The sequence below is a fragment of the Bacteroidota bacterium genome (assembly GCA_008933805.1).
Taxonomy (GTDB): domain Bacteria; phylum Bacteroidota; class Bacteroidia; order UBA8524; family UBA8524; genus SB11.
The window spans coordinates 1-57,671 of sequence record WBUH01000019.1 but is presented as its reverse complement, the minus strand read 5'-3'; the positions used below and the strand labels follow the sequence as shown (position 1 = coordinate 57,671).

The window sequence follows — 57,671 nt, the reverse complement described above, 5'->3', positions numbered from 1 at the left end:
GAGTTTTGAACCCGTAAATCTCCCCCGAATTGGCTGGTGTGGGGCGGTTCTTGCCGTAAACTACTACCAGCCCCGCTAAGATTAGTGATACGGGTTTCGGCCATAATATTACCATACACTCTAAAAGTATCTTTTGCTACGGCAAAAGAATCCTGATTGGGAAACTTAATGTAAAAACTCCACTTAAAAGGCTCAAAAAGATAACCGGTTGTTGATACTACTTCGGCTTCTACAAGGTGTTTACCGGGTTTTAGCGGTTTGGTATAAATGGTAGTAAACACATTATTGGCCAATGCCTTTACATTACCGTCAATCATTTGATTATCTACAAAAATGCGCATTGAGCTTGCATCCAGCGAATAATCTTTACTAAAGGCAACACGGATATAAATACCATCGTTACCATTGGCAATTACGCTGTCAGGCGCGGGCGAAATCGGCTTCCACAAATGTTTCTCAGCACCGGTATACTCTTGTGCTGATACTTCACTTGCATACCCGATAACAAAAACTACAAAACAATACAGGCGTAGAACTCTTATCATAGGCTAGTTTAAAAGAGTAAAAGGTAGGGAGCAATCGTTATCCACTTCAAATTGTTTATGGTAAGCCAAACAGCTTTTTCATAAACAATTCCATATCCCATCCTGCCGAAAGCGCCGCTGTATTCTGTACAATGGTAACATCGGCAAAAACTTGGTCGCTGCCGTATTGGGCTACCACTGCCACATTTTCGGGCTGTTTTCCTGCGGTAAAATATCCTCCGCTGTTAATGCTCCCCAACGATGCAGGCAGTACTTTCCAAACCACTTTATCGCCAATATCGTGGCGCACATTTTTTTCGTCAATTCCGTACACGGTAAATTTGGTCACCTCACCTGTTTTAACCGTAGGCATCTCAGGCTCGATAAGTATCCGCGAATAAGGGGTGTTTTTCAGCTCAGCCTTTTTATAGGTAAACCAAAACATATCACTATATATCTTCTCGTCGCCTTTTGCGCCGTGTACTACACCAACCACTTGCCAAGCATACGTTGTACCTTCTTGCAACAACTCGGCTGATACGGGGTATAAAATATTTTTGCCTGCCACATTTTCCTGCCTCCATGCCGGGCGGTTCAATGCTATTTCTTCACGGGTTGTTTGTCCTTGAAAAACAGGATACACCGATATTATGTGCGAAGTGGCTTGTGAAAACCATTGAAAAAACGGAGTAGCAGTATTAATTACCTCCGGTTGAAGACTTATTTCGTTACCGGGACCGATTAACTCGGGGCGGGCTATCGGGTTATCCAAAATATTGCGGCCACTGGCTTCGGTTAACTTTGTATTCCCGTCAAACACCTCAATATAATACTCATATACATCCGTAGGCAGGCGACCTTGCTTGGCTGCTTCATCCAGTTTTGTACGATTATTAGTATTAACCTTATAAGTATCAAACTCTTTATTGTTAAACCTTACCACAGCATTGGGCGCGGTATTAGTTAAGGTTTTTGTTGCATAACCCCACTCCCCTGTTTCATCTCCCCGTATTATTAATGATATTTTAAGAGTGCGCTGCTTATTATCATTATTCACGGTAACACTAAACAACAGCGGTGCTAAATCAGGATTATTCGGATCAAGGTCGGTAAGGTATATCTTCTGTACAGGCACCACCTCAATAGAAGCGGTAACCATACTGCCCATATCCACTACATTAAAATCATCGTACGTAAGTTGTTTCCCGTCAGAAGTTAGAGTAATTGTCCTTGTGCCCGTTGTTGCTGAGGCATCCACATCAATGGTAGCCCGCAACATCTGCCCTTGCATCACTTCAGTATTTTTTACAACAATGCCCGCGCCAAAATTAACTGTGGATGAAGGGCTTAAGAAAATACCCGTGGTTGATATCAACACGGTGTTTTGTGTACCGGTGTTTACCGTATTGGGTGCAACAGAAATAATTTGCTGGCCTGAAGCTGAAAGAGAGAAAAACACAACTGTTAAAAGAAAGTATAGTTTTTTCATAGCTGATAATGTTTAAAACCAACAATAGTTTTATAAACCTAAAGGCACTTATACGAAGTTCGAATATTATTTTTAAAATAACGCATTAAAATTAAGCAGGTTACAAACAATTTGATTCGTAATTTTATTTAAGCCGTGTCGCAGCTATTTATTCAACCTTTTGCCAAATCAGGTTATCTTCGCGCAAATTTTTTTGAAACGTACGAATGGAATTAAACGAACAGGAACTTTTACGCAGGCAAAAGATTGACCAATTGCGTGAGTTGGGGATTGAACCCTTCCCTGCTGAACTTTTTGAGGTAAACGCCTCAACTGTAAACATTTTAGAAAACTACACCCCTGAGAAGGCCGGTGAGTTTAAGGACATATCAATAGCCGGCCGCGTAATGATGGTACGCGATATGGGTAAGGCTGCTTTTGCTGTTTTGCAAGACAGTAAGGGTAAGATACAGATATATGTGAACCGTGATGAGATTTGCCCCGGTGAGGATAAAACCTTGTATAATCCTGTTTTTAAGAAACTGGTGGATATTGGGGATATTATTGGGGTAAAGGGCCATGTGTTTACCACACAAACAGGCGAAATATCAATACACGTTACTGAGTTTAAGTTTTTGAGCAAGGCAATAAAATCATTGCCGATTGTAAAAGAAAAAGACGGTGAGGTGTTTGATGCTTTTAACGACCCTGAGCAACGCTACCGTATGCGCTATGTGGATTTGATTGTAAACCCACACGTGCGCGAAACGTTTATAAAACGTACCAAACTGATGAACACCATGCGCCAATACCTGAACGAAAAAGGGTATTTGGAGGTAGAAACGCCCATTTTGCAGCCTATGTACGGTGGTGCCGCAGCTCGTCCGTTTAAAACCCACCACAACACTTTGGATATGACGCTATACCTGCGCATAGCCAACGAGTTGTACTTGAAACGCCTGATTGTAGGCGGCTATGACGGTGTGTATGAGTTTTCGAAAGACTTCCGTAACGAGGGGATGAGCCGTTTCCACAATCCTGAGTTTACCCAGATTGAGTTGTACGTTGCGTATAAAGACTACTACTGGATGATGGACTTGGTTGAAGAGATGGTAGAGCAAATTGCGCTGAACCTGCACGGCACTACTGAGGTAGTTTGCGGACCAAACGTTATAAACTTTAAACGTCCTTGGAAACGCTACACCATGTACGGTGCTATACAAGAGTTTACCGGTGTTGATGTGAGCAAAATGACCGAAGAGGAAATGGCTGCGGCAGCTCGCAACATGGGTATTCATATCGACAGCACTATGGGCAGGGGTAAAATTATTGATGAGATTTTTGGTGCTAAAGTAGAACCGCTTTTGATACAGCCTACTTTCATCATGGATTACCCTGTAGAAATGTCGCCACTGGCAAAAAAACACCGCACCGAGCCCGGCTTGGTGGAACGTTTTGAAGCAATATGTAACGGCAAAGAGATTTGCAACAGCTTTAGCGAATTGAACGACCCGATTGACCAACGCCAACGCTTTGAAGAGCAATTGGAACTGGGCAAACGCGGTGATGAAGAAGCAATGGTGCTTGACGAGGACTTCCTTCGTGCGCTTGAATACGGTATGCCGCCAACAGCAGGTTTGGGTATTGGTATCGACCGTTTGAGTATGATTATGACCAACTCAAACTCTATTCAAGACGTGTTGTTCTTCCCTCAAATGCGCCCTGAGAAGAAAGAAACGGAAGTAGAATTAACTGCTGATGAAAAGCTGGTGCTTGACATTTTGAAAAAACACAACACCATGTCTTTGGCTGATTTGAAAGAAGCAGCAGCACTTAGCGGCAAAAAGTGGGACACTGCCATTAAAGGCCTTACCAAACACAACGTTGCCAAGGTGGTAAAAACCGACACATCGTTAGATGTTGAATTGGTTTAACTCCCCTTTATCTATACACTGTATTAAAGCCCCCGATAAGTTATCGGGGGCTTTTTTTATGCCTTCAAAAACACTTATCCCTCTTTTTATCAATTAATTAACTTTCTTTTATTCAGTTTTTTTTCTATAATTTTGATAGAGGTTAACTAACCTTTACCAAAACAACTACGCCTATGAACAAACTATTTACCGCTATTTATGTGGTGCTGTTCATTTTGTTCTTTGCGCCCGTAGCCAGTGCGCAGCACGAGCTGTTCTTAAGCAAGCAAACGGGGCAATTTAGCACCTATCAGGGTCAACAAGGCAAAACCACCGACAAGTACGAATCGGGTAATGTAAACATTGTTTCTGAAGGCCCCATACAATGGAGTGTCGTACCTAATCAACTTAACATTGGCCCCAACCAAACCATTAACTGGACCGGAACACTTAAACCCGATATGGCCAACGCCCCTGCGGCAGGCACATCTGTACAGGCTAAAATAACGGGAAACTACGACGTTACATTTAGTCGCCCATCGGGTGGAGGTGGAGACGGTAATGTGATTGACACATACAACTGCGGAGGATGCTCAATACATGCAGGCGACCCAAACGCCACGCACGATATTGTAAATAAAATAGGCTCATACGATGTACCCGTTACTATATACAGTATTAAGGTAACCATGGATAACGACCCTGTTTGCTCCAACGGTTTTGTTACACTTTCGGCCACTCCCTACCCCGGTTCGGGCGATGTAACTTGGCAAACCCCTTTCGGGCAATTTTCGGGTACTAATGTGGTTGCGGCAGTTCCGGCAGGGTTTGCGGGCGGTCCGATAACAGTAACTTATACTGTACAGGGTGTTTCCTATTCTGATACCCGCATTATGCCTCCCAACACAGGCACTTTGCAAACCTTTGCAGCAACACAAATGTGTGTAGGCACAAACACTGCTGTGCCCGCAGTTACCCAAGTAACTTTTAACGGAAACGGTTGCCCTGCAAACAATCTCATTTATGTCCCCTTAAATGTAGGGCCATCGGCGATGTGGGAAGTGGTTGACATTCCTTTGTCGGTCACCTCAGGCGCAATAACAAAAAATGCTTCTATCAAGGCCGTTAACAAAGACAAGGTTACTACCCAATCTTTGCAAATAAACTTTAGTGCCGATCCTATCCAAAACATCATTGATGTTATCTCAGGCCGGCGGTGTAACAGCGGCGGCAGCCTTGTACCCAACGGACAATTTAGCCGCGCCACCTTTCAAGAGTGCTGCAATACGTTTATAAAGGGCCAAACTAAGTACGAGGGCCAAATGAATTGGTCGTACGGTATTAATTGCCGTTTCCCATTCTACGGCATTCCATATGTTGCCACTGCTGATTTTTTATGCGGAGCATCGCTCAACGCATCATTAGCTATTAACGCTACCACCCAATGTGTGGGGGCTCCGCAAATTTGTGCCGATTTTGCTGCCAATGGCAGCATAAGTGGTGGGTTAGGGGTTTCGTTAGCAGCGGGTTTTATTACTGCCGATTTACAAGTGGTTATTGAAGGGTTAGGTTTTAGCGGTAATTATTGCTTTGCTCCCCCGCCCATGCAAGGAAAAATAAAAGGCACATTGGGCAAAATAAAAATAGTGGGCACTGTTACCGGTGGATGGGGTATGGCCTCTTACTCTGTTGACTATGTTTTGTTTCAAGGGATAGATACACCCGAGTTTACCTTCTAATTCATCCGTTATGAAAAAAGTTTTACTACTTATGCTACTCACCGTCCCTTATGCAGCTAATGCTCAAAACAAGTACCCTGATTATACGATAGGTGATTTGGAAATAAAGATACCCGCTTCATTGCCCGGAATAAAACCCGATGCCATCAATAACGGGTTTATTAGTTACACTCTTAAAGGGCAGTTATTTGCCTCAGGACAAAACAATATTATACAGGAAACCTCTGCCGGTTTTAGCGGTAAAAGTGATAAAGCCACACCCTACCAAACCCTTACTGAATTGGTTTCTGTTGTACGGAAATCAGACTGGAAGGCGATGAAAAAACTTTACGTTAAATCATCGGCTAAAGAGCTGGATAACTTAATCCCCGAGGATAAACGAGCTGATTATTTTAATTCGTTGAATGAAAACAAGGAAGTGAAAGTGATTGGTTGTTTTGAGTATAGAAACGGCGTTTTGGTGCTGATTGAAAATCCTGATAAATCAGTAAACACTGCCTTTTTTGTTAAGGATGGTAAAAAGTATATGATGCAGCGTTTGGTGGATTCATCAGCAATGGTTTGGAACCTTGCACTGTATTTCCGTTTCAGGCCGCAACCTGTGAAACCTGCCGAATTGGTAAGTAAACTTGACAGTGTGAGTATTGATGCCGAACAAAAATTGGTTTTTAATACTAAGCCCGGTAATTGGGTATTGCTGTTTAAAGACCAAGCAAGCAGCCCGGTGATTATCCGTGTGCAGGATGGCGATGCCGAAACAGATTTTAACCCCTCGCCCGGTGTTGTTGAGGTGCGGCTTGGCAAACGCAACCTATCGGGTACAAAGCAATACACTATCAGTGCTTCTGAAAGTAATTATCCTGTTTATATGGTTAGCGATGAACTGTTGCAAAACGCCACAAAAGTGAGTTTTAAAGTGTACTAAGTATACCCCTGAAAAATATTCCCACAAAGGATTGCTAAAGCTAAACTAAACAGGCGGCCCCAATGGGCCGCCTGCATTTTTTTTATAGATATCTATAAACGTCTCTATTATTCTTCGTCTTCTGTTTCAGGCACATCTTTTTTACCCTTCTTGCCTTTGTCTCCCTTGTCGCCTTTATCACCCTTATCCCCTTTTTTCTTGTCTTTGCGTTTATCTTTCAGCTTTTTAAACAGGTGCTTCCTAAACTCTACCTCGGCCTTAAAAATCATCGCTACCTTTTTCACAGGCAACACTTTCTTAAACTCAGCCGTGTGTTTTTTAATCAAATCCACCTCTTTTTGCTTAAACTCTATAATATCATTAATCAGTTTTTCGCATTCGGCATCGGTCATAAAGGTTAGGTCAACATCCTCTAAATCAATGTCTGTTTTAAACGTTTTGCGTAGCTCCTCGCTCTCCGTCATAAACTTCTCGTACAAAGGCATAAATTTTTTCTCTTCATCCTCAGTAAGAGCCAGTTTCTTTTTCAAAAACTCCACTTTAAGCTCTTTAATCTTTTCCTTATCGGGTTGTGCAAATGCGCTCACCGCAAAGCAACCCATCAATAATGCTATTATTATCTTTTTCATACTCGTTGTTATTATCAAAGGTTTTCAAATAATGTTTCGTCGGCGTGTTCAAGCAAATACTCTTCAATATCCTCCGCATCCAATTCAGCGGCGCTGTCCTTTATAACCCCTGAGCGGCCTTTACTATCCACCGTTTCTACCGATACTTTATCATCATCAGCTTCAAGCACATACACCAGTATATCTTCATCCAGTGTTTCATCCACACCCACCAGTTCAATATCATTTGCCAAGTACTCTTCGATGGCTTCTTCGCTAATATCTAATGTGTCCTGCATTTCGGCAGTTACAAGCACCGGTTGTTCAGGCGTTGGGGATGAAAAGAACACAAAATACCCTGCCACAATCACAATAATCGCTGCCACCGGGATTGAAAACACGGGGCGTAAAAAAACACTGTAAAAGGGTGCCTTTTTGGGTTGCGACCTACTCTCAATTTTTTCTTTTACGGTAGAAGAAAACGCTTCGAAATAACCCTGAGGGACTTTAAAGTTTTCCTCGGGTTTTGAGTTGCCTGTCAGCTTTCGTATATGTTCGTCATTCGGTTCCATTTGTGTATTTGATAAGTATAACAGCTTATGGTTTAATCACTTTCTAAAAATCTTTCAATTTTTTTTACGGCATGGTGGTACGATGCCTTTAATGCGCCCACACTGGTACCTAACACCTCGCTCATGTCTTCATACTTCATATCGTCATAATACTTCATATTAAACACTATACGTTGTTTTTCGGGCAGTTTCAGCAGAGCCTTTTGCAGCTTGCGCTCAATTTCATTGCCTGTATAATGGCTGCTATTGTCAATTTTTGAGCTTAACTCAGCTTCAACATCTACAAGCGGCAAAAAGAAGCGGGTGCGCTTCTTTTTCAAAATAGCCAAGGCCTCGTTGGTGGCAATACGGTACAACCAAGTGTACAGCTTACTGTCTTCTCTAAAATTTAAGAGGTTTTCCCACACCTTGATAAAGGTGTTTTGAAGGGCATCGTCGGTATCGTCGTGGTCAATTAAAATCTTGCGTATGTGCCAATACACCTTCTTCTCATATTTTTTAATAATGAGGTGTAGGGCAAGGCTGCGCGTGCGTTCGTCTTTAAACTGGCGCACCAGTTGCTCATCTTCGCTTATTTGGGGGTTTGCCTCGCTCAACTACGGTGTAAGGTTATGTACGCAATTTATCCTTTGCGTTGCAAAACCTTTTGTACGGCAGTTACCACATCAGGAGCATCCAATCCGTATTTTGTCATCAATGCTTCGGGAGTACCGCTTTCGCCAAAAGTATCTTTTACGGCAACCATCTCAACAGGTGCAGGGGTGGTGCGTGCCAATAACTGGCATACACTGTCTCCCAAGCCTCCGTTCATTTGGTGTTCTTCGGCGGTTACTACGCATTTGGTTTTTGCAACTGACTGTAAGATGGCAGTTTCATCCAAAGGTTTAATGGTGTGTATATTTATTATTTCGGCACTGATACCTTTCTCGGCCAAAATATGTCCGGCTTCGATACACTTCCATACTAAATGGCCTGTACAAACAATGGTTACATCGGTACCTTCGTTCAGCATTACTGCTTTACCAATCTCAAATTTTTGGTCGGGTGCAGTAAAGTTTGGCACTACAGGGCGGCCAAAACGCAAGTAAACAGGACCGTGGTGATTAGCAATAGCTATGGTAGCGGCTTTGGTTTGGTTAAAATCGCAGGGGTTAATCACCGTCATACCGGGTAGCATTTTCATCAGCCCAAGGTCTTCTAATATCTGGTGGGTAGCTCCGTCTTCACCCAAGGTTAAACCAGCGTGTGAAGCACATATTTTTACGTTCTTATCCGAGTATGCGATAGACTGGCGAATTTGATCGAAAACACGGCCGGTAGAAAAGTTAGCAAACGTTCCTGTAAAGGGTATTTTACCGGTGGTTGCTAAACCTGCGGCCAAGCCCATCATGTTTGCCTCTGCAATACCTACTTGGAAAAAGCGTTGCGGGAACTCTTTTTGGAAGGCATCCATTTTCAACGACCCGGTAAGGTCGGCGCAAAGGGCTACTACATTAGGGTTGGTTTTTCCTAATTCTAACAAACCTGCCCCAAAACCAGAGCGGGTATCTTTCTTGTCCAGTATATCGTAGTGTTTCATTTTTCAGTTACTGACTTATTGGTGAACCGAGGACTGCTGTAAAGCCCTCAGCTAACCCGTAAATTTTTAATTCAAATTAATATTTGTAGCTCCCCCTGATGTGATTTCAAACTCACGTTCAGAAGTAAGCACTGTTAAATTGGCCTTCATCGGCCTGAAAATCAACTTGTATTTACCAGGTTGCAACAATATGGTTTGTTTACGGTTTTTAGGGTCAAAATCGGCTACCCACTCAAAATTGTTGTTCTTATTCATGGTAAAAATACCCCCCGTAAACTCATTACCCAATAGTAAAATTAGTTTACCGGGCTGCGGAATAGTTACCGTAGTAGTAGTGCTTTGGTCTATCGACACGTTGTTCATGTACACGCGCGGTGTAGTAAGCACCTCTAAATCGTATTTGCCCACAATCAGCTTGCGTCGGGTATTAAACTCCTGCACGTTAATGGTTTCGGTTTTCCCGCCTTGCATTACGCGTGCAAATACGCGCTCATAGTTGGTAAGTCCGTCCATTTTCAGCATCAAATCTCCTTGCGGGGCATCCACAGCAATAATGTTGTGTTTGCCGGGCATCACCTCAATACCGTATTTATACACTGGCGGCAAGGTATGCACTACCATATCGTACTTATAACCGGGGTCGAGCACCAAGGTATCGGGCACTCCCCTGTCGTTCATCGTGTGTATGTAGTTATAAATTATTTTGTGGCTGCGCGAGTCGTAAAACGTCATGTTCACATTGGTTTCAGTCGCCCTGCCTTTTATATCCAGCAAGTTTACCTGAGCCGTTGTTGCGTTTAACGCTTGCGAAACTACCGTGCCCAAAATACTCTCAAAATCACCTTCGGTTTTGGCATCAAAATACCTGCCTACACACTCAAAAGCACCCGCAAAATTTTCATTACCGCCCACCCCGATAACAAACGGACGAAGCATTACGCCTTGTTTTTGCAAGGCTTCTGAAACAGCACAGGGGTCGCCGTCGCATTCTTCAATACCGTCGGTAATCAAAATAATAATGTTTCGCCAACCCGGTTGGTTGGGAAAATCATAGGCGGCCTGTGTAAGCGAATAGGCTATCAGTGTGGTACCGCTGGGCTTTATCCCTTGCAGTTTCTTTTTAATGTCTTCGGCATTGTCTTTCCCAAAAGGAACTTCTAAACGGGTGTCTTTGCAATTTTGGGCAGCTTTAGGGCTGGTATGCCCATACACACGCAAACCAACCTCAACAAAATCAAAGGTTTTAAGGCTGTCAACCATCTTACTGAGAAGGTTTTTAGCAACCGTCATACGATTGTCCTTCTCCATCTTTGCCCACATACTACCCGATGCATCCAGCAAAAACAAAATCCTTGTCTTTTTTTGCGAAAACGAGGGCAGCATAAATAGGCTCAGCAAAGCGGCCAACAGGTATTTTTTATATCCGTTCATCCTTTAATTTTCCGTAGTGTTCATTGTATCAATGAAAAAACTGTGCCTTTTATTATATCAGTTTACAGTTTTAAGTTTTTGGTTTACAGTTAATTTTACCTTAAGAGGGGATGCTTTGTAAACGTATTTAACTTACAACCGTAAACCCAAAACTCTTAATAATCACCAAACGTTTCAGGCAATTGTGCCAATGCGGCTGCCAATTGCTCATCGTTAGGAGCTATACCGTGCCATTTGTGGCTACCCATCATAAAATCAACGCCTGCACCCATTTCGGTTTTCATTACTATCATGGTAGGTTTGCCGTTAAAAGCCATCGCTTTTGCTTTTTCAAGTGTAGCTACCACTTCTTCCATCACGTTACCATCCATTTCAAGTATTTGCCAGCCAAAAGCTTCAAACTTCTCTCTAAGGCTTGTAAAGCCCATGATGTCTTTGGTGCTGCCGTCAATTTGCTGGCCGTTAAAATCAACCGCTACTATCAGGTTATCCACCTTGTTGTGGGCGGCATACATCACCGCTTCCCAAATCTGGCCTTCTTGCAACTCACCATCACCGCATAGGGCAAATACAAGGTTGTTCTCGTTTTCCAGCTTTTTGCCTAAAGCAATACCTGCTGCAACAGAAAGCCCCTGACCCAATGAACCGCTGGCAATTCGCACACCGGGCAAGCCCTCGTGGGTAGCAGGGTGGCCTTGCAAACGTGAGTTTATATTACGGAAAGTGCTAAGTTCTTTTACATCAAAATACCCGCTGCGGGCAAGCACTGAGTAGAACACAGGCGAAATATGACCGTTGCTCAGTACAAAAACATCCTGCCCCTTACCCGTCATATCAAACGGCTGGGGGGTATGTTGCATTACATCAAAGTACAAGGCGGTAAGGTAATCGGCGCAACCCAACGACCCGCCGGGGTGTCCCGACTTAGCTGCGTGTACTTGTCTCACTATATCTCGGCGCACTTGTGTGGCCATTTTCTTCAAATGCTCTATATCTCTCATGGCAGGATTTTTGCTGCAAAAATGGGCTTTTTAATTTTTTAATTAAAATTGCAGTAACATTTTAGGATAGAAACCTAACTTATGAACAATACAACTGAACTATATCTCTCGCCTGAAGAGGCTTTTTTTCCCGAAAAAACATTGCTGCGCCTTGCTGAAAAGCTGCGTATAGATGTTGATAAAATTTCTGATTGGAAAATCCGTAAAAAATCGATTGATGCCCGAAAAGCGAACATTATCGTCCGTTTGGTCATCGAATACGTGTTGAAAACCGACGGGGCAGGAAAACTTCCCGCTGTTCCCCTTTTTGAAAATCCTACGAATTATCACGATTGTACAAATGCCCCTCACGAGGTAATTATCATCGGTGCAGGCCCTGCGGGAATGTTTGCGGCGTTGCGCTTGCTTGAGGCAGGCATACGGCCCGTGATATTAGAACGGGGCAAGGATGTTAGAGAACGTCGCCGCGATTTAGCAGCCATCAACAAAGACCGTGTGGTAAACCCCGATAGTAACTATTGCTTTGGCGAAGGCGGAGCCGGTACTTACAGCGACGGTAAGCTATACACGCGCAGCAATAAACGCGGTAACGTTGCCAAAATATTACAGGTATTTGTAGAGCATGGTGCCGCTGAAAACATTGCCTACGAAGCCCACCCGCACATTGGCACCAATAAACTGCCCGATATTGTAGCTGCCATGCGTGAGACCATTATCCGTTTTGGCGGTAAAGTACTTTTTAATAAGCGGGTAACGGATATTATTCATCAAAACAACCAACTGCAACGAGTACAAACTGCGGACGGTGAAGAGTTTGTCGCCCGACATATCATACTGGCCACCGGACACAGTGCCCGCGATATTTTTGAGTTGCTTCATAAAAAGGGAATCGAAATTGAAGCGAAACCCTTTGCCTTGGGTGTGCGCATTGAGCATCCGCAAGAACTGATTGACCGTATCCAATACCACTGTGATGTGCGTAGTGAGTTTTTGCCGCCCAGCAGTTACAGTTTGGTGGAGCAAGTGAACGGCAGAGGAGTGTTTAGTTTTTGTATGTGCCCGGGTGGAATTATTGCACCTGCATCAACCGCACCGGGTGAGGTGGTGGTAAACGGCTGGAGCCCCAGCAAACGCAACGGTAAGTTTGCCAATAGCGGCATGGTGGTGAGCATTGAAGAAAAAGACTGGCAAAAATTTGCCAAACACGGACCCTTGGCCGCCATGTATTTGCAAGCTGAAATTGAACAACGTGCCTTTGTAAAAGGCGGCAGCAACCTTACCGCCCCAGCACAACGGGTAACTGATTTTGTAAATAAAAAAATATCCTCGTCATTACCTGAAACCTCTTACATACCGGGAGTAACCCCTGTTTCATTAGATGATGTATTACCCGCTGAAGTTGCCACCCGTTTGCGGGGAGGTTTGCAAGCCTTCGGCAAAAAAATGCGGGGCTACTACACCAATGATGCGGTGTTAGTAGGGGTAGAATCGCGCACATCCTCCCCTGTTCGCATCCCTCGTGACAAAGAAAGTTTACAGCACCCGCAAATAAGCGGTTTATATCCTTGCGGCGAAGGTGCAGGCTATGCGGGGGGTATTGTTTCCGCCGCTATGGACGGAGAACGTGTCGCCGAGGCTATTATCGGGGTTGTAACGGGAAAGTAGGATTTAAAATGTGCAACGGTTTTTTCCTCTTGCAACTCTTTGTTTTAAATGAAGGGAATACAACTCTACTAGTAACTGATGTGGGTTATGAAATCGGTTTTTCACTCGACTCCACTTTCAAGCTTTGTTTTTCTGATACTATTAGTAATACTGCTGTTGCGTACGAAATAAGTATGTATAATCGCTGGGGAGATTTAGTAATGCAATGTTGCAGTCTCAATGATTGCTGGGATGGAATAGATATCCATAAAAAACAGTTCCCGCCCTATGGCACTTATTTCTTTAACATCACAATTTTCTATACTGATAAGACTCCAGAGAAACATTATAGAAGGGTGTTTATAATCAATCAAGAGCCGAAAACTTAATCGGCGTGCCTACCCATCATCTTAAATATTCCAAGCTTACCGGTTGCATTTTGTTCTTGATAAATGCTAAATGTCAAATGCCGTCATTTACTTTTCATCCGATTATTGGATAAAACTTTACTAACCAAATGAAAAAATCAGATGAAAAACTTTAGTTTTGGGTTCAAATCAACCTTACCTATGAAAAAAATCCTCTTACTGGCTTTTGTTGTGCTTTCTTTTGGTGCCATAAAAGCTCAAACAGTATCAATAGCAAGCGAATTAGACAGTATGCAGAACCCAATTTACGGGGATGTGTTTTTGTTTGATGCTGTTGAAAGTACTCCTTTTTACATAATTGTTGACGACATAAAACCGGTTACCTGCAATAAAATGAAAGTGAAGGCATACTTTAGAGATTATGTAAACGGCTCAAGCGACGATGATTACTGGGTATACCAAGGTGAATTTGAATACCCCATAACCCCCGATTATTACGGTTACTGGATGGAAATGAATGCGTTTAGCATTGGTGAATACAAGGTTGAAGTGTTCGGCTACTTAAACAATACTTACCAAAGATACTTTGGTAGCAGTGAGATTACAGTATACTCTGAAGACGACTACTGGGATTACGGCTGGTGGTAAGCCACTACAAATACTTTTTACAACTAAGTCCGGTTGCTGTTGCAGTCGGACTTTTTTATTTAGCACTCAATACTGCCACTCTGTCAGCACTTGTCAGTATCATTACTATCCACGCTGACTAATTACTGCCGTTTCGCCCCAAATTGTCAGCACAAACGCAATGGCACTGCTATTGTAAAATGTATCCTGACTAAAAAACATTAACGAAATAAAATGGGAAAAATAATCGGAATTGACTTAGGCACAACCAACAGTTGTGTAGCCGTAATGGAAGGTAACGAGCCCGTGGTAATTGCCAACAGCGAAGGCAAACGCACCACTCCGTCCATTGTTGCATTTTTAGATAATGGTGAGCGCAAAATTGGCGACCCTGCCAAACGCCAAGCCATCACAAACCCTCAAAACACTATCTATTCTATCAAGCGTTTTATGGGTCAAACCTTCGATAACCTTAAAGAAGAAACTAAACGTATCCCTTACCAAGTTGCCAAAGGCGATAACAACACTCCGCGTGTTAAAATTGGCGACCGTTTATATACACCACAAGAAATATCGGCCATGGTACTTCAAAAAATGAAGAAAACCGCTGAAGATTTCTTAGGTCACGAAGTAAAAGAAGCCGTTATTACTGTACCCGCTTACTTTAACGATGCACAACGTCAAGCAACCAAAGAAGCCGGCGAAATTGCAGGTCTTGAAGTAAAACGTATCATTAACGAGCCTACTGCCGCTGCCCTTGCCTATGGTTTGGACAAACGCAGCAAAGACATGAAGATTGTGGTATTTGACTGCGGTGGTGGTACTCACGACGTTTCTGTACTTGAATTGGGTGACGGTGTATTTGAAGTAAAATCAACCGACGGTGATACCCACTTGGGTGGTGATGATTTTGATAACAAAATCATTGACTGGTTGGCTGACGAGTTTAAACGCGACGAAAACGCTGACTTGACTAAAGACCCAATGGCAATGCAACGTTTGAAAGAAGCTGCCGAAAAAGCTAAAATAGAGCTTTCAAGCACTACTTCAACCGAAATTAACTTGCCTTATATTATGCCTGTTGACGGTGTGCCTAAGCACTTGGTGCGCACCCTTACCCGCGCAAAATTTGAACAATTAGTAAGCGACCTTGTTGACCGTACCATTGCTCCTTGCCGCAGCGCATTGAAAAATGCAGGTTTAACAGTTAGCGATATCGACGAAGTGATTTTGGTGGGTGGTAGCACTCGTATCCCCGCTGTACAAGACGCTGTTAAAAAATTCTTCGGTAAAGAACCCGGCAAAGGTGTTAACCCTGATGAAGTAGTAGCTATTGGTGCTGCAATTCAAGGCGGTGTATTAACCGGTGAAGTAAAAGATGTGTTGTTGTTGGATGTTACCCCGCTATCGTTGGGTATCGAAACTATGGGCGGTGTATTTACCAAACTGATTGAAGCCAACACTACCATCCCAACTAAAAAAGCTGAAACATTTAGTACTGCCAGCGATAACCAACCCAGCGTAGAAATTCACGTATTGCAGGGCGAGCGTCCGATGGCACGTGATAACCGTACTTTGGGTCGCTTCCACTTGGATAGCATCCCTCCTGCCCCACGCGGTGTTCCACAAATTGAGGTTGCGTTTGATATTGACGCTAACGGTATTATGCACGTAAGCGCAAAAGACAAAGGCACAGGCAAAGAGCAAAAAATCCGTATCGAATCAAGCAGCGGCTTGAGCGAAGAGGAAATTGCAAAAATGAAACGCGAAGCAGAGGCGAATGCTGATGCTGACCGCAAAGCCCGCGAAGAAGTGGACAAATTGAACCAAGCCGACAGCCTTGCTTTCCAAACTGAAAAACAGTTGAAAGAGTACGGTGATAAAATACCTGCCGATAAAAAATCAGTGATTGAAGAAGGCTTGAAAGACCTTAAAATGGCGCACGCTAACAAAGACATCACCGGTATTGATGCTGCCATGCAAAAACTGAACGATGCTTGGGCAGCTGCCAGCCAGGATATGTACAATGCGCAAGGTGGTGCCGAAGGTAACCCCGGAGCAAATGCAAGTGCTAACGCAGGTGCAGGCGACGGTAAAGACAACGTAACCGATGTTGACTACGAAGAAGTGAAATAATATTATGTCAAAAGAACTTATTATTAATGGTTTAAGCATTTGGGTAACTGTTGAACCGCCTCTTGTTTACCAACAAGATCAGAATGCTTATATACAATCAGATAAATACTTATGTTTTTACAATCTTAATGACCCTAAAATGATTTTGGGTGAAATTATTAAAAATGAGCATGGTAAACCCATTTTGTTTGATTCTCCAGACGCAGCCGAAGAGTATGCAAATGTTTATTTGACGGAAAAATATAAATAGGATTTAGAAAAGCATAGCTTTGCCAGCCCCTTCAAGTTTTTGAAGGGGCTTTTTTATTGCCGACGAAGGTCGGCATCGCATTACCCATTCAAGGTTAACACAGAGTGAGATTCTGAAACAAGTTCGTTTGTTGTTTTAAAATTTACAATTAAAATGCTTGTAATCAAATTATTACATAATATTAAAATTTGTGTTTTTTATCTTGGGTACAACATAGGTGCAGCACCTCAGTTGTTTTGATAGAGCGGTTTTAACTCCAAAGATACGACAACGGTGAGTGCCATTTGTTCCTTTGGGTCGGGTTCTACCAAATAGCGAAGGCAGCAATTACTTCTTAAAATGGTTGCCGAACCATTGGGGTTTTCAGAGGTGGTTAAAATGTAGGCAAGCTGCTTGGTAAAGATTTCATTGCGAATATTGTTTGTGAAATCACAATTTGCATTTTTTGCAAATTATTCCCGCCCTTCTTGCAAAATGTACCATTTTGTTTCATAGGCATATCAATAGCTTGCCTGTATGAAACTACGAATACTACTTTATACTGCATTGGTTAGCCTTTTTCTATCAGGCTGTTCAGGTAAACGTTATAGCCACTACAGCTACTTCAAAAGAGATGTCAAAAAAGAAAACCGAAAAACAGAAAAGAGAGTCAGACCCAATAAGCTGACAGACTATGCACCGATTGCTAACACAGATACATTACCCATTCGTCAATCACAAAATCAAGAGGTTAAGGATAGTATTGTTATTTCTTTCACTTCGTATTATCATGGCAGAATAGAAAAAAGAGAAACGGTCAATACCTCCCATTCCTTCCTGCCCAACACTTCAAAAGAAAAACAAGAGGCAAATAACAGGGAAACAATTAAAGAACGTAATAATAGACATCAACAAAAAAGCCCTAACACCTCCGAACAGGAGAAAGAAACCCACTGGCTGGCATATTTCTCTTTTGCTTTAGGGCTGGCAGCACCATTATTGGTGTGGGGTTTCCCTTTTTCGCTGTTTAGTCTCATGGGGTTTGTTTTCGGAATGGTTGCGTTCATCGCTGCAATAGTTGCTCTTGTAAAAATCTCTAAGCACTCAGAAGAATATGACGGAACTGTTTTCGCAATATTGGGAATGGTGTTCTCTATGCTTGGAATGATGCTTTTTATTATTCAACTAGCCAGCATATTGTTATTAATACTTATTCTTTTATGATAAGTTTAATAGACAAGACAAGCCCGACAGACTAAATGAAAGGCAAAAAAAATAGCCGCGCCTCCCGACGCAGCTATTGGCTTTTAGCTATCTATTGCTATTGGAGTTGATTTTATTAATTAATGATTAAGGATAATAATAGGTTCCGTGTAAGTATTACCGTTAGCGGTAATAACAACCGTATAAGTTCCGGCACTTACGCCTCCTATGTATATCGTCCTGTTGTTGTTGCCAACACTCAGCGACCCTAATGAATAAGTACTAATCATTGGATTACCCCAAGTATCCAATATATCCAATACTGCCGTTGAGGTGGCAAAATTCATATCCATATCCACGGTGATAAAATCCACATCCGCAGGGTTGGGTGATATAGTGAACTCTAAAGAGTCAATGTGCGGTGGAGGTTCGGGTAACAGGTTTAATAAGAAGTTAAAGCCGCCATCGGGTTCATATTCTTCATAGCCAATAGGTGCGGAATGCTGCACAAAGCTAAACATCTGCTGTCCTCTGTCCTCGTCCATAACCGTTTCTTCGTGTAATCGGAATTGGAAATGTGCCCAACCCCACTGTCCTGCCTCAAGGGTAATATTATCAAGGAAAAACCCATCGTCTGTTATCACAAAAGTATTTCCATCCATGTTGAATCCTTCCCCATTGGAGCCGCCTTCCTCCCAAGCATTGTAAAGCATCGGGTCAAGTTGCACTACGTAATACCCCAAATCCCAAAAATTAGTAACAGGGTTCTCGATTGTCAGCCTGATTTTACGTTGTACAGGCCATTGGTTACCCATGCGCAATATCCATTCGGGCGTTGTCTTGTTAAAGCCGATAGAATCATACACTTCCGTGTTGCGGGTCACAATGTTGTTATTGTTAATCATATTTTCACCAGTTGGGATTATTTCAGGGTATGTCATACCAAACGGGGTATCGGGACAAGTTACTATCCGGGACAATACACACAAGGGGTGCGAAATATTATTGCTGCCAAAATAAGGGGATTGTGCGTACCATCCAGGGTAGGGTGGAGACCATTGAAATTCATATACCTGCGAAGACCCCGTTGTCAGATTAGAGTCGGTGTATGCACCAATCTCACCGCCCATCGGGTAGCGTTTCATGGTAATTGAGTCATAAAACCCATTGTTTATGGTGTCGTAGTGCCAGCTTAACGGCCACTGTTCGTAAAACCCGCCCAATGTCCAATAGGTTTTTACCTCAAAACGACCACTGGTTTGTGTACCCTTGTTCCGTACCCTTGCGTTTAAGTAGTTCCATCCACTGTTCATAAACTCGGGAGACCTATGGGTAGAACAGCCCTGAGAAGGCCAGCAGTTCCATAGGTCTGGACTGCCCCAATAATCGCGGGCAGTGTCGATGTTAGGTTCTGCACCTGTGTCTGCCGCTCCGTCTTTTGACCATAAATCAATTTGGGTAATTACATTAATCGTCGCTGAATCACTGGTTTCGTTGAGACAAATGGTAGGTGCTACGCGATACAAGTTTTTATGGTCACAAGCTGTAACATTTCGAACTACTAATGTATCATTATGCCCACTGGGGATAGTGTCCCACGAAAGACCGTTGTTAGTGCTTTGATACCATGTATAATAGGGTTTAAATGCAGTACTGGTAACTGTAAAAATCGCACTGTCTCCCTCCAATACGGTTTGGGTTTGCGGGTGGTTGGTAATACTTGGATTTTTTTCAATTAAAACATACGCGGTATCGGAAACAAGGGCACCGCAAGGGGTACTGACGGTACAGCGGTATTTTGCACTATCGTATGCTGTGGTTGTCGGCCAATCACGAATAGTGTCGCCTATATAAAACAAGTAATTCCAACCTGTAGCGTTTTTAAACTGGAAGTTCCATGTTGAGGTTACTGTTACTCCCGGGGGTGTTTCTACACCAATGGAAAATTCTCTCCAACCTCCGGGACAGGCTATTGAGTTCTGTGGTTGGCGTTGAATATATGCACGGGGTCTGTAGATGATTTTTTCAGAATTGCTGGTAAATTGACAATAGCTAAGTCTATGTTTTGCTACCCGACGATACCATAGGGTGGTATCTTGAATAGAACCCGAAAGCTCTTGTAGGGTATCACCTGCATTTGTGATGTTCCATGTTACCCCATCACTGCTGTATTGCCACTGGTAGGAAACTGTACCTATGTTTGATGTAGTTACATTGCCCAAAATATGTAATGGTGTTCCTGAACACAATGCTGTGTCAGGCCAAATAGTGTTGGCACTTAGAAAAATTGGGGTGACAGCCAGTGTATCTGTAGCAGTACAAGTATTGTAGAAGTTACTCATATTCAGAACAACTTTACCTGTGTTTGCATACCAGTTTACCGCAAGAGTATTATTGTAGCCAACCATAGATGCGCCATTTATTACACTCCACGAATAGGTATTTTTATCATCGTAGTGAGTTATGGTATAGTTAACAATACTGCTGTCAAGTACGCAGGCGGTGTCCTCATCCTGTATTTTGGAACGGATACCTATAAAAATGTCTTTTTGTACGGTTTGTGTGCCGTTGATTTTGAGGGAAACGGTATATAAGCCTGTATCTCCGTATGTGTGATTAGGCTCACGCAATGATGAGCTGTCGCCATCGCCAAAGTGCCACTTATAAGAGGTTGCACAACATTCGTTGGGACGGAAGCGGACGTTAAAACAAGTGCTGTCTATGCGTACGAAATCCAATGGGATTTCTGAGGGTAGTTTTGCATCTACGTTGTTGGGTAATCCTTCTGAACATTCGCCGCCTAAACCTCCTACCGACAACATAGGACCGTTATCGGTAAACCCGCATTTGTTAGGTTCTGCGCTGGTTACCACTTCATCAGGATTATTTATGACCGTCAATTGACCTACCCCTAAACGGCTTACGTAGATTTTATTGTCAGGTGCGAGTTGCAAGGCCATGTAATAGGGGTTGTAATACGTTAAAATTTCTTTTGACGCAGTTAAGGTGTCAGGGTTTAACAAATCCACCTGCACTAACTTAGATACATTGTCATTTATTCTTTGAAGATGATAATATACGTTGCTGTTTGGACTAAAAGACCCGCTCCAAAGGGCACCTGCACCCATAGTTGTTGCAGGTATTTTACTGTGAATTTTGACCGTAGCATTTGATTTATCAAAATCAAATATATAGGGAGGTACTGCAAGTCTTGTACCGTCAGGAGAGGCTTTTAAGCCACCTCTTGTTTCAACGGTATAGGGTAAGACACTATGAAACGAAAGTCCTAAACTGTCTAAAGAATACACCACCAACTTCGAATAATTTGGGAATTTTGGTGTATAAGTCAGGACAGAAACATCGCCTACAATCACCCAATAATCTTTACCGTTACATTTGGGAATAGCGGTAATAATTTCCCCAACACTATGAGTGCTGTCCCCTTTGAAATATATGTTTACAGAGCCGCTCGGAGCCGGAACAGGAACATTTCTATAGTTGGTATCAATGTTCCCTAACCCTGAGTTTACTGTGGTGTCATAAATTGAATAATGAAAACCTGTTAATTCAGATACGGTAAAGATATAGTATTTGCTTTTATTGCCCGGCATAGGAACTATTACACCGCCTTGTGAAGCATCCCCGAAACCGTGTAAAGGCCCGTTGGAGACTCTTGCATAATTTCGGTTATATACATCTACTTGGGGTTGATAATTAAATAAAGAGTCGAAATTTGGCCTTGCGGCAGCATAAAACAACAAACGGCCATACGGGTTGCTGATTCCATAAGTACCTTCTTGTGTGTTGACGTTTATAGGGTCTCTAAACTTTGGATTTAAATCCCTAATTGCACCAGCAGTAGTAAAATTTAGTCCCGCAAAATTTCCGAAATACCAGTTGGCGTGTATGCTTTGCAAAGGAGTGCCACAATTTTTTTTCTCAATAAACCCCGTGCGACCAAAGGTGATGGTATCGTTATTACTGCCGAATATTACTTTCAGGGTAACCGTATATCGGTTATTTTGGCTAAACGTATAACTATATATGTGGTTGTTGGTAAGGGTGGTGTCTTTTACCACACTGCCAGTACTATCGGCTATTATCCAACGGTACTTAGTGCTGCCTGTGTATTGGTAGGCAGTAAAGGTAACCACTTCTGTCAAACACAATAAGTTGTTGCTGGCCGTAAAAAATGCGCTGCCCATGCAGCAGCTCAGTTCTTTGGTATTTACGTTTAGGGGGCTGCCTAAGTAACTGCGCGGCCCTTCCAGCGTACTGTGCATTACCTCTATTTGGTTGGCGGTAAAATTATTTTGGCAGGTATCTTTGGCGTAACTCATGTAGTTCTCCAAATTTTCGTCAATGCTCAGGTGGTAGGTGGGGCACGAATTGGTGTGGTTGACGGTAGGACAGTTGTTTAGCTGCGGTTGGGGGCGGGTATCGCAGCAATTATCCCCCTGTGAACCACAAGTGGCAGCGGTATTTCCGCCATTGCATCCGCCCTCAAAAGTGTGAAGTAACCCCAAATAATGGCCTACTTCGTGTACCAATGTGAACCCCCTTGAATAAGAGACCAGCGTATTGCAGCCTGTGGTGCAGGTTTGTGCATTGCCAAAATAATTGTAGCGTACCACTACCCCGTCAGTACCGTTTTGGCCGGGGTAGATGGCATTATACCCTGCATACCCTGTAGATGCCCCAGCATCAGTAAGTATGTCTTTTACCACATAAATATTAAGGTATTGGACGGGGTTATAGTAGGCCAGTTGGGCAAGGCGGCCTATTTGCAAGGTTAGCCTATTACTTGTATTGTTGCCTGCTATACGGTTGATACCGTTAAATGAAGTACCGTTGGGTCGTTTTTTGGCCAAACAAAACTGTATTTCGGTACCGCTAAATGCGGTATTCAGGATGTCTATTTGATGTTGTACTTGTGCATCGGTAATGTTGGCTGCATTATCCGTAGTATCAATATGCACCACAACAGGGATAATAAAGCGGGCAAGATTGCAGCCTGCCGAAAGGTTGTTACCGCTACCGCTACCGGGGTTAAACCCTGTATTGATATCGTTTTTGTGTTGGCGGAAGTGCTGAACACGGTTACCAATGGCTTTTTTCATCAGGTAAAAGCCTGTGTCTTGGTTGGTGTAGTGGGTTTGAAGCCATTCGCTGGCGCAACTCTCGGTTTGCGCGCGCAGCAAGCCCGTGGTGAGCAGTAGGCACACTACTCCCACCCACGATAAAAATCTGGTCATAAGCTGTTGTTAGTTAGTTGTGTATGATTTGTTTGTTTAAGTAGGTGTTTCCTAAATTGTCGGTAATTTTAATCAGGTAACATCCTGCACGGTTAAGTCGAACGGTTAATTGCGGGTCTGAGATGGTATTTTGAAAAAATACTACTTGTCCCAAAGCGTTTATAACGGATACCGAATAAACTAAATATTGTTGGGTTTTAATAATAAACTCACCCGACGAAGGATTGGGATAAATGGTAAAAGAAGAATGTTCAATGTCTTTAATCCCTAACCCGGATACCCCGAAATTATCGGAAGTATTGCTACATCCCTTATCATTGGTAGCTGTCAGTTTATACGTGCCGTTTTGGGTGATTTTTATGCTTTGTGTATTGCTGTGAGGCTGACCGTTGTAATACCATTGGTAGGTGGCGGCACTGCTGTCGGTATATAGGGTGTCGTTGGATTTACGGATGTTGGGTTTACCTATGTAACTAAAAGTTACTTTGGCGGTATCGGTTACATAACAGCCTTTGGTATTGTAAGCTGAAACTACATAAATGCCTGTTTTGTAAACGGTGTAGCGGCTGGTGTCTTGTCCTTCCAGCCACATGATACAGCGGTAATTATCGGGTATGGAAATGGTGTAAGAAGATTGGTTGCACAAAACGGTATCGCGTTTGGCTATCAAAGGCGGTTCTATTAAAACTTCTTTGGTTACTGTATCGGCAGTATTTATGATTAGTTGCACTTTGTAAGTTCCTGTATCGGAAAATGTAAAAGATGGATTGGAAAGAGTTGAACTATCAATAAGGGTGTTTTCTTTTATCACCAGCCATTTACTGAAGGTGATGGGAACGGTTGATTTCTCAGTAAACTGCACTGTATTATTAGTGCAGTTGGTTTGATAAGTGAAATCTATTTCAGGGGTATGGAAATAGGAGGTGATGAAATTTGGTAGATTATATTCTGCTCTTTTACCTCCAAGCCCTTGTGAAGCATAGGCAAAATAGGAACTATCTCCCAAGGAGTCTGGTCGATTAATTACACTTAAGGTGGATGAATTTATAATGTCTAAATATATTTTCCCATCAGGAGCAAGTTGCACCCCTCTTAGATTTTCACCTGAACTGGTATAAATTATTTTTCTTTTATTGTTTAAGCTGTCTTGATTTTGAAGTGATAAGTCGTATTGGTATAAATTTTTGTTTCTATCTGTGACATAAAGGAAATTAGAAGTTTTAGAAAACTCTCCAGCGTAAGACAAAAATGTATTTGATATAGTATATTGAAAGTTTAATCGACCAGTTACTTTATCAAACTTAAAAAGTTCATGTTTTAGTGGAAACCCAAATACTGAGACATCAATCCATTTCCCATTAACTGAAAATTTCATAGCACCTTGAGCATTTGTAATAAAATCAGTAGAATGAATTGAGCCAACATTGCTAATTACAGGACATTCCTGAATTCCCATTCGAGTAATCAGATGTGCAAAAAATTTATCTGTTCCAAACTCATGTGAAAGTATCCAAATATCCTTGCCATTTTCGTGATGGGTAGCGGTTAACTTTTCACACACAGGGGTTTGCAGTAAGATGTTTTTTGTGGTTACACTGCCCAAACCGTTATCAAGGTTTAAATTGACAATATTATAACGCAAACCGTTAGCTTGGCCAACGGCATCTGTAGTAAACACATAAAACAAACTGTCATTATCAGGCTGTGGGATAATGACAGAGGATTGTGTGGCGTCCCAACTGCCTAATAAACCATCGCCGTTATCCATTATCTGGTGGTTTTTGTTCCAAATCTTCTCGCCATTGGTATAAAACAGCAAGTTGCCGTTGGTATCGCAAATAGTGGCACAGCCCTCAACTGTATTCATCGCACTGTTGGTAAGTGGTGTTGGAGGGTCTGTATTAAAATTTATCCCCGCATTTTGCCCAAAGTACCATATAGCGGTGCGTTTTATGTCTTGGGAAAACACACTCAATGAATGTAGTATAACGAGTGTTAAAAGTATTGTTCTAATCATCCTTGAAAGTATTTTGATTAAGAAATTTTTGTTCCTCTTAATCTGTGTGCAACTATACAATAGATACATTTTTGTTCTGTTTCTGTTGTATTGTTTTTATGTATTCGATAAAACTCAAAAAGGGTATGCACCCTTTGCTGATTGCGTTAGGAGGTTCGGCGAAGAACCCAACACGGCAATAGCATTGAGCAACATACCCTTTTTTGAGGGTATGTCCTCGGATGCCAGTCCGCCGTGTTATTAAATTTTCGCCGATTTCCTAACAGGGACTATCATCAGGACACGTTATATGTTATCCTTATTGACTAAGTTTTGATGTTTCTATTAACTATCTTGGTTACAAAAGTAGCAAACAACAGCCCGTTTCACAATAGCCAACAACACGTTGTTTTTAGAAACATACTTTCAATAATACTTGTATAAAGAGCGTTGAGTTTTGTGCGATAGCACACAAGCATCATTTAAGCTGTACAAACTTTAATAATGTGTTTTGTAAATGATAGCGTTAATTAACCCTTTTTAATGTCCATAAAATGAAACTCAAGTGTAAAGTGAACTACATGAATAAGATGAGTATCAAAATGGCCAAAACAAAAGGGGGGCGTATGTGGGGAATGAGGAATAACAGGCTTGTGGAAACTTCATCAGAAACCAAAAACGTCGTGTTGAGGATTTGCAACAACGTGTTGTTGGGGTTTTAGAATCGTAATAAAAACAAACACAAGTGTTACCTTGAATATCTGATTTTATAAACTCCTGTTTGAAGTTCCTGAACGGTTTTGATGTTTCCTCTTTGAGGTGCAGACTCTTCATATAAAAGTTGCGGATCCTCATTTATATTGAAGCTAAATAAAAGAAACCTACGCTCATTGGTACTAGTGTTTGTAATGATACAAGCGAAGCCTGGTAACAATGATGTGTTATTTAACCCGTTAACATACATAACTGTATTGTAATACTTAGTTGATGGGGCAGCAAACAATTGCCATATATTACTTTCAGCCATACCACTATCATACTCATCTCTCAATTTACTCATTAATCCATTTGATTTGTAATAACTTAGCAGTGCTTTTTTTTCCCTTGTGGACTTCACAAGCAATCGAGCTGTTTTATTAGCAAATATTCCGTCTAGAAGGTAAAAGTCTTCCTTGGTGAGCAGGTAATTTGCAGATAAATAACCTTTAAGGTCACCTACTTTACAATATGCTACTCCGCTATTTATAGACACTACTTCGACAGAATCGGCATAGAAAATGTTTCCAATAATATTATCAGGGCTAATGGTATCTTCAGATTCTCTAAGGTTTAATACCTCCGCACATGAAAACATTGTAATACCTCTTGAAGGGGCCGATCTTCTTGTGGTTTGTAACACTACAAAAACAAAAAAAACACAACAAACGGCAATGTATATTTTCGTAAGGGGTATTTTTTTCCTGTTTTTCACTAGCTCTCCAGCATCAACTTTTTCGTTATCATAATTTTCCTTAGGAATGCTTTCCGGCTCTTTAGTTAGTACATTATCATTATTAGCGGTTTTAGAAACTTTTGTTTTCTTCTTTGGTACATTTGTTTCTTGTTGAGCAATTAATTCCCAGTTAATGGAGGCATCTACCTCCTGTATCAGTTTACTGAGTTTCCTGCCATCAATCCCTATATGATGAGCATAATTGGTAATTTCTTTGTGGGCTCTTAACTTTAAATCGCCCCTGTTTTTTAGAAGCGTTTCTTTAATCAGCTCCTTTAAGCTTTCGATGGTTTGCATTAGCAATTGTCAATTATCTAAAACTTATCACAGCAGGAACCGTTATTATCCATTTATTGCCCTGTAACTTCAATTCGCCAGGCTTTTCTGTTACTATGCCTTGTTGGCTATTAGGTTCCGTATCGTATTTGCAGGTAGTCCCTAAAAAAAATGCAGCGTTTGATAACGCATAACGTTGAATAGCATTATCGCTTGAGACTTTATAGCTTGCGGTGTTTGAAGAGGTAAGACTTATTTCAAATATTGCTTCGCTGTTGCTTTGATTTAATAGGCTTCCGACTGAAAAACCGTCGCCCTGGTCAGCATAACTGGCGTATTTTACTCTACTTTCAGGCTTTTGAGTTGAGACTGACTTTTGTTCATCAACAATTTGTGGCTGCTTGCTGATGTAATTTTTTTCTCGTTCGTTTTTTAATTCGCTTTCCAAGTGAGTAATGGTAGCGTCCATTTTTTTCTTTTCAGCTTCCAATAATTTGTTCTCTCTCTGTAGTTCAGCTATCGCATCTTTATGCTTCTTTGTAAGCTTCTCAACATTTCTGTTATGTGCTGCTGCCTTTTTTTTATTGGTTAGGAAACTAACCATCAACACCAATAAGGAGATTACAATGCACGCAGCAAGGGAAATATTTTGCCAGGCACTCAAGCTTGATAAAATACCATCTTCTTCATTATCGCTTTCAGCCTTACTTATTTCATCAGTATCTCCATCTCTTATTGCGGATTCTTGTTCCAATGGTTGTTTAGATTTTGTAAGGGTATTAAGCCTATTTATGATGCTGTCAAGTTTAATGTTATAGGGCTCATAACCTATTAATTTTTGGCGTTCTTTCTTTTCTCCATCAGCAATTTTATAATGAATTTTCTTTCTGAAACTTTCTACTGAAGCCATCCAACCTGCTTCACTAGTATCAAGAGATATTTTTTTCCATTCATTTATCAAATCAGGTACTTTAGCCAACTTGTTATCGTCTGCATATTTTTTTAAGGCTGCATAATCATTTACATTACAGTTTATACAAGTACCTTTAACTTTTCCGAATGTTTTTGTGTCTGTGGCCAAAAAATCAACTGTCGCACGGATTATTTGGTATTGAACACTGTCTAAAGTCTGTTTCGATGGAACTTGGCTGAACAGTGTGTTTGCACCTAATAGTATTATAGTTAGTGGTATTAATCTTTTCATGATAGCGTAGCTTATTTCTTTACGATTTCTTTTGATAAGCGGTATAATGAGTCTTTCAATGCAAAAAAGAAAAGAGACTCCGGCAACTGGTTTGTTTCGTCCAGCTTTTTAAGGTCATTTAATACCTTTTTAAAACTGTCGTAAACTAAGCCTTCCCCATTAAAGGCATCCCCATTCCATTTCAAGTCTTCAAATACTTCTTTGGGGGTTTTAACTTTAAAATCGGCTAAAAAATCAACTATTTCTTTATTCGTTAGGGTCTTTTCTAAAAAAGTATTCAGATTGTTTAATACGGATATATTAAGTGAGCTACCTGCCTCAACTGCATCAGCTACGCACAATACATTATTTCCATGATTAACAAGTTGTTGGGTTAACTCAATATCAGTTTCTGGATTGAAGCCGGGATGGACAAACTCAACAATATTTTTAAATTTATTAGTTTCCTCTTCACTTTCCAATGAGTAAAGTACCGAGCCATTGGCCGTTATTTCTTTTGGGTTGTTATTTAAGTGTATTTTAAAACTTCCGGGCAGCGGTTGCTTAGTGTAGGACTTAAATAACAACTTCGTAAATTCTTGCAGTTCGTTTTCGTCACCACCGCAAATCAGTTTTATGTATTGACTTCCTTTTCCTGTAAATGATAAATAGCGTGGCAAAGGATATTTTTTTAGCTCAATCACCTGTACAATGTGATACACAATTGCACTATAATGAAGATAAAGTACTATCGAAAGATTGGGGTTACCGATGGTGATTGAATCACTGAACTTAAATTTATCATCGTATTTAAACAACAGACTAATTAAATCATCAGAACTAAGATTGCTATCGTCTTTAACCCTCTTAAAATACTTAACTTCTTCAGGGTTTATGTTGTTGGCTTTTTGATAATTTAAATAGTTTTTAATAAAGCCATTGTCCTTAAGTTTACTTTTATACCCCCCGCCCCACAAATCGCTTCCTGCAAACTTAAACGAAGTGGTTAAATACTTGTCTTCACGGTTGCCTGATGATTCCATAAACATCATTATATCCGTTGTGCCTCCGCCTATATCAATGTTAACTACGTTTGCAGTACTTTGAATATCCGCCTCTGATTTTGTAAGGAAAAAATAGGGGGAGATTGACTCTGGGATTGGTGCAGTTAATACTGCTCCACTTCTTCCAAACACTTCACCAAAAGCTTCTCTCAAAGTATTGTTTAAGGTGGCTCTATTTCCTCGCTCCATGCTCAACGGCACAGACCAAACCACCTTTAAATGGTCTAACCTTGCGTTATTAATAATGGCTTTAGCTTTAATTTGCAATAGCAATTGTTTTAAGAAAAACTTGACACGGCTTTTATTGGTATCGTCGTTATTATTTTCCAACAACCATTTAAGATTTGTAGTATAGTTAATGTTTGTAGCTTTTCTTTCGTCAGCATCAATGTAATAACCAATATTAATATGGCTAAACAAATCGGCTTCTGATTTGTCAACACTGCTAAAGGCTATAACTTCACAGGAGGCCGTTTTAAATGGAAATGAAATTGTTAGTTTGCTTTGTGAGCTGAAGACCGGCGGAACAAATTCTCTGCGCAATGTTAAGTCAATGGCAGGAAACTGATAGTTATACTTAAATCCTAAATCACTGCTTAAAGCAGGCTGGTTAAGTAATACCATTTGTTGATCGGTATCATCTACTTCAAAAGGTTTTGGCAACGCCTCATCATTCTCCTTATAGGCAATATGCGTGTTAGAAGTTCCGAAATCAATAGCAAAAGTATAGGCCTTGGTAAGGTTATTTCTACCAAATGTTCTGTTACTAAAATTAGGAATGATAAGACCTTTACATGTATCACTTATGCCAATAGCATACTCAAGCTCCATGTAATCAAAGGCTTCTTTAACCATATAATACTTGGAGGTTGCAGTTGAATCGTTGGTGTTTACATCAGTTTCTGTAGAGCGTTGGTGAGTTTTTGAAGGAATTGTTGCCGACGAAGAGTGTAAAACATATTTATAAAAATCAAGCGATTTTATTTTTGAATTCTCTTCACGTTCAGCCAGTAATATCGTGTAATCATTAAGGGCTTGTAGGTTAGGGTCTGTATCGTTTATCTGATAGAAAGGAAAAATACCGATACCGGCTCTTAGCTGTACAATATCATCACTTTGTCTTTTGTATTCTTTCGTGAATAGAATATTCTCAACTCCTTTTTTATTCCTGATTGGGATTTTTAAGTTCACTTTAACTTGTTCTTCCCCAACATGTATTGAAAGTTGGCTTTTCAAATCTTCAATCCTGAAAAAATCGAAATATTCTTTTTTGATGGGCAACAGATATTTAAACTCGCCTTGAAAACCGGTGAAAAATTTTGAAGAGTTAATCGCGTAAGGTAGCTCTATCAATACATCTTCAATAAAATCATCAACGGTTATAAAAGGATAGTTAACAGTAGATGATAAGCCAAGCGGAAGTCTTCTTTCAAACAGTGGAATGTTTTTGTGATAAAACTCTTTCACCCTGTTATTTGAGTTCCAAGGAGAGTTCCTGTCCATATAATCCCCCTGAACATTCATATTATCTACCAATACCAGCGGCGGGTAAATTTTATAGCTATTGCCTCCAAATTCTTCCGTAGCATATTTTTCAACGGTTGCACTAATTATAAAATCACTGTTGTTTTTTATCCGTTCTCTAATATCCTCTTGCTTTTGGTGATAAAAGTAAATGCCATTAACGGTAAGCAGCTTGTTGTCTGCATTGGTTCGTATTTTTTCATAATCACCGTCTAATAAATTACCCATGGTGGTTTGCCCTTCTTCTGATCCTCTTTGGACTCCGAATTCGTTTCGCCACGAAGGAAAGTGGGTAGTAATGGTTTTGTTGATATATGCTCTTAGTCCCTCAGCTTTGTTAAATGCCGTAGGATATTGTAGCAGCAGCTTGTATATGTATTTTACAAACTCTTTATCCCTTTCGTGCAGTGCCCTGTAATCGTTATCAAAAAACACATCACCGTCCATACTTTTTGGCACATTGGCAATAACACCGTCGGAAATATAACGTGCCCAGTTGGGCGAGGTAAAAAACATAGTGAGGGGCGATGTAGCGCCTAACAGTTTCTGCTCATAATAGATTAGGAAGATGCTATCAGTGCCTGAAAATTTATCATCGAAAAATATTTGCTCTAACGATTTTGCCAGCAGATAATTGGGATGGCTTTCCCCCTTGGATTTTAGGTTCTCTATATTTTCGCGTACTCGCCATTCTTTAAACCATATTTTTTTCCCGCGTCCTATTTCTTCGTCGTGTATGTTAAATAACAGTTGCATCACATCGAGCATATCTGATACCAATTGATGATAGATGGTTTTACCTTTTAGGTTATCCTTGCGGTCATCGGCAACAATTCTAAATGCGGTATCAAACAACTCCATACGCGCCAGTGGTGACGGGATGGAGGTTCCTGCTTTTGCTGCCCCTCTGGTAAAAACAATATCCTCAACATCAAAACTGGTTTCGTCAATTACAGTGCTGGGTGTCCAGCATTTTATTTCGTTGGGGTTATACCCGTTATATTTTCTAAATACGTGCGTTGTCATGGTGGTTATTGATTAGTGTGCCATCGTAGGCAGTGGTTTTACTTTATCAAAACAGGCATCAGCAATTGCGTTCATGAGCTTTAAGAACCTTCGTGCTTTTTCTCCATCAGGGATGTTCTTCTTCAGTTCGTTTTCAATCTTTCCAAGATTGTTTTTGAGATAAGCTTCTGAGATTCCCCTATTAATGATTGAGGTCTCTATTTGTTTTCCTCTTATCATTGAGTTTAAGTCAAGGTCTAAGTTAAACGGCTGGAACTTTCGTTCGTTATCCGCCATCTCCTTCAACCATTGTTTATAATGGTTGAAAAACCAAGTGAGATTTTGGAAAAATGCATCGCCATTGAGCCTACTTCCCAACTCCAATTCCTTAAAAAAAGCTTCCGATTTAAACTCAGGTATTTTTTCAAGGTATACCTTCATTGCATACGAAAACAAAGTCAACGGTTGCAATACAGTTTCTCTGGTTCTATCGTAAAAATTGCGTATGTCTATATGGTCTCCGGCTTTTATGCCAAAATCGAAGTACTCTGTCCGTTCCTTTGGCTTAAACGATTCGTGTGATTTGTTTACGAAATCAACAATGGCAGTGGCTCCCAGCATTTCTACCAAGTGAGCGTTGTTTTGTTGCTCAATACCCCCTTCTTTGTTTTCGTATTGCTTAAGTGGTTTGTCCCACAACTGGTAAAAGCAGTTTATCTTTCCTCTTAAGTAGCGAGAATAATAAGTTAGTGCAGCTTCGGTTTTAGAATTAAACCTGTCCGAGTTTATAGCACTTTTTTTATTATCGGTTACATTAAAGTAGGGCATGATGGTGAGTGCTCCAAATACATTGTTTTTTATGCGGTCTTCGGCCTGAAGCAGGCGCACCAATTGGGGGAAGCCGGAAGAACCTGTACCGCCAAATATGGAGCTCACAATAAAAATCCTATCCTGCTCGCCAATGCTTTTTAATACAAACTGAAACTCTTTGGTGTTGGCAAGGTTGTTAAATACTACACAGCCAATATTGGGATTGCCTTTAAAGCCCAAATCAAGCCTAAGATTAAGTTCCGTATGGCTGTAATTTGGATGATCCGGAGGGGTATTGTCATACAACGCCTCCAAAAAATCCATTGTAACATCATTCACCAACTCTTCATTAGGGTCAATGTATCGCAAAAAGGTAGTTTCAAGGTTGTCAAACTGTAGTTGAAAAGAATCGTCCAGCCGCTCTCTTGTATTTGTTTCGGGCATCAAGGAACTAAGGGTATTGAGGTCGGCATTAAAGAAACCTTCTTTAATCTCCTCACTGCTACCATATCCCTTTTCTCTAATGTGTTTATAAGTAGTAAGTGCTTTTAATGTGCGGCTGGTGTCTGCATTTTTAGCATCTACATCAATAATAATGGGAATAATTTTATTGGTGTTTTCCAATTTGACACCTGATGCCAACAGCATGGTGAGTGAACGCACAATACGCGCTCCGGTACCACCGATACCAAAAACAAATGTATTAATAGCCATAGTGTATTAGTTAGTAATGATGATTAAAAAGGTGTGTGTTTTGAAAAAATTGAAAATCGTTTTAGTAGCAATGAGAATAGAAAAAACCAAATAATTGCAAACAGGGCATTGAACATTGCAAACCTTACCATGTAGGCATCAAAAACCTCAGCCTGTGTGGCTGATTTAGCTTGCTGCAATGCCAATAGCCCTGTTACAACCAAAACTATCAATAAACTAACTATCCAATGTTTGAGGTGGCAAAAAATAGCCTTCCAGCGGCCAATGCCCAGATAAAACAAGATGCCCACTGCTAAGGCAATAATTATTGTAAACAATCCTACAGAAAAAAACACTTCATCCTCATAAATAGGGTCGTCGTTTTTTCCGATTAAAGCCTGATAGAGACTTGTAAAAATTGATAATAGCATACGCGTTAAAAGTTATTGTTTAAGGGTAAGTTTTACTTTTAAGAAAGAGGTGTGTTTTACCTCGTAGGCCTCTTTTACGCCGTTGATAAGGTGAATTAATGCAAACGTTTTCTCGTTATTATTTTCAGTAGTCAGGTCGTCCATTGTCGACCAGTCTTCATACCAAGTGTCGGTTTTGTTATCCAATGTTATCTCAACAGGGGTATCGGTGATTAAATCTTCTATTTCGAAGTATAGAAAATGGGTATTGTTTTCTCTAAATAACTTTTCGCGGTTATTTGTTTGTAGCAGTTCAAAATCTTTTCTCAGCTTTACATCTTTCAGCTTCAAGTACTCAAAACCGATGCTAAGATTTTTCTTCACGTACTCTATCGTTTGGGCGTAAGGTGGGAGGCTATCCAAATTAATTCCCATTACAAAACCTACCGGCTTATCTGCCTTAACAACTATATCGCTGATATTGTCTTTGTTAATTTCACACGTTCCTTTTTTACCTGTTTTGAAGAACAAGGCAAAACTCGCTTTGGGCTCTGTATCAAAACCAAAATGGAGCTGAGCATCGGGGCGTGTGGTTTTCAATAACTCGGCATTAAAAAGCATTAGCTGTTCTTTGCGCCCAATTGCCCACACATAAAAGGGGCGTACCTCGTTTTTGTAATACTGTATTTTGTTATTGTATGTAAAGTACCGACCATTGAAATCAGATTTAAAGGCGTACACTGAGGCGCAAACTCCTTTGGTGTTTAGTTTTTTGAATATTGACTTTACGTAGGTTTTTTGCTCACTTTCGGCATTGTCTCTGTTTTTATTAGGGTTGCCTTTTGTATCACAATACGAAAGAATGCAATCAGAAACCAATATGCCAATGTCAAACGAATCGAGGTTTGTGGTAAGCATTTCTACCATCTTGTGCATTTCTGAGCACTTGGCAGGCTCAATTTTGCTATTGGCAACTGCATCAATAAACTGTTCAGGAGAATAGTTGAGTGGTGAAATTGAATCTGCAATCAGGTTAAAGTGACTATGCGCAGCCAGTTTGGGGTTATTAATTTCTGCTGTGAAGTTGGTGATGATTGCCTTAAACTTGGTTGCCCCGCGCATATAACCGATGTTACTTTCAGAATTATCCAGGAATACTTTTATGGCTGATATTCCCTTTGGTATAACAACCTCCGTTTTTTTCGGGGCTTCATTTTTACATGAATTGAGGCCAAACATCAATAGGGCCGCAAGCAATGCCTTGTATAGTATAGCTTTGTGCATAGTAGTTTTATTGCGTAAAACAACAATCGCTTACAGAGTACACCAATTAACTTTTCCTATCAGGTGATTTTCTTTTCCCAAACCTCACTATTGATTTGTAAGTCGTTGTTAAAAAAATACCCCCCAATATTGCTATTGGAGGGTTAACTACTAAACACCAACTACTCAGAGCGCGAGATAGCGTATGCTTAAGTTTCTTTAGTGTCTTATGTTATGTGGCACTCGTTACAGCAATAGTAACAGCCATTTGACTTGGGATATGTTTTTTTAGCTTCCTTTATTGCGTCTTTGCAATTATCAAAATCACCAAGATAAAGTCGGTTTTCTGTATCAGGCATGTAAGAACATCCTGATCTATGAACCTCATGATCGCCGTTGTTTTGAGCGTTCTTGTTTACATAATATCTAGCCATAATTTTAATTTTTATCCAATTTTAATATCAAGCTATGCGATAAATAAACTGGTTTTCCGAAGGGCGAGGTTTTCTTTCCGAAAAGATTAAGGTCTTTTTAGTTGAATTAGCTTGAAATTGAAACCTAAGCCTTTGATTTTCCTTCTAAGCTCTATAATTGAAAACTTTGCAATATTTGAATGAAAGGCTCTAATATCCTTAATGTCTCTATCCGATGTAGCAGTATCTACAAATGCTAAACAAAAAGTAATATCAGCAAATTTCTTTTTATTAAAGATTTCAAGTAAAGTTTGAGAAGGCTTAGCTTGATTATAAATAGTTGACAAGTAACCTGTTTTGGAAGAATTCAGCATACTATCTAGCTTTTTAACATGAGGGTATCGTTTTTTTGTGTCCCAAAGCAGTGTATTTGCCGAAAGAGCCACCTGAGATGTCAACTCCCTGATACTATTATTGAATCCTTTCTTTACATGGATAATGTATAACTGATTGCTTGTAGTTTTAAGTAAGTCGCAAATCTCAATCCCGTCAGCAATTACTTTATCTAACACAAAAACACTATTGTCATTAAGGTATTGTTGATTGAAATCTTTTTCGTCAACTGATAAATCGAAAACATCTGTTAAAATACTGTTATCAAGATTTTCTGCAATTAAATTACTCATTTCTTCGTTTAGTCCATCTATGAACTCATCTTCAATCCTGTACCATTCTCCATCTAGAAAAAAATAGACGGTATTGTTATAGGTGAGTTCTCCATGGCAGTGCTCTAAGAGATACGCTTTTGTTAGCTGGTTGCCCTCTTCATCAAAACTCAAAATCGAAATTTTTTCAATTGATTCCCTAAACTCATCAACTGAATTCAAGTTTATATTTATTACGAAATCACTATTATTTGCTAGGTGAATAATATTATCGATGGTTTCTAAGGAACATATGTGTTTCCTGTGAGCTTTAACCTCATAACATATTGCATTTAAATATTTTGATATATTTCGATGGCATATATTTATTGCATCATCTCCATTACCAGTGAAAAACTCAAAAAGATACTGTATGAGTTCAATATTTAAAGTTTCAATGAGTTGCTTATTGACAATTCCACGTCTATTTATATGGGTAATTTTGTTTAAAATGAAATTAGGGTTTCGGGCAAGTATACTGTCAGTTCTTTTAATAATTTCTAACAAATTATCAAAATCAATGCTCCTTGATATTTGGAAAGAAGATTTAGCTAATATTCTAGGATTTCTTTTCAGTTCTGAACTGGGGAATCCAAATTCATCAATTATTATTTGTTTGTCAATGCCTGATATGACTGATTTATAAACTTTCCCAAACTGCTCCTCATCATCCAGTCTATAATCTCCCCTGAAGAATTTTTCAGTTCCTAAAATAGACCCAAAAACACCGACATCTTGAATTGATTTTATTGCATTATGATTTTGAGGGAGTATCCTGCATATTATATCCAAGCCAAAATTTTGGTCAATATACGGTTGGATTATAAAATTCCCCTGTCCACCTGAAATTGCAAATAAGTTATTATTATAGCCAATAAATGCTATAAATGAAGCGTCTTCATTACTTGCATTAATGATTTTGGATGATGGTAATGCAACCCCGGTAAGAAAGTCTCTCCAAACAGGTTTTCTAGTCTTTTGGGAATAAAATAGCCTTAAATAAAAACCATCAAAGGTTCTCACTTCTTGTTCTTTGAATCCTACAAGTTGCTTGTTCTGTTCTCTATCAGCGTCCATAACCCAATCAACCATTTTATCAAACTCTTTAAAGTTGAATGCCTCATCGTTTAGCCGATAAAGAGTAATCGGCATTTTTTCAGTTTCTTCCATATCAATAACACTTCTTACAAGGCCGGCGGCCAAAGTTTTCAGCATGGGTTTTGGTAACAGCGTTAATTTCAGCTTTGCAGTTCCTAAGGCCTTGGCAATAACTGTTTGCATGGTAAGCATAAGCACTAGTACTGTTGCAGAAATACACCGTGATTTCTTTTTCCTTTGCCTTTTTAACGGTGTCTTTTTGTGCCGGAAGCTCCTTAGTTACTGGTTTAGAAGATGAGTCACGTTTGGGTGTATCTTGTGCTTCTACCTTGTTTTGGGTTAGTACGTATGGGAAGGTGCTTTCTGCAGCCGTTAATTCTCCACGCAGTATATCTCTATTTAACGATTCTTTATTAGTCAGCCCTTTCGAATAATAAAGGGCAAACATTACCATTGAAAATGCCACAAAGCACAGCGAAACCAGTAAATACGCTTTTAATTTTTCTTTCATAGGGATTGTTGTTTATTTTTATTTAACCACCACAGGCAAGGTGTGGGTGGTAATTACCGGGTCGGAAAATATTTGCTTTTCAAAGCGGGGAGTAACGATGGGTATTTTGTAGTGTTTGTCTTCGTACTTTACAGTTTCTACAATGGCTGAAACTTTTACGTTTACATCTAAGCCAAGTCTTATGTTATCATTATGAAGGCAGATGTAATAGTTGCCATGACAACGATTAGGGTTAGTTTCCTTCTTATAGCTTGCTACACCCTTTCCTCCATCATAAAATCTATAGGCATTTTCAGTCAGAAAGAGATTTCTATTAGCTTCATCAGTTAATGCGTATTCTATGTCTTCTCCTGTAGTGGGCTTTATTAATTCTGTTGCAATTCCAATTGCTAAGGCTCCTAAAGGTGTTAACACTGTTGCCGTTGTTGTATTAACTAGTTTTGATACTGAGTTAGCATTATCACTCCATGCTTCACCTGCTTCTTGACCAACGCCTATCCAATAAGCCCATGCAACAATTGTTTTAGTTTCATATTCACTTTTTTGATTTTTCGGAAGTGTAAAAAAGATTGATGTTTTGTTGGGGTTAGGATTTGTTATAGAATGCACCCGCTCGGTTTTGTCCATTATTAACTCTTCTGCTTGGGTGGTGCTTATCGCTTCGCGCTTAACCTGCGTGGTATATGTGGTGTCGTAAGCTACAATAACATTTTTGGTGTAGGTTTTCCAAATAGTGTCGCTTGTAGTAATCCACTTAACAGTAGTATTAAATTTTTGCGTCTCAGCACTGGCTGGGATTCGCTCTATCGTATATTTAACAATACGTTTGGTTATGGCTCCATTGGTAAACCTGAACCCATAAACCCCTTCTTTATTAACCAGAATTATTTTTTCTTTTGCACTTGATTCTTTGTAATCAGTATAGCGGGATGTTGAAGGGTATTCAGCAACTTCAACTTCCTTTATTTCTTTCCGGTTTTCTTCTGAAAAACTAAAAACAATTTTATCATTTTCAGCAAAGCCAAAATAAAGCACTTCTTCGCTAAATGCTCCAATTTTTATTGAGCCTTCGCTTACTAACAACTTGTCTTGCGCCATTACTACACAAGGGATGAATACTGCCAAAAGTGCGGTGTAAAAAACTTTCATTTTTATTATGGGGGTTATTTTTTTGTGGTCAGTTGTTTGGCATTGCACTTCTGGCAAGGGGTGTACCCTTCGGCAATGGCCAAGTTTAACTTCATGGGTATTTTACTTTTCACTAAATGCTCGCAAGTACCGGTATGATATTTCTTTCCGTTTTTTGTTACATATACCCTTATATCTTCATCATCCGTTAGGCTGCATGAGGATAACACTAAAAAGCACGAAGCAACAAAGACTGCTCTTATTAATGATGTCATGATAGTTATTGGTTAGGTGAGAAATGCGTTACCTATTGCTATACACTTCCGTTGCCAATTCGCTCTTGCGTTTGCAAATAGTCTCCTCTAACAAATCGATGTAGTCACTTATGTTTTTTTTATTATCCCCTACCAATTGAATAACAATCTTTCCGCTAGAGCTAGCAATAATTATTTGATGTTCGCGGGTTATATAATAAAACACTATTAGGAGCACTCCTACTATAACTCCTATTAGTGAAGACTCTTCCTCGTTTAATAATCCGACTGTGGCTACTATTGAAACTAATAGACCCACTATAAGAAAGCCTATTTTGCTTGTGTATTTTGTACTTACTGATTGTATATTTTCGAGTAATAAGCTAGTAGTGTGAAGACATCCTTTGGATTTAATACTGTGACGAACCCTTCGATTTGTCAAGATTAGCCCGTTTGTTGTTGAGACCATTACTTCATTAGATATTAACTTCATGGGTTACTTGTTTTTTATAGCAAGTAATCCTCAAGCGCTTCCTTAGGCTAATCTGTTTTCCCAAGCTAACGGTATTTTTTCCAAATACCTATCGTATCTGAATGAGTCTCCAAGCACCATCAATTTCCTCAAATACCATAGTTTCGTATGGTTTAACCCCAAATAAATTTACTATCCTCAAACTGGATTGTGTGGCAGCATCTGTGTGCAGACTTACCTCTGCATAGCGCAAAAAATTCTCACATTTTATATCTAACTCAAAGATTCCCTTTTCAACAAGGCGTTCATCTATAACATCACAACTGCAGGGCAATAAACTTACCAGTCCGTATTTTATAATTTCATCGTTTTTAAAAATGTACGCCTTATACTCACTGATTCCGTATGGAGGGGCAATCGGCGATACACTTGGAAGTATTCCATTGTTTTTTAGGCTCGCCAATGAGCTGATATCTTCCACACCATTAGAAAACATATAGCGACTTTTCAACGGCGATTTTTCCAATCGGTTAATATCTGATAAAGTACTTACTTGCATTACACTCTCGGATAACTCATCTTCAAACTGTCTATTTGCAAACGTTTCAATGTTTTTTTTCCGCTCCTCAAGTGCCCTTGAAATAAACTCACTCGTAGGGCGTAATGAATGGTAATAAAACAAATAAGCAATTGAAAAAAATAGCAGTAAGATTACCAGGGTTACTGATATGACTTTTTGCTTTTTCTTTTTTACAAAGCTCATAAAGTCAATGAATCGATAATAAAAATAAGGTTTGTGGGCAACTCGTTTGCAAATACGCTCTACAACTTGCTCAATCCCCATTTGGGTGTTAAGGCAAAAGATGTCGTATATACCCGGAATTTCTAAAGCTACTTCTTCAATGGTAGTATTGTGCAGGATAGGCAATACACGCTGGCTGTTTTCCATTAAGGAAAACAACTCGCCCTGCGACCAGTGGCTTTTATAGTGAGGACTTATTAAAACAAGTCCGTAACGGGCTGTTTTTAAACCAGTGTTTATTTTGGCTCTTATATTAGCCCCGATATACAACTCCCTATTTGCGTACCATACTCTATATCCCCGCTTAATAAGTTGTGCGTAGAGTTCTTCCACAATTTCGCGGTCTTCTACAACGTATGATATAAAAATATCATTTGTTTTTAATTTATAGGGAAACATAATTTATATGTACCCAAAAAAAAGACTGTAAAAATTTATTAGTAAATTTTATTTCCTAAACAGCGAATGTGATTTCCGAACAACAATTTTCTTATAGTAGAGGTGGTAAGTGCTTGAAAACTTCCTCTTTAAATGTTTCACTAACAATCACTTCATACTTGCCTAGTATTAAAACATTGCCTTTTACAGCATCAACATTATCGATATTTACAATATGAGATCGGTGAACACGTATTAAATTAGGGTGATTAATTTTAACACTCATAGCCCCCATGTTGACACTTTGCGTCAATTTGGTTCCATCTGTCATGTATATGTGGCAATAGGCTCTGTCGGCTTCTATAAAAAGAATGTTAGATATATCATACTTCCGGTAGGTATCGTTAGCATCTTTTAAAAACAATTTATCTTTTCGTACAAGAGCTTCGGGGTTTTCTACAATAGCATCGTTTATACCGATTTTTCGTTTCTCTGCGTGGTTAAACAAGGCTGTTTGCACACTTATGTGGAGTTGATCAGGCGTAAAGGGTTTTTTCAGGTAGTTTGCAGGATTGGTGGCTAATGCCCGCTGCAACGTGTTGCTATCACTAATATTAGAAAGGAATATAATCGGGAAGTCTTCGATAGCTTTAATTTTCAGTGCAGTATCAATACCATCGTATTCACCCGCAATCATAATATCCAAAAAAATAACATCAGGAGGTGTTCTTTTAATAGATTCTAAAGCATCAGCACAAGTCTCGACATAATCCGTAATTTCGTAACCAAATTTGGTGAGTTTGTTTGCCATATCTTCGGCGATAAGCTCTTCATCTTCAATGATAAGTACTTTAACTGATGCCATTAGCTAAATGATAAATTTTGTGTAAAATTAACGGTTCTTAAAGTTTTTATGAAACTATTATTTGTTATTGGGGCTTTGCTATCGAGTATTGCTATTTTTTGCCAGTCAAATGCACAAGATAGTGCTTCTTTATTAAGTGATTCATCAGTAAAATTATGGAAACTGGGTGATTACAAAAACGCACTGGCGGTCATCAATAGGTCTCTAAATATTGCAAGAAAAACAAACGACTCATTACAAATTGCTAAATGCTTAAACAACACAGGATTGATATATATAAGTATTGGAGATCCTGTAAAGAGCATTTTTTATTATGAACAATCGCTAAAAATTTTACGCGTGCTTCCCAAAAGCAAAGATTTTCCCACATCACTGCTAAACATAGGGATTGCATATAAAGAACAAGGAATATATGATAAGGCGTTAAATTATCTTTTTGAGTCAGTTGGGTATTTTGAAGAATGGAAAGATGCAAAAAAACAATCATCAGCGTATAACGCCATTGGTAATATCAGTAGGATTGAGAAAAACTATCAAAAATCGCTGGAGTATCATTTTAAAGCTCTTAAACTTAGGGAAAGCATAAATTATACAGAAGGTATTGCAGGTTCTTTAAATAGTATAGGCGTTGTATATAAAGAATTAGAGAAGTATGACTCGGCTCTCATCTTTCTGCAAGAATCGATTAAAAAAGCTGCAAAAGGCAACTCACCTACTGAGCATTTGGCCAATACCTTATCTCATATTGGAAGCATTTACGTCAAAAATAAAAACTTCAATTATGCTAAAAAATATTATGATAGTGCATACCGTATAAGAAGGAGTGTTAACAGCAAAAAAGGAATAGCGTACTCCATGTTAGAACTTGGAGAATTGAATTATGTAAGTAAGGACTTTAAACAAGCAGAAAAGTATTTATTGTTAAGTATTAAAAGTGCTGAAGAAGTCAATGCATCAGATGTTCTGTTAAAATGCTACACCATTTTACGAAAGCTATATAAAGAGACAAAAAACTATATAAAAGCTATTGAATACGATGATTTGTTTATAATTCTCAATGAACAAGTATTGGGCGAAGAGAAACTTAAATCGCTTACCCAAATGCAAATTAAGTATGAAACAGAGAGAAAACAGGACGAGATTGAAAATTTAAGCAGGGATAAGAAAAAACGCGAAGCCGAGCTTTTAGCTCAGGAACTCCAATTGCAATCTAAAAAAGTGCATACGCGCAACTTAGTAATTGTCATTATTCTTTTGTCAAGCATTCTGGTACTAGTTTTAATTCTTTTCAGGATAAGAAACCGATTTGCAAATCGACTGGATATGGTGATGCGGGAAATGCATCACCGGGTTAAAAACAACTTTCAAGTATTACTTTCAATTTTTAATCTTCAATTAGACCATATTAAAGACAAAGAATCAAAAGAATTTATACGTAGTAATTGCAACCGCATTACGGCAATGATGTTAATACACCGTGAGTTGTATTTTGATAAAGAGATAACAACAGTAAAAGTATCTGACTATATTCAAACGCTGGTTGAAAATTTGCTTACTGCTTATGAATTAAGAAAACGGCAAATAGATATAAGATACGAAATTGACGAGAGTATCAGTTTAAACGTTGATAATGCAATATCAATGGGTTTGCTAATTAATGAGTTAGTAACCAATTCTTTTAAATATGCTTTTGGAGCAGATAATTTGCACCCTGTCCTTACAATTATACTTACAAAGTTGGCATCTTCGCACACACTGATAGTTAAAGATAATGCGTCTGATTCTGATAAAGTAATTTTTAATAAATCTTTTGGTTTGAAATTGGTTGAAACACAGGTTAAACTATTAAAAGGTGAAATGAAGCGGTTTACTTCAGACGGAGTTGAATACCGGATTATATTCTAAAACAAAAAGCCCCCCCCTTTAAAAAGAAGGAGGCCTGCTTATTGTTCAACCTTAGTCAAGGGAAACATTAACCGTTTGCGGAGTCCCGCTAATGGTTATGGGTGTGGTTTTGGGGCTTAGGCCAGGATATGAAACGATGAGGTTATAACTCCCGTTACTTAGCACATTGAAGAAGTAGTGGCCAATACTGTCGGTGCCAATCACAGATACTAAAACCCCACCGGTAGTTCTCACCTCAACACAGGCATGATACAAAGGGTTGGAAGAGTAGCTAACCGAACCGCTAAGCATAGGCTGCGAATCTTCGTTGTCGCCTTCTTCACAATAAGTAAGAACGGCATTTGCTTGCTCGGGTTGATTATTGCTTTGGAAGATATTGCCGCTGTATGAGCCTGAAAAAATAAATGGTAATAACAAAAAAATTGATTTAAACATGATTGTAGTTATTAATCGTTAGCATTTCCCGATACGACATGCCTTTCCCAATACCATTATTTCGGGTTTAATACTGGTAAAATGCAACTACGTTGCTGAAAAGGCATGAAAGGAGATGGGAGATAATCTGCTGTGCTAATTCCGTATTGCTCTCCCAAGCAATGGGAATCAGCACTGGCAGAAAAACTGACGAACTATTTTTTAATAAGTAAAAAGGATTTGAGATTGATTTTATTAATCGGTAAGCCTTCCTGGCCTAAGATTCCTTTTTCCAAATTATTATTTTGTCCGTGTTGTTTGTTTTAGTAGCTACTTGTTAATTAACACTACAAAGTTGATTGATAATCAATTTGTTTTATAACGATATCGGAAATATAATCTACCGGTTTATAGCACTTATAACGGGTTTTCACGAGTTTTAGAAAACAAAAACAAACGGTATGGAAAGCTGCAAAGCAGTTTAGGAAAAGTTATTAATTGAAAGACGCCGTATGTTTTTACTTCGAGTTTATGGCCGTAAGTACAAAACACGTATTGCGTTTAATTGAAGAATTGGCTGAAACCCTTGAACAGCCAATGGATTACAAAGGTTTTGGGCTGATGAGCGATGTGCTCGACGATTCAATATCGCAAAGGTATTTGGATGATTTGTATAGAGATGTTCGGCGAAAAATCGCCAATGAAATTGAATTTACAAGAAAATCAAGGATTAGACTTGATTTAATAGCACAGTATTTAAAGTATAAGAATTTTAACCAGTTTTCTTTGTCGTATAATAAAAGATTTTCTGATTTACTAAGCGCCTGCATTGGTAATTGGTGGAGCTATGTGCGCGCAAATACCGGAGAGTTTATTTTAAAAGCACCTGCAAGAATATTTCAAGATGATAATAAACAAAAGATTTTAATGGAATTGCGTGGGGGTGAACGAACTTTTGTTGGAGAGTTGATTGAACGGGGGGGCTGTATGACAGGCTTTTTAGACTCAGGGACTGAGAAAAGACTTTGTCTAGTGTTTAAGTTGGGAAATAGTAGGCAAATTAGAGTTGCTCAGGGAATATTTAGCGGTATTTCAACTTCAGGAAATCCAATTGGGGGTCGAGAGCTTTTGGTGAGAGAGGTGAACGTGGAGTATCAATATATGCAATGGGGTAAGTATGCTATGAATGATGATAGAATTGATAGTCGCATATTGAGTTATTTCTCAAACCCTGAGAAAAATTGCTTACAGATAGCCTCTGTGGGAGGTTTTGAGTTAGACGATCTAAAAATCAATTAAAATATACCTATCTATGAAATCTAAAATAATTTTAACGGTATTCTTTTTATTAAGTCTATCTTTTAGTGATTGTACAAAAGAAGATACCCCAGCCAGTGATTGTCAAACCGACCAAAGTAAAAGGAGGGGCGCAAGATGCAAGGATGGTACTGAATCAAATGCAACCGGTTCTGGCGCCTGTTCAGGTCATGGGGGTGTGGATTATTGGTTATGTAAATAAACAATTCGGGGTTTGTATTAGTAGGTTTTCTTATCGGTGTTATCTGTTAGGTTTTATAAATTCAACAACACGTTGTTGGTTCATATCCCCTTATCATCGGTTATCCCGTTAAACACCCATTTGTGCAGCAATGCCCCCGTTTGGTTATCGTAAATCAGGGCGGTGCGGTAGTTACCCGTATATTTTACAGTTACCAACTGCATTAATTCCCTTTCGCCCATATCCCCCTGCTTATCGTGCAGCTCACGGGAGAAAAACACCTTTGGCTTGTTATCACCATTGCGGCCTGTACCTTCTTTAAAGAACACCACAAGTTTATACTTGGCTTTCTTCGCAAAAACACCTCGTTGCTTCTCGTTCAACGGCTTGTTTTCTATCTGTTTATTGGGTTGCATTCGGTTATTGGGTTAAAATGCCTGTTTAATAGCGGTCAATTGGGCTTGTATATCTACCATTGCCTTGTAAAACATGGTTTGGGCTTCGGGGAAGCGTTTGTTTTTAAATCGTTTTTCCCACTTTTTGTAGGCATTAAACCTATCTGTGCCGGTGATGATTTCCTTGCGGGCTTTATCGAGTTCCAATTCTGCTTTTATCAATTCTTTGCGTTGGTGCGCCAATACCAACCATTGCTCGGTTTGGGCAAACCCATATTTGCAATTACGGTCTAAGAAAGTGAGCGGGTTTACTAAAAACTTACCCAATTCATACTGCTTTTCTTTGTATTGGGGTAAGGGTCGGTCTAACCATGCTTTTATCATTCGTACCCGTTCAAACAGTTCCTCCAGATACTCCTGCCAATCTTGTCGGGTATAGGTAGGCTCTTTAAAGCCATAAAAAACATGGTTGAATATCTTGTTTAAGATGTTGCGTTCGGTGTCCCCTGTGTAAGTGCGGTAAGGGTATAAATGGGTGATGAAGTAGCTGTAAAAGGTTTTAACAAGGGCTATTTGCCAAGCGGGATAGGTTTTTTTGGCCGCCGCGCCCCCCAAAAAATCCGCGCCGCCGCCGCCCCACTCTTTTTTTTCTTTTTGGGAGGTGGATAACCCTTGCGGATTTTCACCTGTACACATTACTTTGGGCTGGTGGCAAGAAATAGTTGCAAGAGCCTTGTTTACTGGTGCCGACGCAGGAGGCACACCGCTGTTTTCTACCCCGTTATCCACCAATTCACAGGGTTTAGGGAGCATATTACTTATTTCTAAATTAGTTGCAAGACTGATAGGGCGAACTTTTTTCGTATTGTAGGTATTTTCGGGGGTGTCGGTGGCAGAGCTTTCCACTCTGTTTTCAATCAACAACACGTTGTTGAACAATACGCAAGGGGAGACCGTCAACTCGTAATCTGCATAGGTACCCCTAAACTTTTTGGTAAGAAAGCCTGCTTTCTCAAGTTTGTTAAGGTGGTTGATAATGGTGCGCCTGTCCACCTTCAATTGGTCGGCCAGCATACAGTTGTTTAGTCGGCAGCCTACGGCTTGTCCTGCCAATTGACCGATAAAATTGTTTTGACGCACAAAGGCATCAATCACCCGCATTAGGGTGGCTAATACCCCGCCACGTATCCATTCTTTTTTTGATGAGGCTTGCTGATTGTAGTGCTGTATGTATTTATTGGCATTTGAGCGGGCGGTGGTAATGTCCATCCGCTCATAGTATTTCTGTGCTGTGTCTGTGGTATTCATAAAACAACGGGTTGTTGGGGATTGGTTGGTGTTTTTGGGCAAGGGTGATAAACCGTTTATACAGGCGTTGGTGGGTAGCGATTTTACGGGTTAACAATTCAGTATCCCCATTATTGTGGGGTTCAGTTGGAAAAAGCAGCAACCGCTGTATGTGCCGTATTTTTTCGGTTTCTGCTTTGGCTTTTTGAAGATACCTTTGCATTATCCCTGTCTTAATTTACTTAACTACTAACTCCAAGCGGCAAAGAGGGCTAACCAGCCCCCCGCGCTTGCTATTTATACGTTACTGTTGGGTGCATGGGTTAATGGGCGGAAGTATATTCGCTAATGTGCGGAGGCTTGCGCAACCGCTGTTTGATTATCCCTTCCTGTACCAGTTCTGTAACGCTTTTTACTACCAGAGCTTTGGTAATACCACCTTCGGGTGCTTTAATTTTTAACACATCGGTGATTTCATTAACGGTCAGCCATGTACGTCGACTATCCGTTAGGTTTCTGTCGGGGGCGGGGTTGCCCTGAGCATCCTTTGGGGTGAGGGTTGTTTTTACCTGCTCCTTTACCAACTCTATCGAAATAGCGGGGGCAGGCGTTGTGGTTTTCTTTGCCATTGTTATACGTTTTGTTTGGGATTTTGAGGGTGTGAAAGGGATACTGCCAAAACACGGTTGCAACGATTGCAACGTAAAATGCCCGTCTTTACTGAAAAAGCACCCAAAGCGAGGGTAGGTTCAGATTGCAAAGGCATTTTGCACCCTGTGCAGGATTGGGTTTGGGGCTTGTAAGAGTCCATACAAACGGATGGTTAAATGGTTATCCCTTTTAACTTTTAGCTTCTTGCCTGATTTCGTCAGCTGATTTTTGACGGTTGGATTGCAGCCACTTGTCCAAGTCCTCTTTACGAAATAGGGTAGCTTGCCCGCGCTTGAAAAACGGAAGTGCCCGTTTTGAGGTTAAATGGTACAACCTGCTTTTTGAAAGGCATAAATAGGTGGCGGCCTCTTGCACAGTAAAAGGCTTGTCAATTTGAAAAGTCTGCCCCTGCATCTTGCGGTTCATTTCTGCTACCAGTTGGGTAAGGGCATCTAATTTTTCTGAAAGTTCGTTGAATGGGTTTGCTACCATTGTGTGTTTCGAGTAAGTGCAGCAAATCTGAGAAGAAAAAGTGCATGGGGTGGGCATCCAATCCTCCCCATATTTTGCACCCAATTTTTGGTCTTTTTCGTGGGGTGGGTGCGTGGGGTAGGTAAGCCCTTACCCACCCCATCACGTCGGACTACCCCGTTACCCACCCCATAAGTTATTTAGGGCTTTCTTTGGCTTTGATTTCCAGTTGTTTAATCAATTCCTGCATTGGTGTTTTTTCGTGCAATGTAGGGAACTGTTGGAACAGATTTTTCACCGAAAGCAGGTCGGTTTTCAGTCTAAACATGGACACCCTGTGCAAGGTTTTAGCCATCTTGTATATCGGTGAGTTGTCCATTTTAACATTTCCTGCTCTATCAGTAGGTATTTCCTTGTCAAGTATCACATGAATAAACCTTGCTGTTTGAGTGAGGTCAGTTCGTGAAAAATCCACCCCTAACGCCCCTAACATATTTATTAAAGCAATTACCCGACGGCGTAAAGTAAACTCAAACGGTTTGGTATCTTTAAATGGTGCTATCTCTAATTTTTCAACCACTTGTTTAGGTCGTTCCGCTTTTTGTTGTTTTTCAGGCAGGATGTCAGGATAGATTTTCCGTTGTACTGCTCTTAAATGGTTTTTGTAAATGTGCGTCCTTTTCATCTTATCCCGGCTCAAAAGAAACATAAGACAGGGTATAGAAAAACAACACGTTGTTGCAGATGTTTTATTTGAGTTTATTGTTAACCAATTAGTTATAACAATCCCAAAAACAGCGTGTTGAAAAATATTCAACACGCTGTTTTTACAAGTGTTTCATTAGTAGTTAGTTAATTTTTATGAAAAACACCGTGTCTTTATTTACTGTTTAATTAGTTTAAAATTAGCTATTTACGTACTTTTTGACTGCAACAACGTGTTGTTGGAAAAGTTGCCTTAATCCGTCTGTGGGTTGACACGGGTCGATTATCCAACCAATAGCTTGGATACTTCGTCTAATTCATCGTTTTTGAAGCTATCCAAATACACTTGGGTCATCCGTTCAGTAGAATGCCCTAACATATTTTGGATTTTGGCCGTGGCTACATCTTTTCGTAACAGTTGTGTAGCAAACGTATGCCTTGCCATGTAAAAGGTTACTTTCTCCCCAAGCTCCAGTTCGGCTGCTATGATTTTAAGGTATTTATTGGTCAAAGAGAGTTTCATTTCTATGCGATGGGTAGCCTTTGAAGGAGTATTATACTTCACGGGGTCAAGAATAGGGAAAATGTAATCCTCAGCAGGAGGGATAACATTCTCTCCATATTTAAGATGTTTGTAATATTCCAATACTTTTAAAGCTGGGTCTAACAGTAATATATTGTATAGCTTTCCTGTTTTAGCGCGGTTATACACCAACCTACCGTTGTAGATGTCTTTCCATTGCAGCTTGGCCATATCGGTAAAATTGATGCCCCAACAATAGTAAGAAAAGGTGAAGTAGTTAATGGTATCGTGTTTAATCGACCCTGTTTCGGCTTGATAGTTTAATAAAGTCTCTAATTTGGTTTTATCAAGGGAGCGGTGCTGGTACTCAGGGCGCAAATGGCTTAAACTGTATTCTAAAAACGGGTTGTTATTCTTTTTAACAACCCTCTCAAGGATAGCTTTCCCAAAAAGAGCCTGTAGTTTATTCAGCATCGTTTTGATGTACGAGTTTTTAAACCCGTTGGCTTTTAGATATTGTTCGTATTTCACTAAAAAGGCAAGGTCAATATCGGAAAAGGTTAACAGTTGGTTGTTGTTGGTAAACCGAAGGACTGAGTTCTTAATCGTTCGGTAAGTACCCCTTGTGCCGATGCGTCCCTGTTCCTTTAGTTCTGCAAGCAGTTTATCGCAAAACTGAACAAAGGTCATTGAGGGCTTATTATCCTTTATTATCTCTCGAACGGTTCCGGCTGAAAAGCCTTTCTTTTGGCGTTGGAGTTCGAGTAGTTCTGTTTGGGCATCCAACAAGCGTTGGCTTAAATAGATGTTTAGTTCAGAATGTAAGGGGTGTTTCTTATTGGTAAGCCCCAAAGCTGCGTCCCATTGGGATACTTTTGCTGTCTTTCCTGTGAAGATAAACTTAGACTTGCGGTTGACTGTTACCCTGATTACAATCGGATGGGAACCGTCGGCTAATGTTTTTGACGTTCTGAGTAGTAATTTTATGGTCGCCATAGTTTGTTATCAACCCCATGTTGCACCCCTAATTGGTACAACATAGGTACAACAAACATAACAAAATATAGCAAAAAGTAACAAATAGAAAAGTCAGTTATTCGACAAAACTCCTGTAATAAATGAGGATAACAAAAGTTAACAAATAAATACTGAGCTTCTGAAACAAGTTCAGGATGACGGGTGCAAAAGTCAACCTCATATCATTAAGGCTTCGCCCCTATTAAACATTACCATCCCAAAACTGTAAACTAACCTTTATCTTGCGTCGTAAATGACGGATGTACGACTTGTAGCCTTTGAAAGGCTGCTGAAAATAATGGACGAATTGCGCGAGCAATGCCCTTGGGATCGTGAACAAACGATAGAATCGTTACGCCACCTCACCATTGAAGAAACCTATGAACTTTCGGATGCAATACTTGCCAATAACCTTGACGAGATAAAAAAAGAGTTAGGCGATGTATTGCTGCACATTGTGTTTTATGCCAAAATTGGACAGGAAAAGGGTGCATTTGATATTACAAGCGTCATTAACCAGTTGTGCGATAAACTGATTGTGCGCCACCCGCACATATACGGAGATGTAAAAGTAAGTGGCTCTGATGAAGTGAAGCAAAACTGGGAGCAGATAAAGCAAAAAGAAAGCAAAGGCGAAAAAAGCCTGCTGGCAGGTGTGCCCAACAGTATGCCCAGCTTGGTAAAAGCCTACCGTATGCAAGAGAAAGCCGCTCAAGTGGGCTTTGATTGGGAAAACAAACAACAGGTGTGGGCTAAAGTAGAAGAAGAGTTGGGCGAACTGCAAGAAGAACTGGGTACAGAAAATGCTACAGGTGAATTTGGCGATTTACTTTTTGCGCTTGTTAACTATGCCCGTTTTGAAGGAATAAATCCCGATGATGCCCTTGAAATGACGAATCGGAAGTTTAAAAAACGGTTTGAGTATATTGAACTGAAAGCCAAAGAGCAAGGCCGTAATTTAAAGGATATGACACTGGCTGAAATGGACGCTATTTGGAACGAAGCAAAAAAAAGTGTAATTTTTTAAAACATTTTACTGTTTAATTAAATATTTTGGAACGATTAGTGTTAAGTGAAAATAAACCCTAAACACTATGAAAAAGCTTATTCTTTTATTTGCTATCGCTGTATCTGCAACCGCAGTACAGGCACAAACCGCCTCAGGTACACTCTTTGCGGGCGGTTCATTAGGCTTCAACTCAAGCTCCAACAAAATCAAAGTGGGTTCAAACTCCACCGACGATTGGAAAACGAGCCAGTTTTTCTTCAACCCTACTGTGGGGTATTTTGTTGCCGATAAAACTGCCGTTGGCGTTATGGCTACCTTCACCAATGAAAAACGCACTGAGTTTTTCGCAAACAACGATAAAACCGTAACTACAGAAACCCCAATTAATGTGGGTGTATTTGCCAGAAGGTACTTTATGTTGAACGACCAATTCGGTTTTACCGGAACCTTGGGCGTCTATGGAATTTTAGGCGGGTCAGAAGAAGAAGACTATGACGCATCTTCCAACACTACCACTGTCGACAAATTTAACAACAGAGGCTTTGGTGCAGCAATAACTGCCGGCCCTGTGTGGTTTGCCACTCCTCACATTGGTCTTGAGGCAAATGTTGGTTTAATTGGGTTTAGAAGTGAAACTATCACCCAAGAAAACACAAACCCCGAAGTATCAATGACTGAATCAGGTTTCAACTTCGGACTAAGCACAATGAGCCTTAATTTTGGGTTCCACTACTACTTTTTTTAAGTAACGGCACAACTTGTAAATAATAAAACCCGTCAGAGATATTATCCGACGGGTTTTTTCGTTTTATTTGAAGTCTGTAAACCACGTACCGCATCAGTGAAAAAAAGTATAGTTGTTTTCTTTTGTTTTATCGCAATTCATGCAACAGCCCAAATTGGCGGAAACGGAATATATCAGGTGCTTAATGTTGCCCCATCGGCACGCATAGCGGCCATGGGAGGTACTTACATCACCCCTTACGACAGGGATGTAAACATCGGCTTTCAAAACCCTGCCATGATTAACCGCCAAATGGATAGGCAGCTTTCGATTAACTATCTCAACTATTTCACCGATATAAATCAGGGATACTTTGCTTACGCACGGCACTTTGATAGCGTGGGCACATTTGCGGCAGGCATACAATACCTAAACTACGGTACATTTAAAGGTGCTGATATCGCCGGAAATTCAACAGGCACTTTTACAGCCTCTGATATGGCCCTACAGATAGGGTACGGCAATAACAAAAAACAATGGCGCTACGGAGCCAATATGAAAGTGGTGTACTCACAGCTTGAAACCTACAAATCATTAGGTGTTGCTTTTGATATTGCAGGAGCCTACGTAAGCAAGGATACTCTTTTCACCGCTACAGTGGTTGCCCGCAATGCAGGTTTACAAATCATGCAATATGTGCCCGGTAATGCTGAGCATTTACCGTTTGAAGTAATGATTGGCGTTTCTCAAAAACTTAGACATGCACCTTTCAGACTTTCAATGGTGGCTCACAACCTGCAAAAGGGAGATATTTCTTACATCAACCCTAATGCAAAAAACCTGCAAATTGATTTTGCGACTCAAAAACCGATACAAGAAAAAGTATCTACCGGCGATAAAATTATGCGCCACTTGATTTTTGGGGTCGAAGCCGTTTTCAGCAAAAACTTTAACATCCGCTTTGCCTATAACCACCAACGCCGCAAAGAAATGAGCTTGCCTGATATGCGCGGCTTCACCGGCTTTTCGTGGGGTTTTAGCCTTAAACTGCTTAAAATGAATGTGAGTTACGGCAACGCAGGTTTCTTTCCAAAAACCGGCAGCCATCACTTCTCACTGCTGATAGATACCCCAACCTTCTTTAAAAGAAAGAAAAAGGCACCAAGCACAACAACTCCTTCTATTTAAACCCGCAGTACAACACCTGCAAGGCTTTTAGCCCTTTATTTGTTATCTTTGTACTAAAATTCAGGTGTTGAAAAAGATTATTATAGCTATTGACGGTTACTCATCGTGCGGAAAAAGCACAATGGCACGCGCCCTTGCCTCTCATTTAGGATATACTTTTATCGATTCGGGAGCGATGTACCGTGCGGTTGCGTTATACTTTACCCAAAACGAGGTAGATAAAAACGATGCCGCCCAAGTTGATAGCGCACTTGAAAACATTACCATACAGTTTGTTTATAACCCCCAACGCGGTGCCAGCGATACATACCTGAACGGTAAAAACGTTGAGGATGAAATACGCAGCATGGCTGTTGCACAGTTTGTTAGTAAAGTGAGTACCATATCGGCAGTGCGCCGCTTTTTGGTGAAACAACAACAACAAATGGGTGCTGATAAGGGATTAGTGATGGATGGCCGTGATATTGGTACTGTGGTCTTTCCGGATGCTGAGTTGAAAATATTCTTAACGGCACGTCCTGAAGTGAGAGCAGAAAGAAGGCAAAAAGAATTGGCCGAAAAAGGCCAGAATGTGCCTTTTAACGAAGTAATGGACAATTTACTGGAAAGGGACCGTATTGACTCGACACGAGCGGATAGCCCCTTAAAACAAGCTGATGATGCCTTGGTGCTTGATAATAGCGATATTACCCGTGAGGAACAGTTTGAATTAGCCGTAAAATGGGCTAATGAGCGTATGAGTCAGACTGCTTGCTGAATTTGATTATCTAAATTTGGCAGCGAAATTATAAAGGCTGTACCTTTTCCTTCTTCAGACTGCACATCAATTTTACCACCCAGTTTATCAATAGATTCTTTGGTTACGTATAAACCAATGCCTGAACCTGCATTAATAAAGGTAGCGCGGTAAAACATATCAAAAATGTGCGAAAGGCTCTCAGGTTTAATCCCTATACCGTTATCAACCACTTTTAAGTACACCTCTTTTTCATCAACGCGGGCCTCAATTTTAATTTCTTTATTGGGGTTTTCGGGGCGTTGAAACTTGATAGCGTTACTGATAAGGTTATTAACTACTGAACGAACTCTAAAACCATCGTTCATAAACCTTGAAGTTTGACTAATATTTATGTCAAAGTTTATCTTATCGGCACCTAAATAATAACGAAGGCTTCCCACCGTTTCTTGAATCATGGCAACAAAGTCAAGCACTTCAAGCCGGGCTTCTTTTTTATTATTTATGTAATAATCAATTACGTTATTATTCAATACCTCCATACGCTTCACACTAATCTCTACCATGCGTAGGTATTCGTGCATTTTTTCGTCTGAGGTTTCGTGCTGTGCCAAACTAACAACACCAAGTATCGAGGTAAGTGGCGCGCGCATATCGTGTGAGGCGCTGTATATAAAACGGTTTAGTTCATCATAGGCCTTTTGCAATTCTTCGGTTTTCTTTCTCAACTCACGACGAGAATTGCACAAGTCCACACCGTTTTTCACGGCCACCATTATATCCTCGTCTTGCCAAGGCTTGGTAATATAACGGTACACCTGCCCTTTGTTAATGGCATCAATAACCGTGTTAATATCTGCGTAGGCAGTAACAAGTATCCGTACAGTATCAGGGTATTCATCTTTAATGGACTCACAAAACTCAACCCCGCTCATTTCGGGCATACGTTGGTCTGTGAGCAATACATGAAAAGGCTTTTCAGCAAGCTTCTGGCGGGCTTCGCCGGCACTGATAGCTACTTCAATATCAAAAAACCGTCTGAATTGTGCTTTAAACCCCGTAAGGTTGCCCATTTCATCGTCCAAAAATAATACCGATGGTTTCTCTTGTTCCAAAATGCAAACCTATGTTAAATATGGTTGTGTAGCAATATGACATTTTTTTTCTACACCACAGCAAAATTATAATTTTATGGCTCAAACCATAAAAAATTTAAAAAAACTACGCATTTGTTTTACACATTTGCAATTGTCTGTTATTCAAAAAAATACACCCTAATTAAAAATCTCTTAATTACACAGAATATTTACTTCATATTGGCACAAGATACCAAAAAAGACAATACTTATAGCTGTATAACCAAGGAATAAAATTTATTGTTTAAACGTTAACTGATAAATAAGCAACAGTGATGCAGAAAGTAGTGTGTTGAAATTGTAGAAGTTGCGTTTGCCCGAAATGGGTATGAAACATCACCTTTTTTGGTGTAGCTAAATTATGATGAGTACTATACTGACAAGCCGTGTAATAATCCGTGTATGAATAACGGATAGGAAATGTATTTACTACAACTGTTCTTTTCGCACTACGGTTTTTCCTTTGTCGTCATAGAACAGCCACTGGCCTGATTTTCTTCCATCTTTATATTGACCGGTTGACTCTATAGTGCCATCTTTACGGTAGGTAATTGCCACACCATGACGAACCGGAACGGGCGTAGGGCTTATTGCCGTATCTCCGTTTGAATAGTTTATCTGAAAAGAATACCGAAGGTAATAGTGATACACTTCTTTCAATTGTGTTTGCGCTGAGTCGTAATAAACGTGTCCCTCTTCTTCAAATTGGGCATTGGCAGTCACAAAAACAAATAGGGCAGTTAGGGCAAGAAACAATTTCTTCATATTTCCTTAATAAACGCAAGTACGTAAAAAATAGTGTCGGTGCAAAAACTATTTATCTACCCTATATACTCATTTGCAGCCAATTAGTAAACGCTACAAACAAAAAACACCTGCAAGGCTTGCCTTACAGGTGTTTTCATAAAATTGTATTAAACAGCTAATTAAGCGTTGGCAGCTTTTACGCCCAACACTTCAGCCATTTTAGCACCGATTTCTGCGGGGCTTTCCACAACGTGGATGCCGCACTCGGCCATAATCTTCATTTTAGCAGCAGCGGTATCTTCAGCACCACCGATAATAGCACCGGCGTGGCCCATACGTTTACCTGCAGGCGCAGTTTGACCGGCAATAAAACCAACTACAGGCTTAGTACCGTTTTGTTTAATCCAACGTGCAGCTTCTGCTTCCATGCTACCGCCAATCTCACCAATCATAATAATACCATCGGTGTCAGGGTCGTTCATAAACATTTCAACTGCTTCTTTGGTGGTAGTTCCAATAATTGGGTCACCGCCAATACCAATTGCAGTACTTTGTCCCATACCTGCTTTGGTAATTTGGTCTACAGCTTCGTAAGTAAGTGTACCTGACTTTGAAACGATACCGATACGACCTGGTTTGAAAATAAATCCGGGCATAATACCGATTTTAGCTTCGCCGGGGGTAATGATACCGGGGCAGTTAGGTCCGATAAGACGTGTTTGACGGCCTTGCAAATATGCTTTGGCAGCAATCATATCTTTGGTTGGGATACCTTCGGTGATACAAACCACAAGGGCAATACCAGCATCGGCAGCCTCCATAATGGCATCAGCCGCAAATGGAGCCGGAACAAATATGATGGATACGTTGGCTTGGGTAGCATCAACTGCATCCTTCACAGTGTTAAACACTGGACGGTCTAAGTGCATTTGGCCGCCTTTACCGGGGGTAACACCACCTACTACGTTAGTACCGTAGGCAATCATTTGCTCGGCATGAAATGTACCTTCGCCGCCGGTGAAACCTTGCACCAGCACTTTTGAATCTTTATTTACTAAAATACTCATGGGTTGCTCTCAAAAATGTGCCGCAATTTAGTGTTTTACGCCTAATTGGGGTGGATTTTTTTATAAAATACTGCTGTTTAATGTTGCACTTTGGGGAGGGTAAGTATAAACTCGGCTCCTTCACCCGGAGCGCTTATTACTTCTACCTTACCGTTATGGCTTTCTTGGATAATATTAAACACTATCGAAAGACCTAAACCTGTACCCTGCCCTACTTCTTTTGTAGTAAAAAAGGGTTCAAATATTTTAGCCTTTACTTTATCATCCATACCAATACCATTGTCTTTAATGCTAATGGTAATGTAATCGCCGGCATTGGCTGTGGTAAGGGTAAGAACTCCCTTGGGGTTTACGTTACGATTGGCACGTATAGCATGAACGGCGTTACCAATAATATTCATAAACACTTGATTTAGCTTACCCATAAAGCAATCTATCTCAGGTATATCGCCGTAGTTCTTGATAACATTTATATTATCCAGTTTGTTACGTAACAACATCAAGGTAGAGTCTAACCCTACGTGTATGTCGCCACGTTTCAAATCCTGCTCATCCACACGTGAGAAGTTGCGTAAACCTTTCACAATTTCAGAGGTACGCTGTGCACCGTCGTCAATTGTTTTTATCAGCAGGTT

Annotated in this window: 51 protein-coding genes (1 of these 51 running past the window's edge); 16 read left to right on the top strand and 35 right to left on the bottom strand. The window is 40.2% G+C overall.

The window, feature by feature from the left end:
- Positions 1–545, bottom strand: partial view of a hypothetical protein gene (locus F9K23_16200; GenBank protein ID KAB2913783.1) — the start only. The gene continues 1,576 nt to the left of window position 1, outside the view; 545 of the gene's 2,121 nt are visible here — the first part of the coding sequence; the start codon lies at positions 543–545; its stop codon lies off the left edge, out of view.
- A 55-nt stretch (positions 546–600) separates the two neighbouring features.
- On the bottom strand, positions 601–2,013 hold the full coding sequence (locus F9K23_16195; GenBank protein ID KAB2913782.1) for a hypothetical protein: 1,413 nt from the start codon (positions 2,011–2,013) through the stop codon (positions 601–603).
- 206 nt (positions 2,014–2,219) lie between these two features.
- Between F9K23_16195 and lysS the strand changes: the two genes are divergently transcribed.
- From lysS to F9K23_16180, 3 genes are all read left to right on the top strand, one after another.
- On the top strand, positions 2,220–3,926 hold the full coding sequence (gene lysS / locus F9K23_16190; protein KAB2913781.1) for a lysine--tRNA ligase: 1,707 nt from the start codon (positions 2,220–2,222) through the stop codon (positions 3,924–3,926).
- A gap of 173 nt (positions 3,927–4,099) precedes the next feature.
- Positions 4,100–5,644, top strand: coding sequence for a hypothetical protein (locus F9K23_16185; protein KAB2913780.1), 1,545 nt, complete (start codon positions 4,100–4,102; stop codon positions 5,642–5,644).
- Between the two features lie 10 nt (positions 5,645–5,654).
- Complete coding sequence (locus tag F9K23_16180; GenBank protein KAB2913779.1) at positions 5,655–6,569, top strand: hypothetical protein; 915 nt, start codon at positions 5,655–5,657, stop codon at positions 6,567–6,569.
- Positions 6,570–6,676: 107 nt separating this feature from the next.
- On the opposite strand, the gene F9K23_16175 is transcribed toward F9K23_16180, so the two are convergent.
- The 6 genes from F9K23_16175 to F9K23_16150 form a co-directional block, all read right to left on the bottom strand.
- Complete coding sequence (locus tag F9K23_16175; protein ID KAB2913778.1) at positions 6,677–7,198, bottom strand: hypothetical protein; 522 nt, start codon at positions 7,196–7,198, stop codon at positions 6,677–6,679.
- Between the two features lie 14 nt (positions 7,199–7,212).
- Positions 7,213–7,749 (bottom strand): hypothetical protein, encoded by a 537-nt coding sequence (locus F9K23_16170; protein ID KAB2913777.1) that lies wholly within the window; start codon positions 7,747–7,749, stop codon positions 7,213–7,215.
- 32 nt (positions 7,750–7,781) lie between these two features.
- Entirely contained in the window at positions 7,782–8,324 is a 543-nt protein-coding gene (locus tag F9K23_16165) for an RNA polymerase sigma factor (protein KAB2913819.1), read from the bottom strand.
- Positions 8,325–8,371: 47 nt separating this feature from the next.
- Positions 8,372–9,328, bottom strand: coding sequence for a transketolase family protein (locus tag F9K23_16160; GenBank protein ID KAB2913776.1), 957 nt, complete (start codon positions 9,326–9,328; stop codon positions 8,372–8,374).
- A 66-nt stretch (positions 9,329–9,394) separates the two neighbouring features.
- Entirely contained in the window at positions 9,395–10,759 is a 1,365-nt protein-coding gene (locus F9K23_16155) for a VWA domain-containing protein (protein KAB2913775.1), read from the bottom strand.
- A gap of 155 nt (positions 10,760–10,914) precedes the next feature.
- Positions 10,915–11,760 carry a transketolase gene (locus F9K23_16150; protein ID KAB2913774.1) on the bottom strand — a complete coding sequence of 282 codons (846 nt, stop codon included), beginning with the start codon at positions 11,758–11,760 and terminating at the stop codon, positions 10,915–10,917.
- Between the two features lie 81 nt (positions 11,761–11,841).
- Here F9K23_16150 and F9K23_16145 point away from each other — a divergent pair, with 81 nt between their 5' ends.
- From F9K23_16145 to F9K23_16120, 6 genes are all read left to right on the top strand, one after another.
- Positions 11,842–13,425, top strand: coding sequence for an FAD-binding protein (locus tag F9K23_16145; GenBank protein ID KAB2913773.1), 1,584 nt, complete (start codon positions 11,842–11,844; stop codon positions 13,423–13,425).
- A gap of 8 nt (positions 13,426–13,433) precedes the next feature.
- Positions 13,434–13,793 (top strand): hypothetical protein, encoded by a 360-nt coding sequence (locus F9K23_16140; protein KAB2913772.1) that lies wholly within the window; start codon positions 13,434–13,436, stop codon positions 13,791–13,793.
- Between the two features lie 180 nt (positions 13,794–13,973).
- A complete protein-coding gene (locus F9K23_16135) occupies positions 13,974–14,420 on the top strand; it encodes a hypothetical protein (GenBank protein KAB2913771.1) in 447 nt (148 codons plus the stop codon).
- A gap of 213 nt (positions 14,421–14,633) precedes the next feature.
- On the top strand, positions 14,634–16,535 hold the full coding sequence (dnaK, locus tag F9K23_16130) for a molecular chaperone DnaK (protein ID KAB2913770.1): 1,902 nt from the start codon (positions 14,634–14,636) through the stop codon (positions 16,533–16,535).
- A gap of 4 nt (positions 16,536–16,539) precedes the next feature.
- Positions 16,540–16,785 carry a hypothetical protein gene (locus F9K23_16125; GenBank protein KAB2913769.1) on the top strand — a complete coding sequence of 82 codons (246 nt, stop codon included), beginning with the start codon at positions 16,540–16,542 and terminating at the stop codon, positions 16,783–16,785.
- 516 nt (positions 16,786–17,301) lie between these two features.
- Positions 17,302–17,988: a hypothetical protein gene (locus tag F9K23_16120; protein KAB2913768.1), complete on the top strand. Its 687-nt coding sequence runs from the start codon at positions 17,302–17,304 to the stop codon at positions 17,986–17,988.
- A gap of 119 nt (positions 17,989–18,107) precedes the next feature.
- Here the strand turns inward: F9K23_16120 and F9K23_16115 are convergent, their stop codons facing one another.
- The 15 genes from F9K23_16115 to F9K23_16045 all read right to left on the bottom strand — a co-directional run bounded on the left by F9K23_16115 (position 18,108) and on the right by F9K23_16045 (position 41,563).
- A complete protein-coding gene (locus F9K23_16115) occupies positions 18,108–23,222 on the bottom strand; it encodes a T9SS type A sorting domain-containing protein (GenBank protein KAB2913767.1) in 5,115 nt (1,704 codons plus the stop codon).
- A 13-nt stretch (positions 23,223–23,235) separates the two neighbouring features.
- Positions 23,236–25,308 (bottom strand): T9SS type A sorting domain-containing protein, encoded by a 2,073-nt coding sequence (locus tag F9K23_16110; protein ID KAB2913766.1) that lies wholly within the window; start codon positions 25,306–25,308, stop codon positions 23,236–23,238.
- 658 nt (positions 25,309–25,966) lie between these two features.
- Positions 25,967–27,007 carry a hypothetical protein gene (locus F9K23_16105; protein ID KAB2913765.1) on the bottom strand — a complete coding sequence of 347 codons (1,041 nt, stop codon included), beginning with the start codon at positions 27,005–27,007 and terminating at the stop codon, positions 25,967–25,969.
- 13 nt (positions 27,008–27,020) lie between these two features.
- On the bottom strand, positions 27,021–28,190 hold the full coding sequence (locus tag F9K23_16100; GenBank protein ID KAB2913764.1) for a hypothetical protein: 1,170 nt from the start codon (positions 28,188–28,190) through the stop codon (positions 27,021–27,023).
- Between the two features lie 11 nt (positions 28,191–28,201).
- Positions 28,202–31,783: a hypothetical protein gene (locus F9K23_16095; protein ID KAB2913763.1), complete on the bottom strand. Its 3,582-nt coding sequence runs from the start codon at positions 31,781–31,783 to the stop codon at positions 28,202–28,204.
- Positions 31,784–31,795: 12 nt separating this feature from the next.
- Entirely contained in the window at positions 31,796–33,286 is a 1,491-nt protein-coding gene (locus tag F9K23_16090) for a hypothetical protein (protein KAB2913762.1), read from the bottom strand.
- Between the two features lie 23 nt (positions 33,287–33,309).
- Positions 33,310–33,696: a hypothetical protein gene (locus F9K23_16085; GenBank protein KAB2913761.1), complete on the bottom strand. Its 387-nt coding sequence runs from the start codon at positions 33,694–33,696 to the stop codon at positions 33,310–33,312.
- 12 nt (positions 33,697–33,708) lie between these two features.
- Positions 33,709–34,959 carry a hypothetical protein gene (locus F9K23_16080; GenBank protein ID KAB2913760.1) on the bottom strand — a complete coding sequence of 417 codons (1,251 nt, stop codon included), beginning with the start codon at positions 34,957–34,959 and terminating at the stop codon, positions 33,709–33,711.
- A 206-nt stretch (positions 34,960–35,165) separates the two neighbouring features.
- Positions 35,166–35,372 (bottom strand): hypothetical protein, encoded by a 207-nt coding sequence (locus F9K23_16075; GenBank protein KAB2913759.1) that lies wholly within the window; start codon positions 35,370–35,372, stop codon positions 35,166–35,168.
- Positions 35,373–35,458: 86 nt separating this feature from the next.
- Complete coding sequence (locus F9K23_16070) at positions 35,459–37,345, bottom strand: hypothetical protein (protein ID KAB2913758.1); 1,887 nt, start codon at positions 37,343–37,345, stop codon at positions 35,459–35,461.
- Positions 37,227–37,664: a hypothetical protein gene (locus tag F9K23_16065; GenBank protein KAB2913757.1), complete on the bottom strand. Its 438-nt coding sequence runs from the start codon at positions 37,662–37,664 to the stop codon at positions 37,227–37,229. Before F9K23_16065 ends, F9K23_16070 begins: the two co-directional genes overlap by 119 nt.
- A gap of 18 nt (positions 37,665–37,682) precedes the next feature.
- A complete protein-coding gene (locus F9K23_16060) occupies positions 37,683–38,813 on the bottom strand; it encodes a hypothetical protein (GenBank protein KAB2913756.1) in 1,131 nt (376 codons plus the stop codon).
- A 14-nt stretch (positions 38,814–38,827) separates the two neighbouring features.
- Positions 38,828–39,067, bottom strand: a complete 240-nt coding sequence (locus F9K23_16055) for a hypothetical protein (protein KAB2913755.1) — start codon at positions 39,065–39,067, stop codon at positions 38,828–38,830.
- 560 nt (positions 39,068–39,627) lie between these two features.
- Positions 39,628–40,719: a toll/interleukin-1 receptor domain-containing protein gene (locus tag F9K23_16050; GenBank protein ID KAB2913754.1), complete on the bottom strand. Its 1,092-nt coding sequence runs from the start codon at positions 40,717–40,719 to the stop codon at positions 39,628–39,630.
- A gap of 91 nt (positions 40,720–40,810) precedes the next feature.
- Positions 40,811–41,563 carry a response regulator gene (locus F9K23_16045; protein KAB2913753.1) on the bottom strand — a complete coding sequence of 251 codons (753 nt, stop codon included), beginning with the start codon at positions 41,561–41,563 and terminating at the stop codon, positions 40,811–40,813.
- Positions 41,564–41,611: 48 nt separating this feature from the next.
- Between F9K23_16045 and F9K23_16040 the strand changes: the two genes are divergently transcribed.
- The gene (locus F9K23_16040) at positions 41,612–43,468 is read left to right on the top strand and encodes a tetratricopeptide repeat protein (GenBank protein ID KAB2913752.1); all 1,857 of its coding nucleotides are present in this window, start codon (positions 41,612–41,614) and stop codon (positions 43,466–43,468) included.
- Positions 43,469–43,519: 51 nt separating this feature from the next.
- Here F9K23_16040 and F9K23_16035 read toward each other — a convergent pair whose 3' ends face one another.
- Positions 43,520–43,903 (bottom strand): carboxypeptidase regulatory-like domain-containing protein, encoded by a 384-nt coding sequence (locus tag F9K23_16035; GenBank protein KAB2913751.1) that lies wholly within the window; start codon positions 43,901–43,903, stop codon positions 43,520–43,522.
- Between the two features lie 510 nt (positions 43,904–44,413).
- On the opposite strand from F9K23_16035, the gene F9K23_16030 reads away from it, so the two are divergent.
- Both F9K23_16030 and F9K23_16025 read left to right on the top strand, forming a co-directional pair.
- The gene (locus F9K23_16030) at positions 44,414–45,181 is read left to right on the top strand and encodes a hypothetical protein (GenBank protein KAB2913750.1); all 768 of its coding nucleotides are present in this window, start codon (positions 44,414–44,416) and stop codon (positions 45,179–45,181) included.
- 13 nt (positions 45,182–45,194) lie between these two features.
- Positions 45,195–45,401 (top strand): DUF3761 domain-containing protein, encoded by a 207-nt coding sequence (locus F9K23_16025; GenBank protein ID KAB2913749.1) that lies wholly within the window; start codon positions 45,195–45,197, stop codon positions 45,399–45,401.
- 80 nt (positions 45,402–45,481) lie between these two features.
- On the opposite strand, the gene F9K23_16020 is transcribed toward F9K23_16025, so the two are convergent.
- The 7 genes from F9K23_16020 to F9K23_15990 form a co-directional block, all read right to left on the bottom strand.
- The gene (locus F9K23_16020) at positions 45,482–45,796 is read right to left on the bottom strand and encodes a hypothetical protein (GenBank protein ID KAB2913748.1); all 315 of its coding nucleotides are present in this window, start codon (positions 45,794–45,796) and stop codon (positions 45,482–45,484) included.
- Positions 45,797–45,808: 12 nt separating this feature from the next.
- Positions 45,809–47,083 carry a helix-turn-helix transcriptional regulator gene (locus F9K23_16015; protein ID KAB2913747.1) on the bottom strand — a complete coding sequence of 425 codons (1,275 nt, stop codon included), beginning with the start codon at positions 47,081–47,083 and terminating at the stop codon, positions 45,809–45,811.
- Positions 47,049–47,285 (bottom strand): hypothetical protein, encoded by a 237-nt coding sequence (locus F9K23_16010; GenBank protein KAB2913746.1) that lies wholly within the window; start codon positions 47,283–47,285, stop codon positions 47,049–47,051. Before F9K23_16010 ends, F9K23_16015 begins: the two co-directional genes overlap by 35 nt.
- A gap of 100 nt (positions 47,286–47,385) precedes the next feature.
- Positions 47,386–47,691: a hypothetical protein gene (locus tag F9K23_16005; GenBank protein KAB2913745.1), complete on the bottom strand. Its 306-nt coding sequence runs from the start codon at positions 47,689–47,691 to the stop codon at positions 47,386–47,388.
- A 211-nt stretch (positions 47,692–47,902) separates the two neighbouring features.
- Positions 47,903–48,127: a helix-turn-helix domain-containing protein gene (locus F9K23_16000; GenBank protein KAB2913818.1), complete on the bottom strand. Its 225-nt coding sequence runs from the start codon at positions 48,125–48,127 to the stop codon at positions 47,903–47,905.
- 253 nt (positions 48,128–48,380) lie between these two features.
- A complete protein-coding gene (locus tag F9K23_15995) occupies positions 48,381–48,869 on the bottom strand; it encodes a hypothetical protein (GenBank protein ID KAB2913744.1) in 489 nt (162 codons plus the stop codon).
- A gap of 303 nt (positions 48,870–49,172) precedes the next feature.
- On the bottom strand, positions 49,173–50,408 hold the full coding sequence (locus F9K23_15990; GenBank protein ID KAB2913743.1) for a site-specific integrase: 1,236 nt from the start codon (positions 50,406–50,408) through the stop codon (positions 49,173–49,175).
- Positions 50,409–50,682: 274 nt separating this feature from the next.
- Here F9K23_15990 and mazG point away from each other — a divergent pair, with 274 nt between their 5' ends.
- From mazG to F9K23_15970, 4 genes are all read left to right on the top strand, one after another.
- Positions 50,683–51,456, top strand: a complete 774-nt coding sequence (gene mazG / locus F9K23_15985) for a nucleoside triphosphate pyrophosphohydrolase (protein ID KAB2913742.1) — start codon at positions 50,683–50,685, stop codon at positions 51,454–51,456.
- A gap of 67 nt (positions 51,457–51,523) precedes the next feature.
- Positions 51,524–52,183 carry a PorT family protein gene (locus F9K23_15980; protein ID KAB2913741.1) on the top strand — a complete coding sequence of 220 codons (660 nt, stop codon included), beginning with the start codon at positions 51,524–51,526 and terminating at the stop codon, positions 52,181–52,183.
- A gap of 96 nt (positions 52,184–52,279) precedes the next feature.
- Positions 52,280–53,350, top strand: a complete 1,071-nt coding sequence (gene porQ, locus F9K23_15975) for a type IX secretion system protein PorQ (protein ID KAB2913740.1) — start codon at positions 52,280–52,282, stop codon at positions 53,348–53,350.
- 67 nt (positions 53,351–53,417) lie between these two features.
- The gene (locus F9K23_15970) at positions 53,418–54,107 is read left to right on the top strand and encodes a (d)CMP kinase (GenBank protein ID KAB2913739.1); all 690 of its coding nucleotides are present in this window, start codon (positions 53,418–53,420) and stop codon (positions 54,105–54,107) included.
- On the opposite strand, the gene F9K23_15965 is transcribed toward F9K23_15970, so the two are convergent.
- The 4 genes from F9K23_15965 to F9K23_15950 all read right to left on the bottom strand — a co-directional run.
- A complete protein-coding gene (locus F9K23_15965) occupies positions 54,092–55,201 on the bottom strand; it encodes a hybrid sensor histidine kinase/response regulator (protein ID KAB2913738.1) in 1,110 nt (369 codons plus the stop codon). The genes F9K23_15970 and F9K23_15965 overlap by 16 nt on opposite strands.
- Positions 55,202–55,651: 450 nt before the next feature.
- On the bottom strand, positions 55,652–55,987 hold the full coding sequence (locus F9K23_15960) for a hypothetical protein (GenBank protein KAB2913737.1): 336 nt from the start codon (positions 55,985–55,987) through the stop codon (positions 55,652–55,654).
- Positions 55,988–56,148: 161 nt separating this feature from the next.
- Positions 56,149–57,036: a succinate--CoA ligase subunit alpha gene (sucD, locus tag F9K23_15955; GenBank protein ID KAB2913736.1), complete on the bottom strand. Its 888-nt coding sequence runs from the start codon at positions 57,034–57,036 to the stop codon at positions 56,149–56,151.
- A 77-nt stretch (positions 57,037–57,113) separates the two neighbouring features.
- The coding region (locus F9K23_15950; GenBank protein KAB2913735.1) for a HAMP domain-containing histidine kinase at positions 57,114–57,671 on the bottom strand (558 nt) is incomplete at its 5' end.

Bases quoted from the DNA above. Each gene is read 5' to 3' on its own strand.
- F9K23_16195 (KAB2913782.1), bottom strand. From the start codon at position 2,013: ATGAAAAAACTATACTTTCTTTTAACAGTTGTGTTTTTCTCTCTTTCA.
- lysS (KAB2913781.1), top strand. From the start codon at position 2,220: ATGGAATTAAACGAACAGGAACTTTTACGCAGGCAAAAGATTGACCAA.
- F9K23_16185 (KAB2913780.1), top strand. From the start codon at position 4,100: ATGAACAAACTATTTACCGCTATTTATGTGGTGCTGTTCATTTTGTTC.
- F9K23_16180 (KAB2913779.1), top strand. From the start codon at position 5,655: ATGAAAAAAGTTTTACTACTTATGCTACTCACCGTCCCTTATGCAGCT.
- F9K23_16175 (KAB2913778.1), bottom strand. From the start codon at position 7,198: ATGAAAAAGATAATAATAGCATTATTGATGGGTTGCTTTGCGGTGAGC.
- F9K23_16170 (KAB2913777.1), bottom strand. From the start codon at position 7,749: ATGGAACCGAATGACGAACATATACGAAAGCTGACAGGCAACTCAAAA.
- F9K23_16160 (KAB2913776.1), bottom strand. From the start codon at position 9,328: ATGAAACACTACGATATACTGGACAAGAAAGATACCCGCTCTGGTTTT.
- F9K23_16155 (KAB2913775.1), bottom strand. From the start codon at position 10,759: ATGAACGGATATAAAAAATACCTGTTGGCCGCTTTGCTGAGCCTATTT.
- F9K23_16150 (KAB2913774.1), bottom strand. From the start codon at position 11,760: ATGAGAGATATAGAGCATTTGAAGAAAATGGCCACACAAGTGCGCCGA.
- F9K23_16145 (KAB2913773.1), top strand. From the start codon at position 11,842: ATGAACAATACAACTGAACTATATCTCTCGCCTGAAGAGGCTTTTTTT.
- F9K23_16140 (KAB2913772.1), top strand. From the start codon at position 13,434: ATGTGCAACGGTTTTTTCCTCTTGCAACTCTTTGTTTTAAATGAAGGG.
- F9K23_16135 (KAB2913771.1), top strand. From the start codon at position 13,974: ATGAAAAAAATCCTCTTACTGGCTTTTGTTGTGCTTTCTTTTGGTGCC.
- dnaK (KAB2913770.1), top strand. From the start codon at position 14,634: ATGGGAAAAATAATCGGAATTGACTTAGGCACAACCAACAGTTGTGTA.
- F9K23_16125 (KAB2913769.1), top strand. From the start codon at position 16,540: ATGTCAAAAGAACTTATTATTAATGGTTTAAGCATTTGGGTAACTGTT.
- F9K23_16120 (KAB2913768.1), top strand. From the start codon at position 17,302: ATGAAACTACGAATACTACTTTATACTGCATTGGTTAGCCTTTTTCTA.
- F9K23_16115 (KAB2913767.1), bottom strand. From the start codon at position 23,222: ATGACCAGATTTTTATCGTGGGTGGGAGTAGTGTGCCTACTGCTCACC.
- F9K23_16110 (KAB2913766.1), bottom strand. From the start codon at position 25,308: ATGTATCTATTGTATAGTTGCACACAGATTAAGAGGAACAAAAATTTC.
- F9K23_16105 (KAB2913765.1), bottom strand. From the start codon at position 27,007: ATGCAAACCATCGAAAGCTTAAAGGAGCTGATTAAAGAAACGCTTCTA.
- F9K23_16100 (KAB2913764.1), bottom strand. From the start codon at position 28,190: ATGAAAAGATTAATACCACTAACTATAATACTATTAGGTGCAAACACA.
- F9K23_16095 (KAB2913763.1), bottom strand. From the start codon at position 31,783: ATGACAACGCACGTATTTAGAAAATATAACGGGTATAACCCCAACGAA.
- F9K23_16090 (KAB2913762.1), bottom strand. From the start codon at position 33,286: ATGGCTATTAATACATTTGTTTTTGGTATCGGTGGTACCGGAGCGCGT.
- F9K23_16085 (KAB2913761.1), bottom strand. From the start codon at position 33,696: ATGCTATTATCAATTTTTACAAGTCTCTATCAGGCTTTAATCGGAAAA.
- F9K23_16080 (KAB2913760.1), bottom strand. From the start codon at position 34,959: ATGCACAAAGCTATACTATACAAGGCATTGCTTGCGGCCCTATTGATG.
- F9K23_16075 (KAB2913759.1), bottom strand. From the start codon at position 35,372: ATGGCTAGATATTATGTAAACAAGAACGCTCAAAACAACGGCGATCAT.
- F9K23_16070 (KAB2913758.1), bottom strand. From the start codon at position 37,345: ATGCTTACCATGCAAACAGTTATTGCCAAGGCCTTAGGAACTGCAAAG.
- F9K23_16065 (KAB2913757.1), bottom strand. From the start codon at position 37,664: ATGAAAGAAAAATTAAAAGCGTATTTACTGGTTTCGCTGTGCTTTGTG.
- F9K23_16060 (KAB2913756.1), bottom strand. From the start codon at position 38,813: ATGAAAGTTTTTTACACCGCACTTTTGGCAGTATTCATCCCTTGTGTA.
- F9K23_16055 (KAB2913755.1), bottom strand. From the start codon at position 39,067: ATGACATCATTAATAAGAGCAGTCTTTGTTGCTTCGTGCTTTTTAGTG.
- F9K23_16050 (KAB2913754.1), bottom strand. From the start codon at position 40,719: ATGTTTCCCTATAAATTAAAAACAAATGATATTTTTATATCATACGTT.
- F9K23_16045 (KAB2913753.1), bottom strand. From the start codon at position 41,563: ATGGCATCAGTTAAAGTACTTATCATTGAAGATGAAGAGCTTATCGCC.
- F9K23_16040 (KAB2913752.1), top strand. From the start codon at position 41,612: ATGAAACTATTATTTGTTATTGGGGCTTTGCTATCGAGTATTGCTATT.
- F9K23_16035 (KAB2913751.1), bottom strand. From the start codon at position 43,903: ATGTTTAAATCAATTTTTTTGTTATTACCATTTATTTTTTCAGGCTCA.
- F9K23_16030 (KAB2913750.1), top strand. From the start codon at position 44,414: ATGGCCGTAAGTACAAAACACGTATTGCGTTTAATTGAAGAATTGGCT.
- F9K23_16025 (KAB2913749.1), top strand. From the start codon at position 45,195: ATGAAATCTAAAATAATTTTAACGGTATTCTTTTTATTAAGTCTATCT.
- F9K23_16020 (KAB2913748.1), bottom strand. From the start codon at position 45,796: ATGCAACCCAATAAACAGATAGAAAACAAGCCGTTGAACGAGAAGCAA.
- F9K23_16015 (KAB2913747.1), bottom strand. From the start codon at position 47,083: ATGAATACCACAGACACAGCACAGAAATACTATGAGCGGATGGACATT.
- F9K23_16010 (KAB2913746.1), bottom strand. From the start codon at position 47,285: ATGCAAAGGTATCTTCAAAAAGCCAAAGCAGAAACCGAAAAAATACGG.
- F9K23_16005 (KAB2913745.1), bottom strand. From the start codon at position 47,691: ATGGCAAAGAAAACCACAACGCCTGCCCCCGCTATTTCGATAGAGTTG.
- F9K23_16000 (KAB2913818.1), bottom strand. From the start codon at position 48,127: ATGCAGGGGCAGACTTTTCAAATTGACAAGCCTTTTACTGTGCAAGAG.
- F9K23_15995 (KAB2913744.1), bottom strand. From the start codon at position 48,869: ATGAAAAGGACGCACATTTACAAAAACCATTTAAGAGCAGTACAACGG.
- F9K23_15990 (KAB2913743.1), bottom strand. From the start codon at position 50,408: ATGGCGACCATAAAATTACTACTCAGAACGTCAAAAACATTAGCCGAC.
- mazG (KAB2913742.1), top strand. From the start codon at position 50,683: ATGACGGATGTACGACTTGTAGCCTTTGAAAGGCTGCTGAAAATAATG.
- F9K23_15980 (KAB2913741.1), top strand. From the start codon at position 51,524: ATGAAAAAGCTTATTCTTTTATTTGCTATCGCTGTATCTGCAACCGCA.
- F9K23_15960 (KAB2913737.1), bottom strand. From the start codon at position 55,987: ATGAAGAAATTGTTTCTTGCCCTAACTGCCCTATTTGTTTTTGTGACT.
- sucD (KAB2913736.1), bottom strand. From the start codon at position 57,036: ATGAGTATTTTAGTAAATAAAGATTCAAAAGTGCTGGTGCAAGGTTTC.